Raw genomic sequence first — 57671 nt, 5'->3', positions numbered from 1 at the left:
TTGTATTAGGTGGAAGCACGATGATGTTTTTCTGCGTATTATTTTATGTATTGCCAGTAGCATAAAAAGGGTCTCAGCTTTTACTGTAGCTGAGACCCTTTTTTACTCACTTTTTTAGCTGACTTGCAATGATATCTTGCGTATACTTTGTTAATTCTTTACTATCCATATTTTGATATTGTTCTGCTGTAATTGGTTTCGAAATTGTGATTGTTGCATGCGCCGGCTTCATTCGATTGCCATTTTCTTCAAACATCTTATATGTTCCGTCCAATGTTACAGGTAAAATCGCTACACCTGCTTTTACAGCAAGGTGAAAACTACCAGCTTTAAACTCTCCCATTTCATTACCCTTACTACGAGTTCCTTCTGGGAAAATAACGATAGAATGTCCTTGTTTTAACAGTTCAATCCCATCTTTAATAGCTTGCAGTGATTGACGGCGATTCTTGCGATCCATAAATACACAATTCATCATTTCCATCCACGTTGATACAAGTGGAAATTTTTTAATTTCCGCTTTCGAAACGAATCCAATTGGTTTATTTAAATACCCTAGTAAAACTGGAATATCCATGTCACTTTGATGATTACTTACAACGAGTACTGGCTTATCTTGTGGTACATTTTCCAGTCCATTCACTTGTATTGTTGATCCAACTACACGAATCATCTTCTTGCCAAACCAATTTGTTGTTTTATACACCAGCTGATCTTTATCTTGCGGTGATAATGTATGTAACTTTCGTTTTATACGCCACATTCTTGGCGTAATACCAATTACAATTAAAATTAAGTACAAAATCTTAAAAACTGTTTGAATCATATAGAACCCCCACATATTGTCATTCCGTACTTCATTATACTAGACAAACGAAGGAAAAAGAAGAAAAAATGTCCAAACAACAAGCGTTTGGACATTTTTTATAATATGATAGATTAGAATTGTTTTGCTAACTCTTGTGCTTTTTCAATAGCTCGCTCTTTAATTTCAGGTGCTTGCGCAGGATTTGCACTCATGCCTTCTACAGCAATATATTCTACATCCGTTACACCCATGAAGTTTAGCATTGCTTTTAAGTGGTTGCGCCCAAAGTCCATTGCAGCGTACGGCCCTTCAGAATACACGCCGCCTGTCGCTTGGATATGAAGTGCTTTTTTGCCTTCTAATAAGCCAATTGGACCTTTTTCAGTATATTTAAATGTTTTACCTGCTATTGATAAGTTATCTAAGTATGCTTTTACAACCGGCGGATAACTTAAATTCCACATCGGTGTTACAAATACATATTTGTCTGCGTGCATAAATGTTTCTAAGTTTCCGTTCATAGCTGCAATTTTTTGTTGTTGGCTTTCACTTAATGTTTCAAATCCTTCTCCTGCCCCAAGTTTCCCCCAAGCAGCAAGCACTTCACCATCAATTGCAGGTACATTTGTATGGAATAAATCAATTGTTATCACTTCATCTTGTGGATTAGCTTGTTTGTAAGCTGCAATAAATGCTTCTCCTACTGCCATACCAAATGATACTTCTACTGGATTTGGATTTGCTGTAACAAATAATACTTTTGTCATGTTCATTTCTCTCCCTTTTTCATAAATATCTTTAATTTGAGATTTTAAATAAAAAAGTAAATCACTTACCTTACGTAAGTAATAATACCTAATTAACATTTTCTTGTCAATAAAAAATAGCTACTTTTTTTTCGTAAGTAAATAAAGTTAAACTTCCATCAATGAAGGATAAAAAAGGAGCTATCTCGCTTATGAACGAGACAGCCCCTTTTCTATTACTTTTGAAATACATGCTTTACTTTCTCAGCTGGAATACTACTTCCGCCTCTTCCTTTTACATCTTCAATCATCATTGTGACAATCATATTTGGAGAATTTGCATCAAATGCAGCAAACCACCCTAACTCTTTACCATCAGCTTCTTTTGATTCTTTTAATTCAGCTGTTCCTGTTTTTCCAGCAAGTGTAATACCATCTAATTTTGCAATCTTACCTGTTCCTTCTGGATCATTCACAACTTTTATTAAAGAATTTTTCAAAATATCACTGTTCTCTTTCGATACCACTTTTTCTTTCCACGCCTTTACCTGTTTTTCGTCTTTTAAAAGGTGCGGGGATGGAATATTTCCTTCATTCACAATTGGCGCATACGATAATGCAACGTGAAGAGATGACATTAAAACTTGTCCTTGACCATATCCTGTATCAGCAAGTTGAATATCATTTTTTATACCATCTTTTGCGATTTGCGACGTTGCAAATCCATATTCAATTGGTAACTTTTCACCAAGTCCAAATTTCTTCGCTTCTTCTACAAACTTATCTTTACCAATTTTTAATGCTTCCTGTGCAAAATAAATGTTATCGGAATACATCATTGCTTTTTCAAAATCAACTGGATTTGCATCTTTTACACGCGTTACATAATAGTTACCCCAAGAAGAATCTTTTGCCCATTTTACACCATCAATTTTAAGAGATTCTTTCGGGTTAAGCACTTTTGTTTCAAGACCAATTGCTCCTGTAATCGGTTTAAAAACAGAACCCGGTGCATATACTTGTGTAAAGCGATTTGTCATTGGCTTTTTCGGGTCATTATTCAAAGCATCTCGCTCTGCTTTCGCTGACTCTCTCATATAAACATTCGGGTTGTATGATGGACTACTTACGAGCGCCAACGTTTCCCCTGTTTTCGGATGTACCGCTGCACTTGAACCAGCTTCGCCCTTCATTTCTGCATAAATTTTTTGTTGCAAGTTCCCATCAATCGTTAGTGTAATATTTTCGCCATCTTTCGCTTGTTTTTTAGCAAGCTCTTTTAACTCTTTTCCTTTTGCATCGGCTATATAAACACGTCCGCCTTTTTCACCGCGGAGTTTTTCTTCAAAAACATTTTCAAGACCTGTTTTTCCAATCGGTTCATCTGCCTTATATCCTTTTTCTTCTAACTTTTTCAAATCCTCTGCATTTACTTTACCCATATAGCCCGTTAAATGAGCGGCAGCTTCTCCTAAAGGATATGTCCGAGCATTTACTGTACGCGTCGCTACACCAGGCATTGAAATATAATCATTTTCATTTGCACCTTCTGGTAAAATAGAAAGTGGCACATAGTAACTTGGTTTTACCCACTTCGCTGTTAATTTCTTTTCGATATCTTCAACTGACATATGTAATAATTTCGCTAACGTTTCTTTCGTTTGCTGTGCTGATTCGCCTAATTTCTCAGGTACAACTCCAACTTCTGCGGATTTCCCATTTGTCGCCAATCCACTTCCGTTCCTATCATGAATTTCACCGCGCTTTGGCGCAAACGATTGCACCAGTACTTTATCATCTTGTTTCATGGTTGGAAAAATAAACGATGGATTCCAATCAATTTTCCAGACGTCCTTATCTCCATCCTTTTCTTTTACAAGTTTCGCCTCATTTTCAAACGAAATCTTTCCACCGATTGTATCCATACTTACTTTAAAAGGTACATTCGCATTATCTTTCTCATCTTTTTTGTCTTCTTTTTTCGTTTCTGCTGCTACTTTTAAATTTTTCACTGCAATTCCTGTATAAACATTTTCATATTTCTTTACAAAATCATCTTTTGTAATTGACTGCTTTGCCTCTTTCGATAACTGTTCATACATTTTATCAAACTTTTTTTCGTTCCATGCTTTTACATATGTATCCATGGCTTGTTCTGGCTTCTCTTCTTTCCCACAGCCTACTACTAGTAGCAATGAAAAAATAAGAAGCATTCCCCATATCTTTTTCACATTTTTTTCCTCCTTTATACCTCAATACTATCATACTATAAAAATCCAACTTTACAAAATTGACCCAATAAAAAAACGACACAATATGCGCCGTTCTTTATATTACCATTATAACATTCGGAAAATTTTTATATAAGGATTTATTTTTATTTTTTCTTTTCTTAATATAGAATCAAAAAGGAGTAGATACAAAATTGTGGCGTGTACTTAAAAAAGACAAGAACAAAAGAAGACTGGTATGTAACACACCAATCTTCTCTCTTCTTATTTTCTTCTACCATACACATGATAAGCGTATGTATATGGATTTTTTTCATCCGTCACGCCTTGTGTCGCAGATATTTCTTCCCACTCATTGTCGTTTATTTCTGGGAAAAATGTGTCACCTTCAAATACCTCTTCGATTTTTGTAATATACAATCGATCGGCAAAAGGAAGCACTTCTTTAAAAATTTCTGCACCGCCAATTACAAAGAGTTCTTCATTCATGTGCTCGTCCATTTTCTTCACATCATCAATAGAATGAATGACTTCACAGCCTTCCATTTCATAATTTTGATTACGCGTTAAAATGATATTCGTTCTGCCAGGTAAAGGTCTTCCAATAGATTCAAACGTTTTTCTCCCCATAATAATCGGATGCCCCATCGTTACTTTTTTAAAGTACGCCAAATCTGCCGGAAGATGCCAAGGTAATTGGTTGTCTTTACCGATTAGTCGATTTTTATCCATTGCTACAAGTAATGAAATCATATATATCCCCCTAACTTTGTTTACACAGCTACCGGAGCTTTAATCGCTGGATGTGGATCGTATCCTTCTAATATAAGATCATCCATTTCAAAATCAAAGATAGACTTCACATCTGGATTTAGCTTTAACGTTGGGAATGGACGTGGTTCACGTGCTAATTGTGTTTTCACTTGTTCAAAATGATTTGTGTAAATATGAGCATCGCCAATTGTATGAACGAACTCTCCTACTTCTAAGCCACACTCATGGGCAATTAAATGTGTTAATAAAGAATAACTCGCTATATTAAACGGAATACCAAGGAAAATATCACCGCTGCGTTGATATAACTGACAAGATAATTTTCCGTCTGCCACATAAAACTGGAATAACGTATGACAAGGCGGCAATGCCATACTTGGTATATCTTCTGGATTCCATGCAGACACAATAAGGCGGCGGGAATCTGGATTTTTCTTAATCATATCAATTACATCTTGTAATTGATCAAGCGTTTCCCCAGCAGTCGTTTTCCATGCACGCCATTGCTTCCCATACACATCTCCTAAATTACCGTAACGCTTCGCAAATTCGTCATCTTCAAGCACTTTTGTTTTAAACAATTCCATTTGCTCTTCGTATTGTTTTTGAAACTCTTCATCTTGCTGCGAGCGAAGTCCAAAATCTGTCATATCTGGACCTGCGTATGCATCGCTCTCTACCCAGTTCTTAAACGCCCATTCGTTCCAAATATTATTATTATGCTGCAGCAAATAACGAATATTTGTATCACCTTTCATAAACCAAAGAAGTTCGCTCGCTACTAAACGAAACGGCACACGTTTTGTCGTAAGTAACGGAAAACCTTGACTTAAATCAAAGCGCATTTGATACCCAAATACAGATACTGTTCCTGTACCAGTGCGGTCTTCTTTTCTCGTACCGTTTTCCATAACATGACGGCACATATTTAAATATTCATATTCTGCGTGTTTCATCAAGTAACCTTCTTTCACAATTGCTTTATGTAACATTATTTTTCCTATATGGAGTTTATCATATATGCATTTGAATTTCACACAGACTTTTAAAAAAATCTTTTCTATATACAATACACATAAAAACTCAGTATTTTCAAAAAATTCCCGTTCGAAATCTGACATATTTTCGTCAATCTTTCTTCTAAAAAGAAAAAGGGGTTTTCTACCTGTTTCAAGAAATTATAGTGCGGAAGTAAATAATATATGAGTGGAGGTTTTACTATGCAAAAAACAGAAATGCCGCTTACAAGTAATTTGCATACGACAATCCAAAACATGATGAAAGATTTGAACGTCCCAGGAGCTGCAGTGGCCATCGTAAAAAACGGAGAAGTAATATTCTCAGAAGGTTATGGGTACAGTGATATAAAAAATAAAAAACCAGTTACCCCAAAAACATTATTTGCAATCGGTTCATCAACAAAAGCATTTGGTACTTTTTCTTTAAGCTTACTTGAGCAGCAACAAAAGTTTAATTGGGATACACCTGTACAAACGTATATTCCAACTTTTTCACTTCACGATCCGCTAGCAAGCTCACAAACAACAGCTCGCGACCTAGCATCTCACCGCACTGGTGTCAGTTGCCACGATTTACTATGGTACGCAGCCTCCTTAAGTAGAAAAAATATCGTTGACAACATTCGCCACTTAGAACTAGATGCACCGTTCCGCACAGCATTTTTATATAACAACTTAATGTATGCCACAATTAGCTCTATCGCAGAAAACATTACAAATGAAACATGGGAACAATATGTTACAGAACATATTTTAACCCCACTTCAAATGGAACATACAAACTTCTCAGTTACCACTTCACAAAAATCAGATGACCATGCACTTCCTTACATTGAGAAAGATGGAAACATAACGGAAGTACCTTTCTGCAACCTTGATACAATCGGTGCTGCTGGATGTATGAACTCTAATATAGAAGATATGACAAAATGGGTATTCCTTCATTTAAATAAAGGAAAAGTTGGCGAACATGAACTGCTTGCACAAAATCTGCTTGAGCAAATGTATACACCGCATATCCCAATTCCAGATGACCCAATGTTTTCTGTGCCGGAAACTCCATTAAACAGTTACGGTCTTGGCTGGTTTATTAGCGCATATCGCGGCCATAAAGAAATCCATCATGGAGGGAACATCGACGGATTCTCAGCACTTGTCTCCTTTATGCCAGAACATAATATTGGTCTTGTCGTTTTAACAAATCGTGGTAACACATTACTCCCTTCTTACCTTGCACATCAAATTTATGATAAATTGCTTGGATTAGAACCAATTGATTGGCATAAACGTGCGATAGAAAATACGGAAAAGTTTAAAGAAATGATGAAAGAAATGAACAAACCACTACCACAAGTAAAGGAAACTGTTCTATCCCATCCGTTAAAAGATTATACCGGAACGTTCGAACACCCTGCTTACGGCACAATTGAAGTACACAAACGAAATGAATCATTATATTTTAAATTTGCGTCATTCGACATTGAAATGAACCATCACCACTATGATATGTTCCATACGAAATGGAATGTTTTCCAAGTAGAAATGGACATACTAATTTCTTATGAAATGAATCCAGCAGGTGAACTGCACGAACTGAAAGTACACTTCCCAGCAACGTTAAGTACGAAGCCGCTTCTGTTTACAAAAATAAATAACTAGAACTTATCCCGCTATTTGTGGGCAGTAATACTCCCACCTCAAAATTTGGCAAAAGCATTGTCCAGCTCCAGCGGTTAGAATCTCCGGCCGTTTCGCCCCCTCGGACGAGGCAAAAAGCGCCTCTCTGTCAGGGGCGTGGGCGTCCTGCGATTCTGAACGAGCCGCTTCCGCTTTTCTTAAGAAGTTAGGTGGGAGATAAACTGCTGGCATGCGCCCGATTGGTGAGGGCTAATAATCAGTGGGGGATGAAGAAAACCCCCACTGATTAAAGTTTCACTTTATATTTTTGTAGCTTTTCTCAAAAACAAAAATGCTGATTCTTGTTACATCACATAAGAAACCACATGATTAATTTGTAATTTTAAAGGCAAGTGATAATACATGACGTTTTTTATAACCAATATCTTGTCTATAATGTTGCACATTATATGAAACAAAAAAGTACATCACTTTTCTATATAGTGGTGCACTTTTTTGTTTCATAAGGCCTCAACATAACCTCATGTATAACAACAAATATTTCTAACCTATTTTTTCATATACAGGGTCAGAATGTAAAAGATATGAAGTTTCTTTAAACAAATTATTTTATATATTCCAAGGGTTACTATTTATATCATTGTTATATTTATATTCAATTTTTTCTTTTCCACACTTTTCACACTTATAAAAACTAGCTATCCCCATCTGCCCTGTTTTAAAATTTTCACTATCCTGAGTTTTAATGAATTTATATTTGTGTATACATTTAGATTCTCTTACTTTATTCATCCATTTTCCTAACATAAAGCAATCACTCTCCTTTAGAAGATATTCCTCCTGCATTTCTACATTTAGAATATCCTACAAAAGATTTCCAATCAATGAACACGTTATCTTACTCTCTTTGCATCACACTTGACTCACGGTGTACAAAAGGATTATTTTGTTTAAAAAGCCGATTTTTTATTGACAACATACACGCACTCTTTAACTCCACACCACATAATGTAATGTAAATCCGCTGGAATTCCTATAACGACAGCCCTCATAGTTTATTTCCTCACCAAAAGGAGGAATAGATCATGGGTTTTGCTGGTTGTGGTGGCTTCGGCGGCGGATTCGCCTTACTGATTGTGTTATTTATCTTATTAATCATAATCGGTTGTAGTTGTTTTGGAGGTGGATTTGGCTGTTGACGCTAAGAGAAGACACTCAATTCGAGTGTCTTTCTTTATTTATCGAATACTTTTCCCTCACCTTCGTGCGTGCGTTCATCTAAACAGGGCCATTTACCATGATGAATGTCTTGTATTTCATCATTCGTCATATGAAAAGTGTAAAACGTATAAAAAAAGAATCTATATCCCTTTTTGATATAGATTCTTTTTTAGTGAAAAAATGTTTAGAACATTTTCTTTATATGTAATTAGAAAATTTTATGAACGCTTATATAGCGAAGTATTTATTACTAAAATAATTGAAGTTACGACTAGAAAATATCCCCAATGCTATATACCCTGATTTTTTAAAATCAGGGTATTTCTTTTTAATCACATAAAAACCACTTAATGCACAAGCCATACCTAAAAAAGTTATTACATAATCTCGAAATAATTCCTCGAAGGAAAAGACTTTCTTACTATCTCTAAACTGAATAGGGAAAAATATTATGTTGATTGATGCATTTACTAACATAAAATTCAATACATATTTTCCCCCTATATATTTGTGAATACTTAATAAATTAATTTTTCTTATCCCTCCATATAATTTTTTTCAGAGACATAAAAACAATTAATGAAATAGAAACTCCAACTGTAACATCTGAAGCAAAATGAGCCCCTACTATAATACGACTAATTGGCACTAGTATCATCCACATAAGAATGAAAATCCAAACACCTATTTTTTTATTTTTTAATGAAGCGAAAGATTCTGGTAATAAACTCAACCAAATGATCAACGCTGCATTAGCACTATGACCAGAAGGAAATGACATAAACTCATCACTTTTTGTAATTCCTTGAGGTATAAACCATTTTGAAAATCCTTCGAAAGACCCAATAGAAACCATATGACGATAACGTTCTCTACCCCATCCTAGTTTCATTAGATTAAATGTAATTAACACAATAACTACACTTAATAATCCGATTAATGCAACATCTCTTAATCTAGGATTATCATAATTACTCCATGATTTGGAAATCATATAGCAAGCTACAATAAAACAAATCATAATAATCGGAATTAAGGATTTTGAAATAGGAAAATAATTTACTAGCATAAATGAAGCTATAAAAGCGAACAAAAGAATGATTACGCCATAGCCAATCCCAGAAACATAATACTCTCTTGAACCTTTATTCATTCTAGTTTTAAATAAATATATACTAGAAAATAAGGCAATAAGCATCGCTGGAATTTCTCCTACACCTTGTAAAATAAGGGCAATCTTATTATTTGGTTGATATAGACTATGGGATATCTGTAGGTCTGTAAATGCAAAGATAAATAGTAAAATAGCGAAACCTGAAATTAATATCACTTTTCTATTTTTCATCATTCACCCTACTTCCCACTATGCTTCAATATAAAATTCCCCATCTCCATTGCTAAATCTTCACTTTGAGGATAGACACCTACATTGTCTCCATAAGCGTGCCCCAAACCACGATAGAGAACAGTCTCAGTTTCAACTCCTTTTTTAGTCAATTTAGCTGCATACGCTAAACATTCTATCATTAAAAAGTCATGTTCTCCTACCGTAATAAATGTACTTGGATAGTTTGGAGATACATCAACATATGGACTTAAATACTTAGAATTAATTTCTTGCGTACCAAGTATTTCTGACATACTTCCGACCAGTGAGTGCATTATATTAAGCATTTTTTCTAATCCTTTTTTATACTTAGGTGCAATTTCATACTTATCTATATTCCAAGAATAAAATTCATCCTCATAGTTACACATATTAATTGTAGGATACAGAAGTAACTGCCCCTTAACGTACTTCCCACCATCTTCCATATCTCTAGTTGTACAATACTGCGTTAAGTTCCCTCCTGCACTATCACCTGCCACAAAGATATTATTCTTGTCACCACCTAATGTGTCAGCATTCTCATAAATCCACTTTAAAGTAGTATAACAATCTGTATGCCCAATTGGAAAAGGATTTTCCGGAGCTAATCGATAATCTACAGAAATGGCTAATATATCTGTTTTTTCTACTATCAATTTTACAAGTTCTTCTACCACATCAGGTGATCCCGCCATGAATCCTCCACCATGAATAAAGTATAGAATTGGCGCATTCTCTCGTTTAGAAATGCTATTATAAATTCTTATCGGAATATTATATCCATCTTCTGCTTTAACTGTTTTATGCGTAATTTTAATGTCTTTAGTGACAATTGGAACACTTTTAATACCATTAAATTGTTTTCTCATATTCTTTACCGACTTTTCAGAAGCATCCATTCTCATCATATTTTTAGGCATAAACCTCATTACATTCATTTGAACCTTGGTGTCTTTATAAAGACGTGGATCCATCGCTCCTTTTTCATCGCAATCTGGTATGTTTTTCACTAAGACTTCTGCTCCTTGTACAATGATAGTTTCTTGTTTTTCTTGAATTTTTTCTAAAAGGTCTAAGTCATATTTTCTAGTCATCTAGTATTCACCCTTCCTTATTTTAAGCGCTTTCATTTCGTCGAATGATATAATCGTATAAAGTGAAACTTTAATCAGTGGGGGTTTTCTTCATCCCCCACTGATTATCAGCCCTCACCAATCGGGCTTTTACGGGCAGTTTATCTCCCGCCTAACTTCTTTGCTTCCGCTGAATTTTGAGGCGGGAGTATTACTGCTCGTTAATGCGGGATAAATCTCCATTGAACCTTACTTTATTTACTATTACTAAATAAAAATACGTTCCATGTACAAAATGTAACATGAAACGTATTTTTATTGTTGTTCCTATTTGATGTAATTATTGTCGTTTTTTGATATGATGTTTTTTCTATACTGTAATGGTGTATATCCATATTTTTCTTTAAACTGTGAAATAAATGATTTTACATTTGGAAATCCGTGTTTTATTGCTATATCTTGTATAGAATTTGTGCTACTGATAATATCTTCATAAGCTTTATAGAGCCTGTATCTCGTTAAAAAAGAGGTAAAATTTGATCCAAAGGATTTTTTGAACATACGGGAAAAATGTTCTTCACTTACAAAAAAATGTTTGGCTACATCTTTCAATTTGAGTTCTTCATCATAATGTTCATAAATATACGTAATCATCTGCTTCTGTCTATTCCCCAGTTGAAAATCATTGTCTACATTCTCCCCATCTTTACAGTATCGCAATAGAATATAAACGATTTCATAAATCAAGCTATTAATTTTTATATAACTTAAATCATCAGAATTTGTGACTAATTCCTTTAGCTCAAAAAATATTTGTTGAAGGTTTGTTTTCTGAACAACTGATTCTTTTATATTAAATCTATATTTATCAAAATCTTCATTTACCTCTTTAAGAAATTCATAAGAAATAATTAGCATCATTACTGCACAACTTGTATTTTCAACTTTTTCAAATTCATGAACATCTCCACTGTTTACAAAAATGAATTCGCCAGCTGATACTTTCTTTTTTTGCCCATTCACATACAAAAACACTTCTCCATATACTACTAGGCTAATTTCAATACTTCTATGCCAGTGAGGGGGAATATAATAGTGAAAATCAGTTGAAAACAATGTATCCTCTATATATTCAACCATTCCTGGAATTCTATCACGTAATTTTATTTCTTCATATTCTCCTTGCCTGATTTTCAATAGTTAACCTTCCTTTTCATTATAAATATTCACTCTATTTTAAAACCTCTCCAATAATGCCCTTCATTTGATGAACGCCTAAATCGGTATTTGTCATAATAACCACACCTGCTTCTAAATATGGATAGGCCACGAGCATACATTGAAACCCTATTCCCCAACCAAGTGACGAAAATTCAATTTCTTGTCCTGTACTATCCAGAAAAACAGCTAAACCAGCCCATTCTTTACACCCTTGTGAGGTAATGAGTTCTTTTGCCTTACTTTCAGAAAGACCAATTTTACTTTTACCTTTTAACGCATTCATGACTTCAATTATCAAAATTGCTAAATCTGTTGGTGTTGTCCAAAGTCCGGAAGCTGCTGGATATGGATAGATCGGATATTTGCTAGAAACGACTTCTCCTTTTTTATTGTGACCATAAGAAAATCGTCCACTGTTTACAGTTAATGTTGTTTGTTTGTATATACTGTTTTTCATAAGTAACGGTTCAAATATATGCTCGTCCATTAATTCCACGAATGATTTACCACAAACATCTTCTATTAATTGTTGTATGATACAAAAACCTGCATCAGAATATTGACAGTCACTTTCTGGTTCATATTGCACTTCAATACGTTCTTTACAATACGGTGTTCTTCCTTCTAGTAGCTCAACCATTGTCGGATTACCTAGAGTAGAATTATATTCACAAAAACTCCCCTCAGGATCGATTATTCCAGATTGATGGCTAAGTAATGTTCGTAACGTAATTTTTTTATTTTGCGTATATGCATTTTCAGGAACCTTCCAAGAGGTAAGGCTATTATTTATATCCTCATCTAAATGAAGGATACCTTGGTCGGTTAATTTTAATACTAACATTGCTGTTAAGAACTTACTAATCGAACACGCATTAAAAATAGAATTACTGTTTACATTACTATTCGCTCCCGCTTTCATGACACCAAATTCTTTTGTCATATGTACCTCACCATTTTCAATGAAAGCGATACTTAAACCAGATACATGATAGTGCTCCATACGCTCGGGAATATTTATATTCTTTAATTTCATATATAAACCTCCATTTTATCCCCCATTAACAGACAGTAAGCCCTACTGATGGAGGTTTCGCTTTATCTTTTATTCCATTAATCTACTTCACTCGCTTAATCAAAAAATAAAATCCTGCATTCACAAATATACAGGATTTTTATTAATCTTTTTACAACTTATACTACTAATTTAAAATTACTTGAATCATAGTTTTAGATAGTTACTTTACATCCCCATATTCGGCGCATACACAACTTCTACTATGTAACCGTTTGGATCGTGAAAATCGATCGTATAATATCCTTCCGAATACTCTTTCACTTCTATCGGTCCACGAATGATTGTAGCATGAACATTATGTAAAAAACTCGCTACTTCATCAACTACAGAGCGATTCATTGCCTGGTAACAAATATGCCTTGGCCCTAATGTTCTTACAAGATCTGCACGAATCTCTTTAAAATATATCTCTGTTTTCCCTGTACTAAAAGCTATTTCATTGAGTTGTTTCCAACCAATAATCGAAAATAATTGACGATAAAATTCAATTGATTCCTCTATGCTTGCTACCCAAAACTCAATATGGTGAATACCAGGTTCAAACGTTTTCTCCGGCATACTCTCCTTGCTCCCTTTCCCAATTCACATTATTGTGAATGTACAACACTTACAATTTCTTCTGGTACATTCACAATATAATTCGGAGATTCAGCCTGAACTGTTTCTATCACATCATATCCCCAGCTTACCCAAATCACTTCTACACCAATTTTTTTACAAGATACGATGTCTCGAAGCTCATCTCCTACGTAAATTACATCTGAACTTTTCAGTTTCTTTGCTTTTAAAAATTTCTTTATCATCTTGTCTTTTCCGAAAATATTGTTAGAACAAAAAACATCTTGGATAAAATCAATTTCATTCTGACATAAAAATTCGCGAATATGCTCCTCAGCGTTTGAGGATACAATGACAATTTCATAGCCGCTTTCTTTCAACGTCTGCAACACATCTATGATTCCATCGAACAAAGTAAGATTTTGAATCGATGGTTGATATAATTTATAAAATTCTAATGCGATCATAGGGATTTTATACAGGGGCACATGAAGCAATTTACACCTCTCTGGAATTGATAACTTCCGCAACGCTTCAACATCCTCTTCTCTTACCTGCTTAAAACGGTGTTTCTCTGCTATTTCATTAAAAATAGGGATAAAAATATCTTTAGAATCCACTAACGTACCATCAAAATCAAACATAATATATTTACTCATTAGCAATGCTCCTTATTATCATTTCTTTTCTATTATTTATACTTATGAATTCTCCTTCAAATCGATATATCCTTTTATTTACAAAAAAAGAACAAGGTATCTCTCCTTGTTCTCCTTTTTCTATGACAGCCATTGCGGTGGTGTATTCGTATTCCAATAAATATCACCAAGCTCGTGGTGTGCTGTAAAGTCATCATCATAACGATGGTAATGAAAATTAAAATAATAACCCGCTTGCGGTGGATGATCTCTTCTTACGTGAAAACGAAGTAAGTCATCTCCAGTTTTTGTATTATAAACATGAAAAATCTTTTCATTTTTCCCACCGGCTGGTTTTTGCGAAATTGCTAAAGACTGTAACGAATCTTCCGGTGTATGATTCGCAAGGTTTGCAATTGCTTCTTCTATTTTCGGCAATATAACATCTTTAAACTCATCTTCAATTACTGGGCCAATTTTTGATCCGAATTTCTCCATCGATTGCCGCTCAGCTTCCTGCATCGCATAGGAAAGAAATGCTTCCGAACTTATATCACTTGACTTTTCATCCAGTGCATACGACGGTTGCTCTAGATTTTGTTGTTTTGTAGGCTTGTCCGCTTTTGCAGTATCAAGCAGTGCAGAAGGAGGTGTTACTAATCCAAATGTAAATACAGTAATTAACGCGACGAGTGTCTTTTTCATCCAATTTGGCATGTTGTATCCCTCCCTTTCTTTTTATATTTTTATAACTATTTCTTCTATTATACAAAATGATGCCAATTTTTGCACTTTACAATTTTAATAACGTTAACATCATTTGAATATGAAATAGTAAGATTTCATATAATAAGTATTATTCCTTGATTTGACTAGGAGGGGTTTCCTTTTGACACTTGACCTTCTCTTTTCAGCCGTAAGCATTTGTGTTCTCATCTATTTTATGTATGTGTCGATTACGGATTAACAAAAAAAGAGCTATTCAGCTCTTTTTTTATTAGGAATAAGTAACAGCCATACTGTTAGTCCAATGACAATCACTACGCAAACTAAAGCAGGAATCATATAAAATTGCGCTAGTCCTGCAATGCCATATACACATAAAGCTGGTAGAAAAAGATACGTCTTTGCCTTCTGTGACAACCATAGCTTCTTCCCTTCTGAACAATATAACTGTAAAAATAGTTTTCCAGAAAAAACTTTCCATATATCGCTTGAGTAACGATATATTGCAAATAATGCAAATGAAATAGCAATTGCCGCAATCCACCACGGTGCACGCCAAACGGCAATTGCACTTACAAAAATGATGCGAATGTAAAAACCACCAGCATCGCCCGAACGAAAATATTCCTTTAAAAAAGCTTCAATGATTCTAGCATCATTGCTATTTCCTAATAATATACGTTTAGAACGGGGAAATAACCACGGCTTCGCTGCATTTGTAGGTTTTTGTACTTGACCTCCAAATGTCATAATTTGCGTTGTCCATCTCATTCCCTCTCCCTTTTCTTTTTCAATTTCTTTAAAGAAAAAGCGACGGTACTCAATTTTCTCTTTTACTAAGAAAAAACTTATGATAAAGAGAAGGAAAAAGAACAAAATTGTATAAAAAGACTGTTGTAATATATATCTACATGTTATTCCTACATATACAACGCCTACAAAAAAGAGAATATTTTTAATAATGATCACTTGCCACTGTTTATGAAACCGAACATCAATATACCGTTGTAACAAGGAAAGTGTGAAACGAAAGCATGTCAAAAAGACAAAGCAGAAAAAAGCTTGTATACCTGTTCCATGCAGACTTTTCAAAAGGATGGGTAGAAATAATATTGTTACAAGTGCACTTGTGAAGCAAATACGACAAAATGAATATATCATTCCATATTTCATCATTTGTTTAACTCGATCTGGAAATTGAATTAAAAACAAACTGTCTGCTTGTTCCAGAAATGACCGCACACTTCTTGAATACGTTGAACCGTAAAAAATAAAAAGTCCGATAGACAAATATAATACATCTTCATCTTTTGGTCCACTTTTCCAAAGCGAAGCGTAGTATATCCAGCTAAATACAAGTGCTGGAACAACTGCATATAATGCAATCGTCCAATCAACAACAGAGCGCACTGCCTTCCATTTTCGTTTTATTTCATGAAGTAGCCTTTTATAAAATAGTGTTCTAATCATGCTGCTCCCGCCTTACAATCACATCAAAACAATCTAACAACGTCCCTTCTGGCATGTTAGCAAGCGTTTGAATACTACGTAAATCTCCATTTGCAAATAACGTTCCTTCTGAAATTAATAAGAAACGCTCACATATTCTTTCTGCTGTATCTAACACATGTGTGCACAGTAAAATACCTGCTCCGCGTTCCTTTTCTTTATACAAAAAATTGAGAAAATCACGAGTTGCCGTTGGATCTAACCCAATAAACGGCTCATCAATAATATAAAAATCAGGCTCTGTTAAAAAAGCTAAAATGAGCATTGACTTTTGTTTCATTCCTTTTGAAAACTTCGACAGATATTCATGCTTATGCTTGTCCATCCGAAATGTACGCAACAACTCATCCGCCTTTATTTCCCAGCTTCCTGATTCTACATCCCTAGCAGCCATTAACAGTTCAATATGTTCCCATAATGTTAAGTAATCATAATACGTCGGATGTTCTGGAACATAGGCATACGGATTCTTTTTCTCTCCAAATGAGACTTCCCCGTCCATATGCGCCAATAATCCAAGAATCGCTTTTATCGTTGTACTCTTTCCTGCTCCGTTTGCGCCAATTAAAGCAACTAGTTCACCTTGTTCAATTGAAAAGGCGATATTATGGATTGTTTGCTCTCCATATTCGTATCCAGCTGAATTTATATGTACTTGCAGCAACTATATCCCTCTCTCTATATATAATTACAATAAATTCCTATGAAAATAATAACATGTTTTTCAATAAAAATACTTTTTAATCTAATACGTAGTGAAGATACCATTCATACGCAGGAAAATACTCTCAATAGTAGAATACTTTATATTCTGGGCTCAAAATATTTTTTATTATTCCACGCACATCTTCTAATAAAACATTTCTAGTAAACAACGCGAAAGGACATTTATTATGACAATTAAACGAAACATCGAAGCTGCTTTCATCGACCGTGACGGTACAATTGGCGGCGATACGACGATTCATTATCCTGGAGAACTTCAGTTATTTCCATTTACTCAGATGGCTCTAACTAAACTAAAAGAACAAAACATACAACTATTTTCTTTTACAAACCAACCGGGCATTGCTGATGGCAAAGCAACAACAGAAGACTTTATTCAAGAACTAGAAGCATTTGGTTTTGATGACATCTATCTTTGTCCGCACCGACACGATGATGGCTGCACTTGTCGTAAGCCTGAGACAGGAATGCTTCTTCAAGCAGCGAAAAAACATCATCTTGATTTAACAAAATGTGTTGTAATTGGCGATCGTTGGAGCGATATTGTTGCAGGTATAAAAGTCGGTGCTACAACGATTTTAGTACAAACAGGTGCTGGATACGATGCTCTGCATACGTACCGTCATAAATGGACAAACATGAATGCTGATTATATTGCCACGAATCTAGAGGACGCTGTTTCATGGCTCTTTACACATCAAAATATAAATAGCAATGCCGTATAATGCGGCATTGCTATTTATGTCTTTCAACTTGTATTTATATATGGATTTTTATAAATTTAATTCATAATGGAAATAGCGATCATCTCTTATATAACCGTTTCCTACATATAAACGCTGTGCTGTTGCATTATCTACTTCCGTTTGGAGCTTTAATCCTTTTGCACCTGTCTCCACTGCAAATTGCTTCGCCTTTGCTAACAATTCTTTTCCTACTCCAGTTCCTCTTGCCTCTTTTTGCACAAATAAATCATTTAAAATCCACAGCCGTTTCATCGAAATAGACGAAAAAGAAGGATATAGCTGTGTAAATCCAACGTATTTTCCATCTTCTACTGCTACAAAGATAATGGACTCTTTTCGCTCTAAACGTTCACGTAAAAATTGTTCTGCTTTTTCTATATTAAAATCTTGTCTATAAAACATGCGGTACTCATTAAATAATGATGCTACTCCTTGTAGGTCTTCCATAGTTGCTTGATATATTTTCACTTCTCTTCGCTTCCTTTCCAATAGTTCTTCATTAAATCTGTTGCCCAGTCTGGCTGCTTAATTTCTTCTCTTGGCAAAAACTCTTTCATAACTGGCTTCATGTCTAAAATAGGGGTACCATCAATCGCATCTAACCCTTGCACAACTAAGCGCTTTCCTTCTCTTCGTACTACTTTTACAATCGTAGCACCTAATTGATTCGGACGATTTTTCCCCCGCTGTGCAAAAATACCCACTTTCGGATACTCTTCATTATTTCGAGGATGTCTTGCTGTGTACTGAATGTTCTCTTCTCTCACTCTATCAAAATAAAAAATCACTTCAATATGTGAAAATTGTTCAACCCCTTGCAAACTCTCTTCTGTATATAAATCTGTCAACTCAATAACAGATTCAATTTCTCCCCACAAATCATCTTCTACATGGATTCGTTCATTATGTACAAAAGCGATCGGTTGTAACGAAAACATCGTATGCCCCCTTTTTTGTAACCACTTACATTATAATATATTTTCTGAATATTTTCCACGAATAATATTTTAGTTTACATAATAATATTATAAGTAAAAAGAAGAGAGTACGTAGTGCTCTCTTCTTTCTAAAGATTATACAAGACCTGTTAGGCTATACATGCCAATTACAACAAATACAGCTGCGGTTTTAATAATTGTAATGGCCAAAATATCCCGATACGATTGTTTATGAGTTAACCCGGTTACTGCAAGTAATGTAATAACAGCTCCATTATGCGGCAATGTATCCATCCCGCCTGATGCCATTGCAATAATACGATGCATCACTTCTAATGGAATATGAAATTGCTCTGCAGCTGCAATATACTTATCCGCCATTGCACTTAATGCAATTCCCATCCCCCCAGAGGCCGACCCTGTTATACCCGCAAGCACATTTGTCGTAACTGCTCCGTTAATAAGCGGATTTGTAAAAGTAGTTGAAATTCCGTCACGGATTACGCCAAATCCTGGAAGAGATGCGATTACACCACCAAATCCATATTCTGCACCAGTATTCATTGCCGCTAGTAAGGCTCCTCCAATACTTACATTTAACCCTGTTTGAAAGTCTACAAATACACGCTTCCAATTTAAAAGGAGTGTTGCAATAATTCCCATGATAAGTGCTAATTCTACTGACCATACGCCAAGTACTCCAGACAATTCTACTTTCCCAAAACTTTTTAAACCAATTGACGCAAAATCAAAACCATTTGGATACCATTTTGGAATAGTAATTGTAAAAACTTTGTTCATTACACCAACTAAAATAAGCGGTACGAAGGCAAGCACTTGACGAAGTGGTGTAATTTCAGTCGTTGGAAGTGACTGTTTTACACCTTGTTCCGCTTCGATGGATGCCGCCATTTCTGCAGGTCCATCGTCAAATCCATAATACCCTTCGCCTTGCGCTTCTGCCCTGCGGCGTCGACTTTCTAAATACACCATACCGACTATAAAAATAAAAATAGCTCCTGTAATTCCTAATAATGGGCCAGCATAAATATCTGTCTTGAAAAATGTTGTCGGAATAACATTTTGAATTTGCGGTGTTCCTGGAAGCGCATCCATTGTAAAAGTAAGCACTCCAAGTGCAATTGTACCAGGAATGAGACGTTTCGGTATATTTGCCTCACGAAACAAATTAGCTGCAAATGGAAATATAGCAAATGCCACAACAAATACACTGACACCACTATAGGTTAAAATCGCTCCCATTAATACAATCGCCAATATCGTTCGTTTTACCCCAACAATTTGGATAATCGTTTTTGCGATAGATTCTGCGATTCCTGACATCTCAACTACCTTTCCAAAAATCGCTCCTAGCAAAAACACTGGGAAATATAACTTAATAAAACCAACCATTTTCTCCATAAAAATATTTGAGAAAAAAGGTAATACATAAGTTGGCTCTGTTAACAAAACAGCAAACAAAGCACAAATAGGTGCGAATAAAATAACAGAAAATCCGCGATACGCTACAAACATTAGCATACTAAGTGCCAATAAAATAATGACTAATTCCATGAGTTTCTCCTTTCTAATTTCCAGGGAAATATTTATAGAATTTTCAGTTTATTTAATAAAATTCCACTTTATAACTAAAATCCCTCTTTCAAACACTAAATATAGTCATTTTTCACAACATCTCTATACAAAAAAAGACAAGGTGATGGCCTTGTCTTTTCAATCAATTACTTTTCTACCACATAATAAAACTTCTTTATATTTTCTACATCTTTCATAATATGAGTAGCTCCCGCCGCCACTAATTCTTCTTTACTACCATATCCATACATGACTCCGATAGAATCGATGCCAACTTGCTGCGCTCCAATTACATCGTGCTCTCGATCGCCTACCATAACTACATGCTCTTTCTCTAAACCGTCATATGTATGTAAAATATGCTGAATAATATCTGTTTTTGCAATGCGTGTTCCATCTAAATTACTGCCGACAATCTCTTCAAAATAATGTGCCATCTGAAAGTGTTCCAAAATTTGTTTCGCAAATATAGTTGGCTTAGACGTTGTCACAAATAACCGCTTCCCTGCATCCTTTAATTCTTGTAAAACACTAGGAATATGCTCATATACATGATTTTCAAACATTCCCTTCGTTTTAAAATATTCACGGTAATACGTGACTGCATCTGTTACTTGTTTTTCATTCATTCCATATATATTCGCAAATGAATGTTGAATCGGTGGACCGATAAAAGTAAGTAATTTGTTATGATCCTGCTCATCTATCCCCATTTTTTGCAAGGCAAATATGACTGAATTTACAATACCTTCTTTTGGGTCTGTTAATGTGCCATCTAAATCGAATAAAAAAGTTGTATACATATGTTCTCCTCCGTTCACTTTACTTTATATGACAATAACCAAAAACACGTATTCATATGAATCTCTAAGTCTACTGCAAATGGTTCGAAAATAGTTGCAAGCTCTTCTTTCGAATAATAATTTTTTATGATTTCATATTGCTGCCCACCAGCTAATAAACGGATTTTATATGTATTTTCATCACTTGGCTTAGAAATAAGTGTTCCACCAATTCCTTCGTTATACATATTATCTACCATACATACAATAGATCCTTTTTCTAAAACCGCATGAAACTGTTCCAAAAAAGAGAGAATATTTTCTTTCGGAATATGAGAAAACCAAAAATTTGCGTATGCTCCGTTAAATGTTTTTGCTAATTGACTCAGTTTATAAGCATTTCCTTGTACAAAAGAAACTTTAGATGGCAAAAACTGCTTTTCTTTCGCTATCGTAAGTACTTCTTCTGAGTAATCAATCGCAGTAATGTGCTCAGTCGTTTCAGCAACATATTGCGTCCAGTATCCTGTACCACAGGCAACCTCGAGTACATCCTTCCCTGCAAGCTTTTCCTTCAAAACATCTTTTATTTCTAATAATTCTGCCTGTCTAATAGGATCTTCCCGAAAATATACTTCTTCATAACTCTTTGCTCGGTTACTGTAATATGTTTTCATCCGCATCCTCCTTATTATCCCAACCACAACTCTCCCTATTTTACAAAACAATCATTTTAATGTAAATATTCCGTCAATAAAACAACGTAAGTCGCCATCTAACAAAAAAATCAAGATGTACAAATTCTTTCTTATCCTGTATGATTAGATTTATTTTCCAATTTTTAATAGATGGTGAATACATATGACGACAAAATTAATTTTTATTATGCTTTTCACAATGATTATCCATGCTGTGGAAACAAGTTCTTATAAGTATCCGACTTGCAGGCATTCGTTTAAAAAAGATTGCTGTTTCCTTATCTGTAGTTGGAATCGTATTACTTGTTGCGAGAACATCTAACTTACTGCAAGCTTTTTTAGTTGGCGGTATTGTCGATCAAGCAAAACTAGACGATTCTATCGATTTAAAAGGAACAATTCATCTTATTTTATTCGCTGCCTCTATCGGTACATTACTAGCCATCTTTTTGTATCCAACTCTTACAAAACTATTTGGCTATGTGATTCAAAACTTTGAAACAGACGGTTCTTTCATTCGCATGATGAAAACAAATAACATTCAAAAACTAAAATACACAAAGAAATATGTCCGTTTTCCAAAATTGGAAATGATTCATCGAATGCGAATTGGCGGCATTCCAAAGCGAATTATGCTCATTAATATGTTTGCTACCGCTATTTATACAGCAGGCGTTCTTTCTGCTTTATACGCTTCTTTTTTAAATCCTGCTTACGCAACGAATGCAAGTACAGCTTCCGGTCTCGTTAACGGATTTGCAACAATCTTATTAACTGTACTATTAGACCCACAAATTGCCTTACTAACCGAACGAGCTCTCCAAAAAGAAAACGGTGCAGAAACAATGGGAAAAATGTACGGATGGTTAATGATTTCTAGATTTTTAGGAACATTACTAGCTCAACTTCTTTTTATACCAGGAGCTCATTGGATATTGTGGATTATTTCGATTACGAATTGAAAATAGCGCGGTAAAAAGGATTTTCTTAACTATTTAGAAGATCCTTTTTTACAGCTCAAACGATTTCTAACGTTTTATGTTCAAGCAATTAAATCCCCCAAAGAATCGATTCGTTTCTTTATAGAAAAGAAATTGTTTCTTATAAGTTTTTCTATGCTCTTTTCCCTTTCTTTTTCATAACACTCTTTCATTCTCTGCTTATAAAAAACATGCAGAAATTTATCGAATAATAAGAAAATTAAACGTTTTATAGAAGGATTTAAGGATAAAAAGAAGAATAAAATATATCATTTTACAAAATAAGGAGATTTATATCATGATATTTATCAGGAAATTCATCATACTTATCACTCAGTTTTGTCTCATCGTTTTTGGCATTATAGCCATTTGTTGTTTACCAAAATTATTTCTCACTGAATCTAAACAGATGCCAACTGCACAAGGGATGGCTGCCCCACCTACACTACAACTTAATTTTGAGCAATATACAACACAGATACAATCAGTTTTTCAATCGCTTCTTCACCCTACTAAAATAACATACAAAGTAGATGTTGTTATGAAAAATGTACCTGATCGTGATTTATTTCCATATATATTGGAAACTTATCTATATACGTTAACGATTATGATTGTAGCCTTTCTTGTCGCAATTCTTCTCGCAACTTTTCTCACCAACCTAACTTTCTATTTTTCAAAATGGATTCAATCCACTATTTTGAAAGGATTACACGTATTAGAAACATTACCTGATTTATTTTTTATCTTCTCCATTCAACTCATTGTGATTTGGTTTTATAAACATACAAATTTGCTTCCTGCAATACCTTTTTCGACAATGCAAGAGAAAACATACTTTTTGCCTGTCGTTACACTAGCCATTTTACCGACAATTTACCTATATAAAATTACTTTACTCAATTATCATACAGAAATTGAGAAGGATTATACTACCTTCGCATTGGCAAAGGGTATGAAGCCATTCTATGTATTGTATAAGCATGTTCTTCTCAATGTATTACTATCTATCTTTTATAACGCAAAAGCCATTTATTTCTTTATGCTTTCCAATATGATTGTACTTGAATTTTTATTTAATATTTACGGATTGTTGCAATTTCTCATCAAACACCCAACACCAGAAATTATGACAATTGGTATTCTTCTATTAACAATTCCGTTTTATATTATATTTGAAATTTCAAAATGGGTTCTTCCGGGAAGAAGGGACATACATGTGTAAAAAACTACTAACCAATAAACGTTTTCTAACTGGATTATGTATTTTAATACTTTTAGTTGTGAGTAGCTATATACTAGAATCATATTTCAAAACACATAAAATTAACCCTATCCGTACTGCACCTGCACCGCCCTCTCTTTCTCACCCTTTAGGTGTGAATGCAAGAGGTTATGATGTACTACGAATGGTACTTACATACGCAAAAGCACCAATTATATCTGCATTTTTTATTAGCTTTATGCGAATTACTCTTTCACTAATTTTTGCTTTTTTCTATGCATATTTCTATCGAGGAGCAAGATGGTTCAACTGGCTATTCGAGAGTTTTCAATATGTTCCACCTACACTTCTAGGTATTTTATTATTATCACCTGTACAATATCTTCTTATTAATCAACGCTCTCAATGGTTCATATATATAATTGCTGTACTTATTCTCATTGGAATACCAAATTTGACTCAGCTAATCGGAAATGAAATTCGCTTGCTACTACATAATGAATTTGTCACGAGCTCTAAAATACTTGGCGGAGGAATTTTTCACATTTTCAAAACGCATATTCAGCCATACTTACTTCCTAAAATGTTCTTATGGTTAAACCAACAACTATTGCAAGTACTCGTTCTCATCATGCATTTATCATTATTTCATGTAATTTTAAGTGAAATTGGTGGTTCCATATTTATGATTAGTAGTAATTTCCAACTCCTTATGCTTACTCCTTGGGTTGCATATGGTCCAGTTCTTTTTTTCACTCTTCTTATATTAGTAGCATATATGATGAGCTCTGATGTACAGTCAGTTTTACAGACGGAAAGCAAATTTGCAGAACACTCTTTATTATTAAGCATGATTAGAAAAGAGCAGGAGGAAGGCCGGACAAAGCGTAAGACACTATTAAAAAGAAAACAAGTTCATATAGGAAAATAATGTTCATATAACACCAGTGGGATTATTCACATCCCCTATTGGTGCGTTATGTTAACTTCACATAAATACAGTATACAAAATTCAATTGACACAATACTCTTATTCACCTTTTTTATTAGGTTCTTGGTGTTGGTTTAAAATAAAGTTTGATTATAAATCACTCTAAATCCTTGATTTTACTGTATATAAAAAGCTGTCGTTTTGAATAAAGATTGATCAAAATGACAGCTTTCTATTATTTTTAATAACTGTTTTTTCTAAAAAAGATTGATTATTTTAAATCTCTTTATTCCACAAACGCCTCTGTCATGAACAAAAAATTAAACCCACAGTTTTCTAATTGCTCTCGTAAAAAAACTTCCACGTTTTTGGAATGGATGATGCTATTCATTTCATCAGCTAGAAGAAGCTTAATTATTGCTGTTTTTTTCTCCCCACTCACATAACTGTTCCAAAACAGGTAATAGAGTTTCTGCTTTATGTGTGAGACTGTACTCAACTTTAGGGGGAATTTGAGGATACTCTTTGCGTCTAACAATCCCATCTGCTTCCAATTCTTTAAGTTGTGAACTCAATGTTTTAAAAGTAATTGCTCCTATTTTTCTTTTCAAATCATTAAATCGAACTGGTTGGTTTTCTGCAAGAAGGTAAATAATAAGCATTTTCCATTTACCACCAATCACTGATATTGTATAACCAAAAGGTGTCTCTTGAACATTACCCTTTTCTTCATAGTCAGCCATACTCATATTTACACTATCCTTTCAGGTAGTATCTATCAAAAAAGTGCGTACTATTTTTTTGTTTGTGTTCATTTTATACTGACATTAAATTGAAGTAAAGGAGAGAAAAAAATGACTAATGTTAAAACCTACGATCACGGTCTTTGGGATCACGGTATTACCCAAGGTTACAGCGTCAACGGCACTATCTACATTTCAGGACAATTTTCCCACGATATGGAGGGTGCGTTCATTGGCGATGGCAATATCGAAGCACAGACCCGACAGACGCTTGAAAATCTCGATCGCGTACTGGAGGGATTTAGTGTCACGAAGTCCAACCTCGCTTATATGGAGATTTATTTAACAAATGCGCAAGAACATTCCAAACCAGTCCTCCGGCTGTTCAAGGAATACCTAGGACAACATCGACCAGCCGGCAGCCTTATCGGTGTGACTTACTTGGCATTCCCAGAGCAACTGATTGAAATCAGCGCCATCGCACACACCAACTAAGTAAACTACATTTTAAAATCAAAGTAATCATGTCAAGCGCATTTCTTTAGGTGATTATTGAAGTAAGCTAAGAAAATTAAAAGGGGAATCAACTTGATTGAACTGAATGCACAGAGACAAAAAAGTTGTTTAATTTTAGTCTAAGAAAATACACTAACCACCTACTAGATTAACTCGTAGGTGGTTTTAAAGTTATTTAAAAATAACTTCGGGGTTTTTGTGTTTTTTGAAAGGCTAAATCCCAATTCTAACGAATTTCCCGATGTGTAATAACACTACCTAGACTTCTATAACTGTAAATTCAGTATTACATATTAACCGGGGATTATTTCACTTTATATTACGGCACTAACCGCGTGCAGTCTCTCGGAAATGCGCTTGCTTCACGAACGTTCGATAAGTTTAAAAATTTATATACAAGCCGTTCTAATCCAATGGCAAACCCACCGTGTGGCGGACATCCATAGCGGAATGTATCAATATACGATTGAAAGTTTTCTACATGTAATCCCTTTTCTTCAAAGGAGCGAACTAGCATACCGTAGTTATGAATACGCTGCGCGCCTGATGTAATTTCTAATCCCTTATACAATAAATCAAAAGAGTCTGTGACAGAAGGATTCTCTTGATTTGGCATTGTATACATCGGACGTGTTTCTTTCGGATAATGAGTGATAAAGACAAAATCGCTATTGTATGTTTCTTTTACATACTTACCAAGCAATTTTTCTCCTTCTGAATCTAAATCGCCTATCGGAGATTCTTTTCGATACTCTTTTTGTAAAATGGTTTGTGCTTCCGTCACCGTTAGTTTTGGAATGTCTGTAATAACCGGAATTTCAATTTGAAGCAACTGTAATTCCTTTGCACAGTATTGCTGTACTTTTTCAAACATATACCGAAGTACATCCGTTTCAAGCTTCATTACTTCATAAAAGTCTTCAATAAATGCGAGTTCGACGTCTAAGGAAATGTATTCGTTTAAATGACGAGATGAATTGTGATGTTCAGCGCGGTACACTGGTGCCACCTCGAAAACCCTTTCTAATCCACCCGCAACCATCATTTGTTTATAAAACTGTGGTGATTGCGCTAAATATGCTTCCTTTTCAAAATATTGAAACTGAAATACGTTTGCTCCGCCTTCCGCTCCTTGTGAAACAATTTTCGGTGTGAAAATTCTTGTAAAATCATGTTGCAGTAAATATTCGCTAAAGGCATGTGCAAGCATTGATTTAATTGTAAAAATCGCTTGCACTTGTTCATGCCGAAGTGATAACGTTCGTGAATGTAACATTTGATCTAAACCAACTTGCAGTTTCTTTTTATTTACTTCAAAAGGAATTGGCTCTGCACTATTTATAAGCTTTACATCTTCAACTAATAACTCTACTCCAAGTTTCGTTTTCTCTGTCTCAATTACTTTTCCTGTCACTTGCACAACACTTTCTACTTCTACTTTATAACCAGCCCATTCTTTTTCAAGTACACATTGCATGACACCTGTTCGATCACGAAGTAATAAAAAACTAATATTCCCTAGATGACGAATTTTCTTTACCCATCCTTGTAACACAACTGTTTCATGCGGTGTACATTGGCTAATAAGCGACCGCTTCATCTTTCGACTCATACTTTCCGCCTCCTACTATTAATTGTATGATTGTATATTTATTATTGTCGTTGTCATCATCATCCACGGCCGCTCACCTCCTTTCAAAGAATACAAAAATCCGCCCCTATATAAGGGACGGATTTCACCGCGGTACCACCCAAATTGTCATCTTGACCACTTTTCGCCTGATAACGGTAGGTTCCGTTTACTTTTACTAGTTGTTCACGTTCAAAATAACACTCACAGGTGTCTTCCCATCACGCTGCACCGCAATCTTCTCAGCTACCGATTGCTCTCTGTAGATCAGTTCACGATGTACTTTTCCTGCTCATCGTTTTTTATATTTACGGAATATTCTATCCTTTCAAACGACGAAATGCAAGTTGTTTTTCGAAAATTTTTTAAACAAATAAAACCACATATGAATTGTACACTCTGTTTTTTCTCTTATATTTCGCTAGCTTGAAGATGAATCAATACTTGTTTATTCCCTACTTGGATTTGTTCTGCTTGTTGCATCGATTCCTTGATAAATAATTGTTTCATAAGTAAGTTTTCTTGCAGTAATTCTTTATATTTCATAATTACATCCTGTAATTCCTCGCCACATTCAACTTCAATGTCTACTCGCAAATTTACTGGTAAGTTCAATTGTTTTCGATATTCCTGCACAGCGCGAATAAATTCTCGTGCCATTCCTTCCTGCAGCAATTCATCTGTTACATTCGTGTCCATCATAACAGTATATAATCCATTCGCGGCATCAGCAAATCCTGTTTTCGGTACTTTTTCAACAAACACATCTTCTAATGTGACTGTGACAACTTCTCCAGACAATAATTGACATGCTCCCTTTTTATCATTTAAAAACACTTTCACTTCTTCATTAGATAAATTTTGCAGCCAATGATTTACCGTATTGATTTGTTTTCCGAATTTCGGTCCTGCTTGTTTAAAGTTTAGTTTTAACTGATATGACATATACTCCGCTTCGCTATGTTCGATCATAACTTCTTTCACGTTAAGCTCATCCATTATAATCTCTTTATAAGAATCCCAATCCATTTCTTGTTTCGTATTCTCAAATACAATAAGTTTTGCTAATGGTTGTTTTACTTTTAATGTATGTTGATTGCGAATGCTACGTCCAAGCTCAACTACTTGCAAAACAGCTGCCATCTCTTTTTCAAGCTGTGTATGAATTAACGCTTCATCAAATACTGGATAATCTGCTAAATGAACACTGCTGCCGTCTAAATTGAAATGAATATCTTCTGTTACAAATGGTGTAAACGGCGCAAGCAGCTTACTAATTGTAACAAGTACTTCGTGAAGCGTATCGTACGCTGCCGCTTTTTCAGCATTCATACCAGATGCCCAAAAGCGATTGCGTGAACGTCTTACATACCAATTGCTTCCTTCTTCCACTAATAATGCTATTTCACGAGCTGCTGTTGTAAATTGATAATCTTCTAAAGCCATGCTCACTTTTTGAATCGTACTATGCAGTCTTGATAGTACCCATTCATCCAATTTTGTTTTCTTTGTACGATATTCCTGTTTTGGATTGTATCCATCTAAATCCGCGTACAATACATAAAAACTATATACATTTAACAACGTATCAACGAGTTTCGATTTTGCTTCTTGTACAGTTCGTTCTGAAAATCGCTTTGGATTCCACGGCGCACTATCTACAAGAAGTGCCCACCGCAGGGCATCCGCTCCAAATTTCTCTACTAAATCTACTGGATCTAACGCATTCCCTTTACTTTTTGACATCTTTTGTCCATTTTCATCTAACACATGCCCAAGTGATAATACACGCTTATACGGTGCTCTTCCAGTGTACAGTGTAGACACTGCAAGTAAGCTATAAAACCACCCGCGCGTCTGATCAATTCCTTCCGCAATAACATCCGCTGGAAACTGTTCTTCAAATAACTCTTTATTTTCAAATGGATAATGATACTGCGCAAATGGCATTGAACCGCTATCAAACCAAACGTCGATTACTTCTGGCGTCCGCTTCATCGTCTCACCGCATTCGGAACATTTTACTTTTACTTCATCCACATATGGCTTATGCAATTCAATATTCTCATCTACAGCGCTACTTGCAAAATTTCTAAGTTCTTCAATATTTTTTGGTGCAAATCGATGATGACAGCCTTCGCACTCCCATACATTAAGCGGCGTACCCCAATATCGTTTTCGGCTAATGTTCCAATCAACCATGTTTTCTAAAAAATTACCGAACCGGCCATGTTGAATATGCTCTGGATGCCATGTTACTTCATTATTATTTTGTAAAAACTGCTCTTTTAAAGCAGTTGTTCGAATGAACCAACTTTCATTTGCATAATAAAGTAGTGGTGAATCACAGCGCCAACAATGCGGATAACTATGCTCATACTTCTCCTTATGATAAAGAAGACCATGCTCAGCTAAATAGCGAACAATATCAACATCACACTCTTTTACAAATTTCCCTTGTAAAAAAAGAACATCAGATGTATATTCTCCTTTCTCGTTTACAACATTCACAAATGATAGCCCATGTTCTTGGACCACTTTATAATCATCTTCTCCGTAAGCAGGTGCGATGTGAACAATTCCTGTACCGCTATTTGCTGTGACAAAATCAGCATTTACAACACAATGACCATTTGTAACTTCTGCAAATTGAAATGGCGATACATAAGAAAGACCTGTTAACTCGCCTCCCTTGTGAACTGATAATACTTTATACTCTTGCTGCAGTACATCTTTCGCTAACTCTTTCGCAACAATATAAACAGCATCCCCTTGCTGGGCCCTCACATATTCCATCTCAGGATGAACCGCTAACGCTACATTAGCTGGAAGCGTCCACGGCGTCGTTGTCCAGCCGAGAAGATACTCGTTTTCCCGATCTGCAAGCTGAAATTTAACTGTTGCACTTAAATCCTTCACTGCTTTATATCCCTGCGCCACCTCATGTGAGCTTAATGATGTTTGGCAGCTTGGGCAATAAGGAGAAACGCGGTGACCTTTATATAACAATCCTTTTTCATGAATCGTTCCAAGAACATGCCAAACACTTTCAATATAGGAATTATCTAACGTGATATACGGCGTATCCATATCAACCCAGTAACCGATACTCTCTGTAAACTCACGCCACTGCTTTTCATACGTAAAAACACTCTCTTTACACTTTGCCAGAAAGGCTTCTACACCGTACTTTTCAATATCATGTTTCCCAGAAATACCAAGCTGCTTTTCAACGCCTAATTCCACTGGTAATCCATGTGTATCCCATCCAGCCTTACGCAGTACTTTATATCCTGTCATCGTTTTATATCTTGCAACCAAATCTTTAATAGTCCGCCCTAAAGCATGACCGACATGCGGAAGACCATTCGCAGTTGGCGGTCCTTCATAAAATACGAAAGATTGTGCACCTTCACGATTTCGAATCGATTGCATAAAGGTATCCTGTTCATTCCATTGCTTACGAATTCGCGCTTCTCTCCTTACAGCTAATTCTTTCACATCTACCTTCTTCATCTACAATCACTCCTTAAGAAATAATTAAAAGTACACAAAAAACCCGTCCCTATCATTAGGGACGGGTTTACCCGCGCTACCACCCTACTTCTATTGATTTCATCAATAGCACTCAGCAACGTACAATCATACGCGTTCCTTGTAACGGTAGACAACCGTTCGAACTTACTATGTTCAGCTCGACTCCTCGGAGATGATTTTCAAACATATACCGCACACCGGCTTTCAGCAAAGCACCGGCTCTCTGGGGAACAGTGATATATTTTACTTGTTCTCGTCATCAGATTTGTATACTTTTGTTAACAGTTATTTTATTCCAATGCAACATCAATTGTCAATTAATTTAGAAATTTTTTCTGAGTTAAATTTATTTCATTTTTATCTTTACTACCCTTTTTTGTTCTATATATTTAAGAACATTACACGAATAACAGCATGTCGCATGGTTAAACTACTGAAAGAACCAAAGATGGTTATTATCAGGAAAAGTGGTGTTTTTATGTCAGATTTTTTAGAGCCAATCGAATATGAAACAGGTACAGCAATTCAAACTTTCAACATTATGGAAACGAACGTTACTACTGATGGATATGAAGTTCTGTTGAATATTGATTTAGACAGTGGTTACGAATTAGAAAACGTCAAAATGCAAATTAGCTTTGAAGAATTAGCAGGATACGAAACAAATGATATTCATGAAGGAGTAAAATATGCGTTAGGATTTTTTGATAATTAAATATATGATATTTGTACTTTTTCATTAGCCTCCTAATAAATTTGGACACATACTAAGAGTCGTTTTATATTGAGATAGCCAAACAGAGGGTCTTTTATTGTGTAATGAAGAAAACCTTCTGTAGAATTTAAGCACTAAGTGATACAAGAAGAAACTATACGAAATAAAGAGCAATTCTATGAAACAATGAGTTAACGATCGTATGTGTCCAAAATTTGTTTTGTTGAAATACCGATTGACACTAATATTTTCTTGTTTTCAATTATTTTACATCCATATAAAAAGGTAGAGTTATTCTTTAAACTCTACCCAATGCCTTAATATGAAATAGCTCGTCTATTTTGTGTAGACCAATTGTTATAAAAGTCAGACCAATACATAGAAGCGTTTTTCTCACCAGTCCAAGGGTCGTTATAATAAAAATAGTTTTCATCATACCCTACAAGCGTAATAGCATGGACTGTAAAACCATGCATAGTCATCCAAACTACAACAGGTTTCCCCTCGTCTAAATTTCTTTTTATTTCTAAACCAGTTAAATTTATTGCACTACCTGCGTATTTACGTACTAAATCCATTAAAGCTGGAGGATATATAGTCCAACCTCTACCAAAAGGGTTTCCTACAAAACCTAGATTTGGGTCAAAACTAGAATACGGCATTTCGTATGCAAGCTGAACCTTATCTACGTTCGCACCTGCATATTGCAACATCATAGTGACAGAGGTTATCTCACAACCAGATACTAAATTTCTTGATGGCATATAAGGATCACGTTGACTAATAATCGGCACATCCATATGTGGATAAGTAGACCCTTGAACAACTGCCCTACTATCTATCCAATTTAAACGACCCTTATTGTCTCTAAAAGCATACCATGTTACACCGTTGTGATTTACAGATAATTTTACATTTAAGTTCTTATTAGCAAAATCAGATGCAAAGCCAATATAAGATGCGTTTTGCATACCATAAGGTCTTGACCATACAGTATGACCCTCAGCATTTGATACATGATACGTTTCATTCATTTCCATTATGTTAGATGCACTAGAAATTGCGCTTGAGTCAATCCAACCCTCTTCATTGTTACCAATTTTAAAATTATACCAAAGTACTCCATCTTTTTGAGTACTACGAATGATTTGAATCGGTTGATTTATGTATTTTACAGCAGGGTTAACATATTTAGCACTACTTTCACCGTAAGGTAAAGTCCATACAGTATGACCATTAGTGTCTCCAATCATTGCAGTTCTATCTTCATTCTGTATTGTAAGATTTGCTAATATTTTTGCATCAACCCAACCTAACACTCTATCACCTAACTTGATTTTATCCCAAGTTACACCCCATTTTTTTACACTCTGTATAATTTGAACTTGTTTATAACTATACTCACTAACAGGCGCAATCCAATTTGCCCCGTATTCTCCATATGGTACACTCCAAATACCGTCAGAAGGTTTTATAGAACCGCTTATTGTTAAGGTACTATTTTCAATTTGTACGTTTTCTAAATCAGTTACAGCTCTATCACCATCTATCCAACCAATTAACTTACCGTCTTTACTTATGTGATACCAATTTGTGTTTCCTATTTTTACAGTTCGTATTACTTGTACAGTTTGATATGTATAGTCATTTGTAGAACCTAAATATCTAGCACCAATGATACCGTACGGCGTTGACCATATCCCATTACCATTTGTATTTCCAATCATTACATTGAAATTAACAGAAGTCGATTGTCCTTTATCTAATGCTTTATCATCAATCCATCCAATAACTTGACCGTTTAAACTAAATTTATACCATGTCGCATTTCCAAACGTTACTTTTTTTATTAATTTAATGTTTTGGTAAGCGTATTTATCTGATAAATCTATGTAATTTGCACCGCTAATACCGTAAGGTACGGACCATATACCATTATTTGATGTTGCACCCATTACGGCATTTTCATCTATTTCTTGTACGTTTGTCAAATCAGTTAACACTCTACTATCAAGCCAACCGATTGTTTGTCCGTTCACACTAAATTGATACCATACTATATTGTTTACTGTCATTTTTTGAATTAGCTGAACTTCTTTTCCCACATACTTATTTGTGGAATCAATATAGTTTGCACCTTGTAATCCATATGGTACAGACCAAATGCCATTACCTTGTGAAAACTCAATAAATTGAGTCTCTTGTACATTTGTTGCGCTAGGTTGTGAGGTAGATGATTGATTAACATTCTCTTGTGGATTAGATGATTTAACCTCATTACTTTCTATGTTATATGATTTGGCACTGCTATCTTGTGCATTTTCTGACTTACTATCATTACCTTTCTGGTTATCTGATTTTATAGTACCGCCTGGTGAGTTTTGTGAATTATCTATTTTAAAACTATTATCTTGTGATTGATTTTGTAAATCATTTGATTTAATATCTTCACCTTGTAAGTTATCAGCTTTTATAAACGTTGGTTCTGCTAACAATAAACATACGCCAGTTACTCCTATCACCGCAACTGATGTACTACGTACCTTTAACTTATTATTTTTACTCATAATCTTATCTCCTATTAAATTTAAATTGTAAGTTTAATTGATTTGTTGCTATCTTATTCAAATACTTACAGAGTATACAATATTTTGTGTAAATAAAAACATAAAAAAAGACCTTTTCTTAATAGAATTGAGTTACCGCCAAAATTCATAGAAAAGAGGTCTTCCTATGAATCAGTTTACATCAAAAATCATGGAAGCACTAGTCCAAAAGGTTCATCACAAAAGACGGGGGTGACATTTAGATAGATGTACACTCCACTCCGAGTGGACGCTTTCCGCGGGCGAGAGCGAGCCTCCTCGGCAAGCCTGCGGGGTTTCACTTTCCTCGCTATTCCCGCAGGAGTCGCCACTCTCCGTTCCGTGTATTGAAAATGATTCACTTTCAAAAAATCAACCCCATGTTACGGTGATGAACCGTCCAAAAACAAGATATTACAGAGATTTTCATGAGCGCTTAAAAAAAGCAGTGCATACACTACTAGTAGCAGAATTAACAGCGTTTTTAGACTATAAAAAATATGATCGTATTGTTTTCAATTCAGGCAATTCACGTAATAGGTTTTGCGCCAATGCTATGGCACTTCGGTCTACTATAAGTGCTTCAAATCCCTTTATTTCGGATTCGAAAACGACGAAGAGTTCTACAAACACCTGCTCAAAAACTCGTATGGATTGAGAAAAAATAGTCTCGTTCTTTTGTATGTTATCTTTTCTTAAAAGTTTAATGTGTTTCTCTTATCCCTCGCTTAGTAGGACATATGTCATATACAACATTTTATAAATACTGTAATTTATAAAGTGTTGTAAAATCATAGAAGGTATTTTGTATAAAACCTAGCTTTTGCGCTTTGACGTATAGCAGGATCTCATATAAGTACGTTGATAAGACTTTTTTATAGAAGATACCTACAATAATTAACTATATTTGGAGGATTAATATGAAGTACGAAGTTATAATATTTGATGCAGATGAGACTTTATTTGATTTCAAAAAATCTGAAAAAGATGCTCTTAAAAAGACTATGCTTGCATGTAATATAGAATATGATGAAAGTTATCATTTGGAAGTATACAAAGATATAAATACAGCTATATGGAAAGAGCTTGAGGACGGGCGTATTACTCAGAAAAAGTTAAGTATTGAAAGATTTAAACGGTTATCAAATAAATTAAATACTGAATTTAATGAAGTTGAATTTGCGCAATTATATATGAAACATTTATCTCATGCATCTTTTTTATATGATGAGAGTATCACCCTTGTTGAAAGTCTACATCAAGAATATAGACTTTCTATAATAACCAATGGCCTCAAAGATGTTCAAGATAATAGAATACGGAAATCTACTATAGCAAAATACTTTGAAGACATAGTAGTCTCTGAGGATGTTAAAGTATCAAAGCCAGATTCTAAAATATTTGAACACGCCTTAAACAATATAAAGCATACTGACAAGAGCAAGGTATTGATGGTAGGAGATAGCTTAACTTCTGATATACAAGGCGGAATTAATTTTGGTATAGATACGTGCTGGTTTAACCCTAATAAAATTATAAATACATCAGAATTAACACCTACTTATGAGATTTCAAATTTGATGGAGCTTAAAAATATACTAAAAAAATAGATATATGAAGAAGAGAAAGTAAACGTTACTGTAATCTCCACATTCTAAACATTAGTTCTCTGACAATTATATTTATCACCTTTACTAAGATAAAATTTCTAATTCTATTTTAAATATGAACATAGATATATACCAAGTACATCTATGTTCATATTCTTTTCATATTGAAAATAGACTGCTTAGCTAGAGAAGTACTCACAACACACAATATTACTGTGACGCTTTTAATTGTTTTTTTCATCGCTTTCCTCCACTTTCTTTTTCATTACTAACCAATTTTCTTCTCCTAAGAACCATTTTGTTAATAAATATCTTTCTGTGTTGTGTATTTTAAAACCATAACGCTGATACAGGTGTATGGCAACTTCATTCGTTTGAGACACATAAAGCTTTACTGTACTTTTATTTTCGAATTTTGCTATCTTCATTACTTCGTCTAAAATTTTCCTCCCATATCCTTTACCACGAAATCTCTTATTAATTGCAAAAAAGCTTAAATATAGTTCATCCTTTTGAGGCTTAGTATAAAGTAGCCTCATCCCTAATTTCCATCTAAGTTTCTCCAAAAAAGGAAAATATCCATCCTTATTCCCACTATTAAAGCTCTTTTCGGGAAAATTCGAAGCATTTACTCCAAAAACACCTACAATTCCATTATCACCATCAATCACAGAAAAACGTTTTTCGGTGATTTGATCGTATGATTCTAAATACACATCAATTTTTTGATTATCATTTGTTCCTAAAATTTTTGTCCATTTGGAAATGAAAGACTCTCTCAAAAGCATAACTTCTTCGTTTTTATCATATTTATTGATTTCTTTAATTATCATCTTCATCCCCCTTTGCCGGCATTAAAATTTCTAGTTCAAGAATGTCACCACTAATAAAAATTTCTTTTGAATATTCTATGGCATATATCGGGAAGTTCTCTTTAGCAATAATAGCAAGTAACCGTTCCTCAAATTCCTCATCCGTTCCCCCGTGTATATATAATGATTTATATAGCCCCTCTTTCATAACAAAATCTGCATTACCATCTGTTTTTATACATAAGTGATACGTATCTTCTTCAAAAACATAAAAGATATCATTACCAAACAATAGAATTGATAACTTCATCTCATAAACATCTTTTGCAGTTAAATTCTCATCTGTTCTTAATGTAATAATTTTTTTCAAATGAATATTTTCCACATACCTTGTAGAATCTATCTTTTCTTTTGTCAAGTTAGACATATGATATTCTATAGATTTTTGAATTTCAGTTAACCTTTTGATTTCATCAATAATTTCATTCGATTTTTCCTTTAATAGATTCAGGTATTCTCTTTTTTGGTAAGTTGTAAATATATCTTTAATTTGAACAATTGAAAGATTTAAATTTCGTAACATTAGTATTTGGGCAAGCTGATAAATTTCTTTAAGAGCATATTTTCTGTACTTATTTTTATCAACATAGGACGGAAACAATAGCCCTTTTTCTTCGTAATATCTTATTTGATGATGACTAATGTCAAAAATTCTAGCCAATTGATTTATTGTAATTGTTCCTTTCATGCCATCCCTCTTTTCTATTCCAAATATAAACTATAGGGTTAACCTAATGTCAAAATAAAAAAATCCTTTTTCTGTTTACGAATAATAAAGTTGTTTAATTTTCTTTTTATAAAAAAAGTTCTGGTGGAAATATAAGAAGAAGAACACGGATACTAGTAGATTCCTACAGGTTTTTTATCTGCTGTTATTACGCGAGGTTTAGAAACGTACGAAAAAGCCAAGGCTTTCTTGAAAAAGCACTTGGCTGCTTGTTTATCTCTTGATTTACTTAAATAAGAATCAATGGTGTTCCCTTCTGAATCAACGGCGCGATATAAAGTGAAACTTTAATCAGTGGGAGTTTTCTTCATCCCCCACTGATTATCAGCCCTCACCAATCGGGCTTTTACGGGCAGTTTATCTCCCGCCTAACTTCTTCAGAAAAGCGGAATCGGCTCGCTCAGAATCGCAGGACGCCCACGCACAGGGCGGAGAGGCGCTTTTTGCCTCGTCCGAGGGGGCGAAACGACCGGAGATTCTAGCCGCTAGAGCTGGACAACAAAGAAATGTGGAAGTGGCTCGCCCAGAATGTGAGGGGGATGGAGCTTCTGACGTAGAGGTGTTTTTTACCTCGCAGGAAGAAGCGAAGCCACCGAACATTCTAGCCACTGGAACTGGACAATTCTTCCGCTGAATTTTGAGGCGGGAGTATTACTGCCCACGAATAGCGGGATAAATACGTCCATTGCCCCCTTACATTCATAATTGTAAAGGGACAATTCTCTTTTACATCTATTACATCTCCTCAGGCGCTTCCATCCCAAGTAAACGTAAACCCTCTTTTAATACAACTGCCACCGCATATACGAGTGCAAGTCTGCTTTCTTTCTCTGCATTTTCTTCTAAAATACGAACGTTACCGTAGTATTTATTAAACGCTTGTGCCACGTCTAGTATATATTTCGCAATATGAGATGGTTCATATTTCGCAAACGCTGTTTCAATGACTTGCGGAAAACGATGCAACAGTTTTATAACGGTCCAGCTTATATCGTCTGTTAACTGTAACTCTTGTTTCTCAATATCGATATTGCTTTTTTTCAATAGTGAACAAGTACGTGCATGTGTGTATTGTACATATGGTCCTGTTTCCCCTTCGAATTTCAACATATTTTCAAGTGAAAATTCGATGTTATGAATACGTTCATTTTTCAAGTCATGGAAAATAACTGCGCCAACCCCGATCTGTCTTGCTACTTCATCTTTCTTCTTTAAGTTAGGATTCTTCTCTTCAATATTTTGTTTTGCTAGTGTAATTGCTTCTTCTAACACTTCTTCCAGTAAAACAACTTTTCCTTTACGAGTAGACATTTTCTTACCGTCTTTTAAAATAAGTCCGAATGGAACGTGAGACATGCCTTCTACCCACTGAAATCCTAATTTCTTTAGTACAGTGAAAAATTGTGAGAAATGTAAGCTTTGTTCATCTCCAACGACATACAGTGCTTTATCAAACTTATACGTGTTTTGACGATATAGTGCAGCCGTTAAATCACGCGTTGCATAGAGTGTAGCACCATCTGACTTTTTAATTAAACATGGCGGCATTCCTTCTGCTTCTAAATTAACAACTTGTGCTCCGTCTGATTCTTCTAGTAAACCCGTTTCCTCTATAAGGGTAACGAAATCATCCATCTTATCATTGTAAAATGCTTCTCCTTGAAAATTAGAGAATTCTACGCCAAGCAGTTCATAAATGCGAGAGAATTCTTTTAACGATTCATGACGGAACCAGTTCCATAAGTATACTGCTTCTTCATTGCCATCTTCTAGCTTCTTAAACCAAGCACGTCCTTCTTCTTCGAGTTCTGGATACTCTTTTACTTCTTCATGAAAACGTACGTATAACTTAAATAGCTCACGAATCGGATCTTCTTTGACAAGCTCTTCATCGCCCCATTTTTTATAGGCAGTAATAAGCTTTCCAAACTGAGTTCCCCAATCACCAACGTAGTTAATGCCTACAACTTCATAACCACATTTTTCACATATATGTTTTAATGCATTTCCAATCATTGTAGAACGTAAATGCCCCATCGAAAATGGCTTCGCGATATTAGGAGATGAATAGTCAATGACAACCGTTTTTTCTTGCCCAAAGTGTAGCTGCCCATATTCTCCCTTTTCATCTAGTATTGTATTTAACACTTCATTACTTACAGTTTGACGATCGAAGAACACATTGACATATGGTCCAACCGCTTCTACTTTTGTAAAAAATGGGTGTGATAATTTATCTGCTAGTTCCTGCGCAATAACTGCCGGTGCTTTTTTATATTGCTTTGCTAATGCAAAACAAGGAAAAGCAGCATCTCCAAACTCATCTTGCTTTGGTGTTTCAATTAAAGCAGCAATTTGTTCTAATGATAAACCTGGTTCTAATACATCGAATACATGCTGTGCAAACTTCATTTTATATTCCATCAGTATCTTCCTCCTTTTTATCAATAAAAAAACTCGCCTCTTTTCTAAAAAAGAGACGAGTTTACACCCGTGGTACCACCCTTGTTGTTCATAATGAACCACTTTCCCGTTTATAACGAGGTTAGGGAGCCCCGGCTTACTCTACTACACTGTTCAAGCAGCATCTCCGAAGTGCGCTTCATTATTTTCTCTGCACTAGGCTTTCACCGTCCCTAGTTCGCTGTTGCTTCTGAAAATAATTACTCTCTTCATCCAAGATTTTCTATAAAATTTATTATAATCTATTATACATCTTGTCAAATAATTAGCAAGTTTCAATTACACCAAAATGAAATTTTGCGCTTTTTCGTTTATAGACAAAGAAGTTATGTTTTTCAAAGCGCATGCTGCGAAAATGATCCTTTAACACAACTCGTTTTCGCGCTACACGCTTAGCCTCTTTCATTGTCTCATCCGTAATATCGTTGTACAATGCAAAATGTTTTAAACCACGAATACCGTCTGATTCTAATACTGTTTCTTCAAACATCGGATCTAAATATACTACGTCGTAGCTATAATCTGCACATTGCTCTAAAAAAGATAAATGCTCCGTATGCTTTACTGTAATTCGCTGCATTGCTTCGTTCATTTCTGTTACACCTGCATCCCACTGCTGAAGGCCTTTTTCAATCAAATATGCCATATAGCGATTGCCTTCTAATCCAGTGACTTGCCCCGCTTCTCCTACAGCATAACTTGCGACAATACTATCAGATGCCATACCAAGTGTGCAATCTAATACCATCATCCCTTCTTCTAGCTGCGCGGCTTGCAGAAATGGATCATGTTCACCGCGCATTAATCGCTTCACGCGAAACATAGCTGAGTTCGGATGAAAAAAGAACGATTCTTCCGTTCCTTGCGGATAAATCGCTAATCGATTTTTCTGGGCAACAAGTACATCTTGTTTATATTGTTCATGTAATTCATAAATAGGACGATCATTTCTCACAAGAAAAGAACTTTGCAAGTCCGTTGCTATTTTTTCTGCATATGCGGTCATTTCTTTATTTGTTCGTCCTGCTGTCGTTACAATCATTCTGTCACCTCATTATAAAGTGAAACTACCATCAGTGGGGGTGCTTTATCCCCCCACTGATGGTTAGTTGAACCAATCGGGCTCTTATGGGCAGTTATCCCCCACCCATCTTCTTCGTTTTCTTGGCATCTTGGGGTGGGGGATCTTACTGCCCGTTAGTGCGGGATAAAGAAAAAAGGGAGAAAATCTCTCCCTTTTTAGCAATGCTTTTCAAAAGCTTGTTCTAAGTTTTGAATAATCTCTTCCATTGTTGCACCTTCAATTTCATGACGATGAATAAAGTGAACAACTTCTTTTCCTTTTAATAGTGCCATAGATGGTGAAGATGGCGGGATATCATCAAAGTAAGAGCGCATCATCGTTGTTGCTTCTTTATCTTGACCTGCAAATACAGTGACAAGATTGTCAGGTTGCTTCTCAGAACGTACAACCGCTTGACCAGCTGATGGACGCGCTAAGCCTGCCGCACAACCACAAACAGAGTTCACAACAACTAATGTTGTCCCTTCTGCATGTTCCATGTATTCTTGTACATCTTCTGCTGTTGTTAATTCTTTAAATCCCGCGCGTACTAATTCTTGACGCATTGGAATTACCATTTGGCGCATGTATTCTTCGTATGCATTTGTCATGTTACCAATCTCTCCTTCAACTTTCATTCCAGATTCATCATATCACGCTCTAATACTAGACGCAAAAGAAACATCATGACTTTCTTATTTTTTCCTTTGGATTTCACAAACATTATTTTTACAATGTCCAACAGGGACAATTTCTCTCTTTGTCGCAATATAATCATATAAGACATGACCAAATCCGAAAAGAATTGATAGTTTAATAAAAGGTACGATTACCCAATAGGCAGGAATTACTTTCGCTAAGACATATATACTTTGAATCCCTTTATACCAGCGCGCATCCTTATAAATGTACAAATGTTTCTCCATGTTTTGCTGCATCTCTTCTGATAAACAATATTGCTGAACAATTTCTTCTTCGCGAAAAGAAACAAATGTTATTTTTCCCTTTTTATCTAGTTCCTTCGTTCGATTTGCAACCTTTGTACACATCGGACACCAACTATCGTAAAAGACAATCATAGCTATTATTCCCCTTTTCGGTACTCCGTCATTTGCTTCCAAACAGAACCTTTTGCTTCCTCACCGCCTTCAATGCGTTCAAGTGCTAAACGTGCTTGCATTGCTACTTCAAATTCCGGATCCTCTTGCGCTACGCGAAGTGCTGGGATTGCACTTTCGTCACCAATTTCAAATAGAAACATTGCCGCGCGCCAGCGTACAAGTTTACTTGAATCTTTTAACGTTTTAATCATCACAAACATCGCGGCAGGGTCACCGATATCTGATAAGCAATCACCTGCTGTGCGGCGCACACTGACTGATTTATCTAATAATGCCTTATAGAGTAAAGGTAAAACTCGATCCCCTTTGACCATACCTAAATAAGCAGTTGCTAAGCGGCGAATCGATACTTTTTCATCTTCTAACGCTTTCTCTAATACAGGAATATCTTCTTCTGTTGGATCCATTTGTTCAAGCGCTGCATAGCGTTTTGTCCAATCAGAATCATTCATCATTTCCTCAGTTACTTTATATGGCTCACGCTTTGTAATCGTTACTTCTATCTTTCCTGCTTGTTGTAATAATTCTTGGACAATCCCCTCTACACGATCGGCTGGATACGTTGCAACAACCTCTTCCACAACTTCTTTCCCAATCTCTTCAAAACTACCATAACGAGTACTTTTCTCCACCCATTTACGCTCTTTCACAACATTTGGCGCTGTCATTTGCACTTTCATAATCGCTTCTTTAAAACGGTCTGGTAACCCTACGCGTTCCTCAGTTGTACCATCGGTTAGTTTCACTTGCATCGGAATAGTAAAGAACATTTGAATAAACACTTTCACTTCCCCAAAATGGGCATTCTGTTCTTGTTCGCTCTCTGTTACGACTTCTTCACCAAAGACTGCGCGAACTTGCTGTAAAATATGTTTCCAATCATATTTCGCATTGCGCTCTACCGCTAAAAAGTCGGCTACATGATATACACCTTTTACACCTTCAATTTGTAAAATTTGCTGCACTCTCTCTGGAGCCTCTTTTACATTATCACGTGTATAATTATTACGTGCTCCTGCTGGTAATACTTCATTCAAAATAACCTTCATTGTATTTGGACTTGGTGTCGGTTCAATGCCTTTAATCTTCACGTATTTTGTCTCTCCTTTATTGCTGTTCTTAGCTGTATTGTAACATGTTCTCAATTAAGACCCCTACTGAGGTGCTTGCTCTTTTTTCTTCTCTAAAAATGTAATTCTTTCAATCACGACTTCTGTCCTATATATTCTCTTGCCACTCTCATTATCGTACTGACTCGTATGAATATGTCCTGTTATACTAACAAGTTCCCCTTTTTTACAATACATCGTTACATTTTCCGCTGATTTCCGCCAAATCATGCAATGAATAAAATCTGCTTGTTGCTCTCCTAAACTATTACGAAACCCTCTATTTACCGCAACACATATACGTGCATAAGCAATCCCTTGCTTTGTATAGTATAACTCTGGATCTTTTGTTAATCTGCCAATTAACGCAACTCGATTCATCATACGATCATGTCACCTCTTCGTTTTTTTCTTTATTGTAGAAAAAACGAAACGTGTAGTAAAAATTGTAAAAAAATATTTTTTCATATGAAAACTCATCTTTATCTCTAAAAAATTCCAAAAAAAAATCCTGCATGATACAAACATGCAGGATTTCAGTACGTTAATCATTTTTTACAAAATAAGAAACGAAGCGTAAAATTTCTAAGTACAACCAAACTAATGTCATCATTAAGCCCATCGCACCGTACCACTCCATATATTTTGGAGCACCGCCGCGTGCACCGCCTTCAATGAAATCAAAGTCTAACATTAAGTTTAATGCAGCAACAACAATTACAACTGCACTGACAATCATACCAATTGTTCCGCCTTGATGTAAGAATGGCACTGGTACGCCAAATAGCTGTAAAACTAAAACGATTAAATACATAATCGCAATTCCAACCGTCGCTGCCATCACACCCGTACGGAACTTATCTGTCACTTTCACAACACGCGTTGCATATAACACTAACATTGCTAGTAATATAGAAATTGTTAATAACACTGCGTGTAAAATAATAAAATCACCAAATTTCATTGTATATACAGCAGAAATACTTCCTAATACAATCCCTTCCACCGCTGCATAAATCGGTGCTGTAATTGGTGAAATACGCGGTACTAATATCGCTACAAATGCGATAATTGTCGCAATAATTAAGGCACCAATTAACACTGGCATTTGCATTTTATTTTGAATCATCTGCATATATGCGTACACAGACGTTCCCAATAACAATATGAGCATAATAAATGTTTTAGCAACTGCACCACCGACTGTCATCGCTGAAGTACTTACGCCCTGTTTACGAAACGTATCTTTCTTTAACATTGGATTAGACGATCGCATGTTATCCCTCCTAAAATAGATTCTACTAATAGTGTAAAGATTTTCCCTTTACTTTTCAACATATGCGGCTTGTTTTTACTTTAAACCTTCTACAATGTCGGATAATTCACTCCAACGCTCCATTGTCTGTTCTAACTCTTCTTCTGTTCGCTGCTGCTCTTCAGAGAGTTGCTGTGCTTTCGTATAATCAGCGCCTACTTTTTCTAGTTCTTCTGTAATACTTTCAATTTCCGCTTCTAATTCTGCAATCTTATCTTCAATCGTTTCCCATTCACGCTGTTCATGATAGGAAAGCTTGCGTTTCCTTTGTTGTTTTGGAGCTTCTTCTACTTTCTTTTCTTTCTGCACTTCTGCTTTTAACATTGCTTCTTGTTCTTTTTTCTCATCTAAATAATCGCTATAGCTACCAAAGAAGATTCGAACGTTTCCATTACTTTCAAATACAAACAGTTCTTCTGCAATTTTATCAAGGAAGTATCGATCATGCGATACAGTAAGGACAACACCAGGAAACTCTTCTAAGTAATCCTCAAGCACTGTTAATGTTTGCGTGTCTAAATCGTTAGTCGGCTCATCTAAAAGTAAAACGTTCGGTTCTCCCATTAAAATACGTAATAAATATAATCTTCTTCTTTCACCACCTGATAATTTGCTAAGCGGTGTACCATGTGTATGCGGCTCGAATAAGAAACGTTCTAACATTTGCGAAGCACTAATCGTTTTTCCATCTGTCGTATGAATCACTTCAGCTGCTTCTTTAATATACTCAATCATCCGCTGATTTAAATTCATATCTTCATTTTCTTGTGTATAATATGCGATTTTTACCGTTTGTCCAACTTCAATCTCACCGCTGTCCGGTGTGATTTTACCAGCAAGCATGTTTAATAGAGAAGATTTCCCGCTGCCATTCGCACCGATAATCCCAATGCGGTCTCCCGGTTTCACAATATATTGGAAATTACGAAGAACCGTTTTATCACCAAATGTTTTTGTCACATCTTTTAATTCCAGTACTTTCTTTCCTAATCGGCTACCTCCAAGCGCAATATCAACGTTTTGTTTTGCACTTGGCCCTTCTTGCTTTTGCAATTCGTCAAAGCGTTGAATACGTGCCTTTTGCTTCGTAGAGCGCGCCTTCGCACCGCGGCGAATCCAAGCAAGCTCACGGCGATATAAGTTTTGACGCTTTGCTTCTTGTGCCACTTCTTGTTCTTCTCGAAGTGCTTTCGCTTCTAAAAAAGCGCCGTAGTTTCCTTCATAGCTATATAACTTGCCATTATCTAATTCAAAAATACGGTTCGTTACACGGTCTAAAAAATAACGATCATGCGTAACAAGTAAAACAGAACCTGTATAACGTGATAAATATTCTTCTAACCATTCTACTGTTTCATGGTCAAGATGATTCGTCGGCTCGTCTAAAATTAATAAATCCGGTGTCTGTATGAAACATTGCGCCATCGCAACGCGTTTTTTCTGTCCGCCCGATAAATTTCCTACTTCCGCAGAGAAGTCAGTAATACCAAGCTTTGTTAACAATGATTTTGCATTTGCATTCGCTTCCCAAGCATTCATTGCATCCATTCGCTGCTGTACTGCAAATAATGCTTCCTGCGCTTTTTCACTTGTTGAATTTTTTTCTAAGTTCAATAATGTTTGTTCATACTCACGAAGAAGACGAATTAAAGGTGTATCCCCATGAAACACTTGCTCCAGTACAGTTAAATTTTCTTTAAAATCTGGCTGCTGTGATAAATAACTAATCGTATATCCACGTGTATGCGTCATTTCCCCTGTATCTGGAATTTCTACACCCGCAATAATTTTTAATAACGTTGATTTACCTGTTCCATTTACACCGATAATACCAGCGCGCTGTCCTTCGGTAATACTAAAAGATAGACCATTAAATAATGGTTTGTCTCCATATGATTTCGATACATTTTCAACTGTTAACATTCTCATATTTGTGCATTCCACTCTTTCATAAATTGGTCAATAAATTGCTCCATATAGCGATGACGCTCTGTTGCCTCTTCCTTCGCTGCATCTGTATTCATTAAATCCTTTAACTTTAACAACTTTTCATAAAAATGATTTAGCGATGGTTCATCGCTTTTTCGATATTCTTCCTTTGTCATCGTTTCACGCGGTGGAATGTTTGGGTCATACAGTAAACGTCCCTTTGCACCTCCATAAGCAAATGTTCGTGCAATCCCAATTGCTCCAAGTGCATCAAGTCGGTCTGCATCTTGAACAATTTCTCCTTCTAACGTCGCCACAGTTCCGCCATGTCCACCCTTATAAGACATATTAGCAATAATATGAACAATATGCCGTGCATCTTCTTGGCTAACACCTAATTGCTCCAGCCAGTCTGTTACTTTCTTCATACCAGCTTCTTCATTCTCGTTTAACTTCTCATCTGCAACGTCGTGAAGTAAAGCTGCCATTTCAATAACGAAGCGATTCCCACCTTCTTTTTCAAACAATGCAATCGCTAACTTATGTACGCGTTCAATATGATACCAATCGTGACCACTTGCATCTTTTTCTAATATGTCTTTAACAAATATAATCGTTTTTTCAATTTGTTCTTGTTTGTTCATAATATCTTCACCCAATTCACTATTGTAACACGCCCTCATTTTTTCATCACACATTTTCTTGTCCGCCCATACTATATGCTGTAACTAGTATCGTGAAGGAGGAAAAAAAATGTTTTATAACTCGCAACAGCCCTATCCGCAGCAACCCTATTATCAACCGTATCCCGAACAACAGCCATACTACCAGTATCATTACGATCCACGTTTCCCTCAAGCTGGCCCTGCAATGCCAACAGAACCAACTGAGCAACAAATCCAACAATACACTGCACAATTTCAACACTTAAAACACCCCGTATTAAACCTCGTCAAACCTTGGGTAGAATACGGTGTAAAAGAAGCAAAATATACATCTGTACCACACGCAATGACGGAAATTGCTGCAATCACATACTTAATTGGAAAAGGTTACAATCCAACAGTTGCTCATTACATTGTTGAATCCTGGGAGAAGAATGAGCAGTTTTAAGGTTGTTCGTTTCGTAAAACATACAAGCTATAAAAGTGCCATAAAAGCCTGTTATACAAGCCTTTATGGCACTTTTTATTTATTACTTTATATTTTATTCTAAAAGTAACCTTCATATTTTTTCACACGTTTTTATATCATTTGTGAGCAAAAATGTGAGCAAAAATAGCCTTTTAATTAAGCTGTAGTATTAGACAAATTTCATTTTAAAAATTCCCATTTATTTAGAGTCCAATTACTCCATACTCCCTCATATAGTTTAAGTACGATTTGAGAAATAATCCATCGCGCGGCATTTTCTTTTTTATTATGCTTCTATACTCGCTTCCATCTCATCTAACACATTTTCCTTCAAATATAAAAAAGCTGCCACCTCTTTTTCTGTCATACCTCGACAATCATGTATACCATTTAGTAACAACCAATCAGCGTTACCTACTATATTCCGATAACGTTTCTTCTCTATCTCGCTTGGTATCATCATAAGCATTTCTTCAAGGCTAGTAACCATAAACCTACTGTGATCTTCACCAATAAAATATACTGTTATACAATCCGTAGCCTTATGAATTTCAAAACGATACATATTATGACCACGTTTAACTTCAGCGATATGCCATATTAACTCTTGTCCTTCTGATACGGATACATCGTACATCTGTGTTTGCTTCACTTACCCCATCTCCTTTTACTGTGATTAGTTACATGTAAAACTTTAGCGGATTAATGTTAAAAAGATGTAAATGCATCATAAAAATTCCATTAAAATCCCACAAAATGATACACAGCTTTTATAATTGAATTGACTTTCGGACTCTAAAAAACATCCTTACCCAAACGAACAGGTACAGGTCAAGCATGGTTTCCCGAATCCTGGACTAGAAACGATATAAAAGAAGCTGGTGAATATGTTGCTAACCTTCAAGAAAATATAAATGTAAAAGACGGAAATATGATATTTGGTGAATATAAAGGCGTAAGAGTTGGAGTAATAAAAACAAACGGTAAGATTGGAACTGTATTCCCAGATGGAACAAAACAACCTTAAAAATGCAAATAAAGGAGAATTAATTATGTTTGAAGAACAAGTAAGAAAAATTATAGAGGAACGAAAGGCAGTTCATCCTGAAAATATTTTTTTAATTGAAAAATATTGGGAAGAACTTGCAGAATTATTAAGCGAAGATATTGAGCAAACTATTAAATTTTTAGATACCGCTTCAGAAGGAGAAGTAGAATGGCTTAGTGAAGTATTTGAGGATGTAGATTTTGACGAAAAAACTAAAGAATACGTGGAGTGTTTAAAACGTTTAGTACAAAAATTTCCGAACTCTACAATAAGACCATCTGTTGAAGTTGTAGAAAAAATGATATTTTAAATACATTCGAATTTAGATGAATAGATTCAATCTCATATTGCGACATATATAGATGTCGCATTAAAAAAAAGCAGCTATATCATGCACTTAGAAGCATATACAGCTGCTTTTTTTAAGCAGAACATAGATTATTGGTTCAATTAATTATTATAAGCCCTAATTTACTTTAATTGAAATATAAGCACCATGAACTCAATAGTTATCATAAAAAAATCAAATAAAATCAGAAAAACTATATAAACATGGACGAAAATCCTGATTATTATATCTAATAAAATAATAAATAAAAATTCGAATTTCAAAGTTGGTGGACGTTTTTGCTCCCCTAAAATTATTGAATGGTGAATTAAAATTAAATAAACCGAAGAAAGAGTAATCTTATTTATACTAGAAAAATAGCAAAGGAGAGTAAAAATGAAAATTTGGGAATTGAGAAGTTCGTTTGATGACTATGAATCCTTTCAACTATTGAATTATAAAGAAGACAAAAAATATTTTAAAGGGAAGTTCAACTCTACAGCAGTTTTATTAGATTCATGGGGAGAAATATCCATTGAATGTATAGAAGAAGGTAATCAAAGTGACTGTCCGCATTTTTGGGGAGAAACTGGTTCAATAATGATTAGTGAACAAGCAAAAAATTTATTAGAACCTTTAATAGACACTGATGTTGAGTTTCTTCCACTTGTTCATAATAAAACAAATGAAGTCTATTATGTAGTCCATGTTTTAAAGGTATTAGATGCAATTGATAGTAATAAAGCAGTCTTTAAAAAGTTAATCACAGGTCTAGTAATAGGATGTGAAAAGTTCGCATTTATTCCTAATACTGTTCACAATGAAATGATTTTTAAAGTATACATAAATCAAAGAATTCATCCTACTTCTGTTTTCGTATCAGATGAATTAAGAAATGCAATTTTAGAAAGTGATTTAAAAGGCTTTAAATTTATCGAGGTATGGGATTCACAATCTAATATGTGATTAAAGTGCTTGAGCATGAATGATTAAGTAAGAAGACAAAAGATTTTTTAGAAAGGCATGGGTATTGATATCCATGCTTTTTATTCAACGCACTAAAAACTGAATATTCTATCTTTTGTTGAAAAATAATTAATTCATCCTTTTTGTTTATCCAAATTATGTTAATATTTAATCAATATTATGTGGATGAGGAGGATATTATGAACATTCAAATGAAGGGGAATGAACAGATTACAAAGTTACTAAATGATTGGTATCAAGCTATGTTGCAGCAACAAGTTTCAAAAGCAACGAAATTAAAGCAAGAAGTTGATAATAAAATTAAGAATGTAGAAACAGATTACAATATATCTTTGTATCATGCATTATTAAATTTTCGCTATAATGTTCTAACTGATTGGGTTTCAATTAAAGATGACAGTTTTGATCAAGTAGAATCATTTGAAAGACCTACAGAAGGATTTTTGTCATATTATTATCATTTCTTCAAAGCTCTCCATTTAAGACTTATTACCAACTATACGGGAGCAAAAGAACAGTTTGATAAAGCTGAAACACTATTACAACACATTGTAAATCCTTTTGAAAAAGCTGAGTTTCATTATCGTTTAGGAGAATTTTATTATCATTCATATCAACACCTTAAATCCATTGATTGTATTCGAAAAGCAAAAGAAGACTTTTCTAAACAAGGTGGATATGAGATTAATCTTGCTTTATGTGAAAATATATATGGACTATGTTGCATTGATTTAAAACAATTTGAATTAGCCGAAGAAGCATTAAATACAGCATTAGATTTATTCCAAAAAATAAATCATGAAAAATATATGCTTATGGTTCGACATAATTTAGCTTGGTTATATACTAGTCAAAATCTTTCCAAATTGGCAATTCGCCATATATCTGAAGTAACAAAGAATAATCCAAAACATTTTAAAGCACTTTTTGTAGAAGCTCGTGAATATTATAAACTAGGTGAATATCAAATAGCAGATGAAATCATTAAACGCGGGTTAAATATTTGCCTTGAATTACATAATAAAGAATTACAACACCATTTTATGATTCTAAAAGAACTAAACAATCAGGTTTCTGCATCAACTTTAGAAAATACCATTTTAGAAGGAATTTCTTACTTTGAAAAAGAAAATCTATGGAAATGCGTGCAAGAATACACAAAAACTTTAGCCATAAAATTTTATGAAGAAGATAACCACAGTAAAGCTAGTTATTATTTCTTCATGAGTGACAAAGCACAAGAAAATGAATTACAAAAGGGGGCGTTAAAATAATGAAAAAGATTAGCCTAGCTTTATCTGGAGTAGCACTAACTGGAATTTTGTTATTAGGTTTCAATGGTTCATTTACAAATCAAGCTGTAAATATAGGGGATACAGGTGGAGCGCCACAAAGACCTGATTTAGCTTATACGCACGGAGATCCCGGTGGTGGCGGTGTTATAAGTAATAAATCTGTAAAAGATCCTGGTACTGGTTCACCTGCTTATAGTCATGGGAATACAGGTGGCTCTCCTGCTGATAATAGAGGTGACGGTGGTTCTCCTTCTTACGCTGTGCATGGAGATCCTGGTGGTGGTATGGTAAGTAATGAATCTATAGAAGATCCCGGTGGTTCTGGTAGTATAAGCAATGAAGCTGTAGAAGGTCCCGGTGTTGGTGGTGGTATTATAAGTAATAAATCTGTAGGAGATCCTGGTGGTCATATAGTAAGTAATGAAGCTGATGGAAATACTGGTATTATAGCACAAGCGTAACATTTTAATAAATTTAAAGAACAAGCCGCCCACCCAAGAATGAGCGGCTTTCTTTATTATCTAAGCCAATTCACATAAGATCCATCAAAATACATCCAGCTTGGGGTGCGTCTAAGATATACGGTAATTAAATGTTGAATTCATAATAAAAAGGAGACATATTTATGATAAAACATATCAGACTAATTGCTTCTATAATCGTGCTCTTAGGTATTACTTTATATAATAAAATATCAACTAATATACTTGTTCAAAATTGTGTTTTGACTATACTGGTATTTGTGTGTATATTAGTTAGCTTAGAATATATTTTTAATAAGCATAGATATACTCATTTAGATAAAAAATTGCATACTTTCTTATCAATCATTCCCTTAATTGTAGCATTTTTTATAATATGTCTTATTATTTTACCTAAGTAAATGATAAGCCGCCCTGAAAAGGAGCGGCTTTCTTCATTATCTAATCCAATGTGTGTATGACTCATCAAAATACATCCAACCTTCAATACCCTTTTCAATGAAGATGTAAATCCAATCACCATAACGGAATAATACCTCATACGCGCCCGGCTCTTTTATTTGTGCTAAAACAGAATCACTAGTTGACCAGCCTTTGCGTAAATTTACATTAGAAGTGTTTACCCAAACTGCACCTTTGTTCTTACCATCCTTGTTGATACTAACTACATCGCCTCTCATCCAATTGTCTGGAGCTACTTTGTACCAAAAGTATCCATCTACAAATGTCCACTCATAGTATGTGTGACCTTGTCCTTTTGTTGCGGTACGTTTAACAGGCGCATTTACATCTGGTCGTTCCCGAATATTCGCTACATCTGCAGTCGTTGTAAGGTAGCCCAAGACTTCTTCTTGTGGAGGAACGAGTTGAGATTCGCTTCCTATAAACCATTCTAGTGACTTATCGCCAATAAGTTTATTTACATCACAGTTGCCAATTCCATCTACATAACCGCCTGTTGTATTATCAGCATATTGCCAAATATCACACGCATAAGCAGGTTTTTTACCGTAACGAGGAATCCACAAGAAATCAGCTTGTACATTTTGTAATCCATAAGATTCATACATATGATGAGATATATAGAAACCTACTTTCCATCCTTCAGCTTTTAATGTGTCTATGAACGCTTGTGAAGCTTTTGCTAGATTAGTACCTCCACAACTTGCTAGAGTGTCGTCTTCAACGTCTAGTACTAAAAATTTAGCATTATGACTAACACGAGACATAAAGTCTTTTGCTTCTACAATTGCATCTTCCACAGAAACAAAGCAACCATATGCATATGCAGCGTGTGGAATACCTCGTTCTTCTAAATTCGCTACATGCTGTTTATATAGAGCATCTATTTTATTTGAACCATATTGCACACGGCAAATTGCTAAGTCAAGACTTGGAGCAGCTACATCCCAATTAATATTATCGTTGTATTTTGAAATATCTACAATTTTTTTAGTCATTATTCATTCTCTCCTTCTTCATGATCTGTCCAAATACCAAGTGCAACGCCAAGTGTGAATAAGTAAGGTAATAGCTCGTCCACAAAAGATTTAGCTTCAGTAAGTCCGAATTTCATTAATAAAAAGCCAATTAATGAAGCAAGTGCAACCCAGGTTTTCCAATTTTTTAAACGTCTAGTCATATTAAATTTCCCCTTTTCCTAAAATTTGTTTGATTTCCGTCACGTCTTTCGACAAAGATCCGAATGCATCAGCTTGTTTTTCGATTACTCCTTGGTTTTTTTCTATTACTGTTTGCAACTTAATTTCTCGTTCTTTACTTTCTTTTCGTGAATCAAAAAAAAGCCAAACGAAAAGGACTGCCAAGAGTCCTTGTGATAAAGCTAATTTGAAAATCTCTTCCTGCATTATGTTCAACTCCTTTCAAAATAAAAAAAGCCTTACTTATTAGTAGACTTTGGTTTCAACTTTTCATTTTCTTCTATTAAATTACGATTTTCTTCTTCTAACTCGATTACGCGAGCCAAATAAATGTTTTTCTCTTGCGTGGCCGCGTTTAGCTGTTCTTCCACGACTTTTGCGTACATTTCTGCACTAGCTGTTATTTTCAATGTTAATCACCTTTTCTTCTATTTGATTTAATCGGACATCTGTATTTTCAACATATTGTTGAAAACCTTTTATAAAAACTGACAAAGAAACATACAAGTTTACTCCTTCTCGTTCCTTATCTGTAAATGATAACGGACAGTCATCTACAATAAAGCCATAGTGCTTTTTAATGTCTTTTAATGTATATGGGTCTTGTCCTTCTTCTTTTTGTTCCCGCATTTCGTATAATTTTTCTATATCACTTTTAAAATAGTATTCTTTAATTTCTAAATCTAAAACATCTTGCAACGCATCAACCTGTATGTCTTTTATATAAGTTTTAAATTTTCTTTGCGACGAAGGTGTAAATTCTCTTGCTACAATACCAGTATGGTCGGAGCCATCAGCCCTTTTTACTTGTAATTTTCCACCCCAATAATCATCACTACAAATCATTTAACTATATATAGTTAAATGCGAACCAGCATCCTCAGCAACCCATTCATTTTTATAGTTTTTATTATAATTACGAAAATAAATTGCTTGTGATGATATCATTGCAGATTCGCGCTTTTCAGGATTGCTAATTGCAATTGTTGGTCTCCAACCCATACTAGCGTCGTAAACATCAGCTGTAATAGTTTTGTTTTGACCTCTATCTAAAAGTGAGAATGTTCGTGTTCCGTACGTTGCCATATCATTACCATTGTTTAGATTCAAGCCCCATGCTGCAATATCTATAGAATTTACCAGTGAACCATACTCTTTGTAACCTTTGCTATAAAAAGAACCCTTTTCTAAACCTGTAACAACTTTCTTCGCCCAACGATTCCATTCAGCGGGGGTTTGAAACCCTTGTGTAAAAACTTTACCATTTGACATTTCTGTAAAGTTATTGCTATCACTTGGATCTTTCGCTCTAATAGTGATACCTTCGAGCAATTTACCAGCAATTGATTCTGCTGTCACAGCACCAATTAGATTTATACGCTTCGCTTCAATTTGAATTTGTTCAGCTGTTTGGTTAATGCTTGAGATGATATTACCAACTCTAACTGTGCTAAGAATGTCCTTTTCGGTAACGCTTATGCGCGATTCCATCGTTTTGACATACGCATCAGTTGCATATTTACCATCTGATTCTTGTCTTGTGTATACTTCTGTCTTTTTAGCCGCAAGACTAATACCTTCTTTATTAACTGCAATCTCACGGTCTATTTGCTCTGTTTTCTTGTTATAATCAGCTGTTGCTACTTTTTCAGCAATCTGTCCTAATAACGCATCTCTACCAACAATATCAGCTGCATTCTCAGTAAATTCAGATGGTTTTGTTCCACGCTGCAGCATCATTTTAGAGGCCCATACTCTACCATTTCTATTTACATAAAAACGTGCATCAATTGATACTGTTCCAACTGGTGTTTTAGTTGTTACTGTTGCAAATTTCCAAACATTATTTTCTAAGAGAATATTAGAACCAGCGGTAGTTATTCTCCCACCAGAAGCATTAAAAAACTCTATTTCTATCTTTGCGTTATTATCGATTTTACTTTTATCATCAGTCATAAACCAACCTGATACAACAAAATCTTCACCAGCCACTACTGGAACCCTTTCGCTAATTCCACCACGCCAATTATCAGCAGTTAGACTGCTTTGATCCGTTTTAATACTATAAGCGCCATTATAAGTAACAGCTGTATCTCGTAAAACACTAGGAGCTAATGACCAATGATTTGAATCTGTTTTTAACAATGAGTTTCTAATTAGGTTACTCATACCAATGCTGCTAACATAGTTGCCTACTTCTGTAATAGTTACTTTACCTTTAATAGATTCCGCCTGTGTTTCAAGTGTAGACTGCGCCTGTTTGAGTTGTTCACCTTGTGCAGTTTGTGTTTTACTTACAGTTTCAACATTTTGTTTAATGCTATTTGTTGTTTCTTCAAAATTAACTTTCGTAACAGCACCAATTTCATCTGGTACATTCACACCGATTTTTGCCCATTCTGTCCCAGTCCATAGATAGAGCATATTTGGTTCTTCGCTTGTATTAAGCCATAAAGATTTTCCGGGATCTAGGTTTTGAGTTGGTTCTGTATCACTCTTAATAATAGTAGTTTGGAAATTCTTTTGATTTTCTTTCACAAGCTCCGCAAGTTTCTTCGCTGTTTCACTTTCTTTTTTGGCTTCTTCAACTTTCTTATCTGTTATAGCATTGATACTGTCAGTATACTTATTTGATTCCTCTAATAGCCTTTGATCTAATTCTTTTACTACAGAAAGAATATCAGCTGTCCATTTCTTTTGTTCCTCTGTTCTATCAACAAGTTCATCACGTTTATTACTAAATTCATAGACATTTGGTGTTTGCTCAAATGGATAACGTCTTCGTTTTACAACACGTACATCAAAGTCCATGTTATATTTATGATGCTGTAAGATTGCTTTATCTCCAACTTTTGGTTCATTTGTATCATCAAAATTGGCTTCTTTATGATCTACAGTGATAGAAACGATAGGAATGTCATTAACAACTTCCATACACCTTCTTAAGGCTGTTTCCTTATCTTTAATTTTGTCATCTTCAATATTTTCGGCTTGTCTGGAACGGATAAGCTCTGGCATTTTATATTTTAATGGTGACTCATAATAATATTTAAATTGTGGACCACCTTCTTCTTCGGAAGGTGTATGTCCTAGTAATAAAACAGAGAATGAACAATCACTATCATCTGTTGTTTTTCCAATACGATCTGCAAAAATAACGGTCATATTATCGAAAATACACTCGATATCAAACCGTTTTAATAAGTTTTGAATCATGCTCATTCGGTTTATTCCGCCAAAATTTTCAAAATGCAGCTGATTTTTTAGAGAACAATAGTTAACGTATTTAAAATTGCTTCCTTGGAAGATATGAGAAAGACCTTCTTCAATAGAAAAATCACCTGTAACTTTCTGCTCCTGCGTTTGCCTATATATAACTGACTTGTCTTTTCGACATGTGGCTTAATGTAACCCAAGCCGACGAAGTACGGCTTGGGGAGTGATAGCGATGTCTGATAAAAAGCCTTGTACTGCCTCTTTTATGGATGCTTGTGTCGGATGAAATCTGTTGGCAATGACCTGTTGTTTTAACCATTTCCACAGTCTCTCAATTGGGTTCAGATTCGGTGA

General features: G+C 35.1%; 57 protein-coding genes, 5 pseudogenes and 3 other annotated features (1 of these 65 running past the window's edge). Of the genes and pseudogenes, 17 read left to right on the top strand and 45 right to left on the bottom strand.

Translation table 11 applies throughout. From position 1 onward, the window contains the following. A protein-coding gene (gene trhA / locus MR076_RS14365; RefSeq protein ID WP_242221653.1) for a PAQR family membrane homeostasis protein TrhA crosses the window boundary here: on the top strand, window positions 1–65 show its 3' end. Its footprint begins 592 nt before the window's first position; 65 of the gene's 657 nt are visible here — the last part of the coding sequence; the start codon falls outside the window, past its left edge; the stop codon is at window positions 63–65. A gap of 41 nt (window positions 66–106) precedes the next feature. Here the strand turns inward: trhA and MR076_RS14360 are convergent, their stop codons facing one another. The 5 genes from MR076_RS14360 to MR076_RS14340 all read right to left on the bottom strand — a co-directional run bounded on the left by MR076_RS14360 (window position 107) and on the right by MR076_RS14340 (window position 5515). Then, window positions 107–826 (bottom strand): lysophospholipid acyltransferase family protein, encoded by a 720-nt coding sequence (locus tag MR076_RS14360; RefSeq protein ID WP_242221651.1) that lies wholly within the window; start codon window positions 824–826, stop codon window positions 107–109. Window positions 827–939: 113 nt separating this feature from the next. Further along, complete coding sequence (locus tag MR076_RS14355; protein WP_242221650.1) at window positions 940–1575, bottom strand: FMN-dependent NADH-azoreductase; 636 nt, start codon at window positions 1573–1575, stop codon at window positions 940–942. 215 nt (window positions 1576–1790) lie between these two features. After that, the gene (locus tag MR076_RS14350; RefSeq protein ID WP_242221648.1) at window positions 1791–3785 is read right to left on the bottom strand and encodes a penicillin-binding transpeptidase domain-containing protein; all 1995 of its coding nucleotides are present in this window, start codon (window positions 3783–3785) and stop codon (window positions 1791–1793) included. Window positions 3786–4049: 264 nt separating this feature from the next. Further along, window positions 4050–4538 carry a dihydrofolate reductase gene (locus MR076_RS14345; RefSeq protein ID WP_242221646.1) on the bottom strand — a complete coding sequence of 163 codons (489 nt, stop codon included), beginning with the start codon at window positions 4536–4538 and terminating at the stop codon, window positions 4050–4052. Window positions 4539–4558: 20 nt separating this feature from the next. Then, on the bottom strand, window positions 4559–5515 hold the full coding sequence (locus MR076_RS14340) for a thymidylate synthase (protein WP_242221644.1): 957 nt from the start codon (window positions 5513–5515) through the stop codon (window positions 4559–4561). Between the two features lie 264 nt (window positions 5516–5779). Here MR076_RS14340 and MR076_RS14335 point away from each other — a divergent pair, with 264 nt between their 5' ends. After that, the gene (locus tag MR076_RS14335; RefSeq protein ID WP_242221642.1) at window positions 5780–7237 is read left to right on the top strand and encodes a serine hydrolase; all 1458 of its coding nucleotides are present in this window, start codon (window positions 5780–5782) and stop codon (window positions 7235–7237) included. A gap of 588 nt (window positions 7238–7825) precedes the next feature. Here the strand turns inward: MR076_RS14335 and MR076_RS14330 are convergent. Further along, on the bottom strand, window positions 7826–8023 hold the full coding sequence (locus MR076_RS14330) for a hypothetical protein (RefSeq protein ID WP_242221640.1): 198 nt from the start codon (window positions 8021–8023) through the stop codon (window positions 7826–7828). A 278-nt stretch (window positions 8024–8301) separates the two neighbouring features. Between MR076_RS14330 and MR076_RS14325 the strand changes: the two genes are divergently transcribed. Beyond that, the gene (locus tag MR076_RS14325; RefSeq protein WP_090913000.1) at window positions 8302–8415 is read left to right on the top strand and encodes a YjcZ family sporulation protein; all 114 of its coding nucleotides are present in this window, start codon (window positions 8302–8304) and stop codon (window positions 8413–8415) included. Window positions 8416–8665: 250 nt separating this feature from the next. Here the strand turns inward: MR076_RS14325 and MR076_RS14320 are convergent, their stop codons facing one another. The 10 genes from MR076_RS14320 to MR076_RS14275 all read right to left on the bottom strand — a co-directional run bounded on the left by MR076_RS14320 (window position 8666) and on the right by MR076_RS14275 (window position 17273). After that, entirely contained in the window at window positions 8666–8923 is a 258-nt protein-coding gene (locus MR076_RS14320) for a hypothetical protein (protein WP_242221639.1), read from the bottom strand. Window positions 8924–8963: 40 nt separating this feature from the next. Beyond that, window positions 8964–9782, bottom strand: a complete 819-nt coding sequence (locus tag MR076_RS14315; protein WP_242221805.1) for a phosphatase PAP2 family protein — start codon at window positions 9780–9782, stop codon at window positions 8964–8966. 8 nt (window positions 9783–9790) lie between these two features. Then, window positions 9791–10900 (bottom strand): alpha/beta hydrolase, encoded by a 1110-nt coding sequence (locus MR076_RS14310; protein ID WP_242221637.1) that lies wholly within the window; start codon window positions 10898–10900, stop codon window positions 9791–9793. 306 nt (window positions 10901–11206) lie between these two features. Continuing rightward, window positions 11207–12076, bottom strand: a complete 870-nt coding sequence (locus tag MR076_RS14305; RefSeq protein WP_242221635.1) for an AraC family transcriptional regulator — start codon at window positions 12074–12076, stop codon at window positions 11207–11209. Between the two features lie 34 nt (window positions 12077–12110). Then, the gene (locus MR076_RS14300) at window positions 12111–13136 is read right to left on the bottom strand and encodes a serine hydrolase domain-containing protein (protein ID WP_242221633.1); all 1026 of its coding nucleotides are present in this window, start codon (window positions 13134–13136) and stop codon (window positions 12111–12113) included. Between the two features lie 207 nt (window positions 13137–13343). Next, on the bottom strand, window positions 13344–13736 hold the full coding sequence (locus tag MR076_RS14295; protein ID WP_242221631.1) for a VOC family protein: 393 nt from the start codon (window positions 13734–13736) through the stop codon (window positions 13344–13346). Window positions 13737–13765: 29 nt separating this feature from the next. Beyond that, window positions 13766–14395, bottom strand: coding sequence for an HAD-IIIA family hydrolase (locus tag MR076_RS14290; RefSeq protein WP_242221629.1), 630 nt, complete (start codon window positions 14393–14395; stop codon window positions 13766–13768). Between the two features lie 120 nt (window positions 14396–14515). Next, window positions 14516–15091, bottom strand: a complete 576-nt coding sequence (locus tag MR076_RS14285; RefSeq protein ID WP_242221627.1) for a YpjP family protein — start codon at window positions 15089–15091, stop codon at window positions 14516–14518. Between the two features lie 261 nt (window positions 15092–15352). Further along, window positions 15353–16570, bottom strand: coding sequence for an ABC transporter permease (locus MR076_RS14280; protein ID WP_242221625.1), 1218 nt, complete (start codon window positions 16568–16570; stop codon window positions 15353–15355). Continuing rightward, a complete protein-coding gene (locus MR076_RS14275; RefSeq protein WP_242221623.1) occupies window positions 16563–17273 on the bottom strand; it encodes an ABC transporter ATP-binding protein in 711 nt (236 codons plus the stop codon). The genes MR076_RS14280 and MR076_RS14275 overlap by 8 nt, the downstream gene beginning before the upstream one ends. A 229-nt stretch (window positions 17274–17502) precedes the next feature. On the opposite strand from MR076_RS14275, the gene MR076_RS14270 reads away from it, so the two are divergent. Then, entirely contained in the window at window positions 17503–18060 is a 558-nt protein-coding gene (locus tag MR076_RS14270; RefSeq protein WP_242221621.1) for an HAD-IIIA family hydrolase, read from the top strand. Between the two features lie 48 nt (window positions 18061–18108). Here MR076_RS14270 and MR076_RS14265 read toward each other — a convergent pair whose 3' ends face one another. The 5 genes from MR076_RS14265 to MR076_RS14245 form a co-directional block, all read right to left on the bottom strand. Further along, a complete protein-coding gene (locus tag MR076_RS14265) occupies window positions 18109–18549 on the bottom strand; it encodes a GNAT family N-acetyltransferase (RefSeq protein WP_242221619.1) in 441 nt (146 codons plus the stop codon). Beyond that, window positions 18546–19019, bottom strand: coding sequence for a tRNA (N6-threonylcarbamoyladenosine(37)-N6)-methyltransferase TrmO (tsaA, locus tag MR076_RS14260; RefSeq protein WP_242221618.1), 474 nt, complete (start codon window positions 19017–19019; stop codon window positions 18546–18548). Before tsaA ends, MR076_RS14265 begins: the two co-directional genes overlap by 4 nt. 135 nt (window positions 19020–19154) lie before the next feature. Beyond that, window positions 19155–20594, bottom strand: a complete 1440-nt coding sequence (locus MR076_RS14255; RefSeq protein WP_242221616.1) for a GntP family permease — start codon at window positions 20592–20594, stop codon at window positions 19155–19157. Between the two features lie 167 nt (window positions 20595–20761). Further along, entirely contained in the window at window positions 20762–21418 is a 657-nt protein-coding gene (locus MR076_RS14250; protein ID WP_242221614.1) for an HAD family hydrolase, read from the bottom strand. A 14-nt stretch (window positions 21419–21432) separates the two neighbouring features. After that, window positions 21433–22074: a class I SAM-dependent methyltransferase gene (locus MR076_RS14245; protein ID WP_242221613.1), complete on the bottom strand. Its 642-nt coding sequence runs from the start codon at window positions 22072–22074 to the stop codon at window positions 21433–21435. 184 nt (window positions 22075–22258) lie between these two features. Between MR076_RS14245 and MR076_RS14240 the strand changes: the two are divergent. The 3 genes and pseudogenes from MR076_RS14240 (at window position 22259) to MR076_RS14230 (ending at window position 25231) form a co-directional block, all read left to right on the top strand. Further along, window positions 22259–23057, top strand: a pseudogene (locus tag MR076_RS14240) (lipid II flippase Amj family protein). A gap of 316 nt (window positions 23058–23373) precedes the next feature. Then, entirely contained in the window at window positions 23374–24300 is a 927-nt protein-coding gene (locus tag MR076_RS14235; protein WP_242221611.1) for an ABC transporter permease subunit, read from the top strand. Further along, on the top strand, window positions 24293–25231 hold the full coding sequence (locus tag MR076_RS14230) for a peptide ABC transporter permease (protein WP_242221609.1): 939 nt from the start codon (window positions 24293–24295) through the stop codon (window positions 25229–25231). The genes MR076_RS14235 and MR076_RS14230 overlap by 8 nt, the downstream gene beginning before the upstream one ends. A 410-nt stretch (window positions 25232–25641) precedes the next feature. Here the strand turns inward: MR076_RS14230 and MR076_RS14225 are convergent, their stop codons facing one another. Further along, window positions 25642–25980 carry a winged helix-turn-helix transcriptional regulator gene (locus MR076_RS14225; protein WP_242221607.1) on the bottom strand — a complete coding sequence of 113 codons (339 nt, stop codon included), beginning with the start codon at window positions 25978–25980 and terminating at the stop codon, window positions 25642–25644. A 105-nt stretch (window positions 25981–26085) separates the two neighbouring features. Between MR076_RS14225 and MR076_RS14220 the strand changes: the two genes are divergently transcribed. After that, window positions 26086–26469: a RidA family protein gene (locus MR076_RS14220; RefSeq protein WP_242221605.1), complete on the top strand. Its 384-nt coding sequence runs from the start codon at window positions 26086–26088 to the stop codon at window positions 26467–26469. 340 nt (window positions 26470–26809) lie between these two features. Here the strand turns inward: MR076_RS14220 and aspS are convergent, their stop codons facing one another. Together aspS and ileS are read right to left on the bottom strand one after the other, a co-directional pair. Continuing rightward, window positions 26810–28102: an aspartate--tRNA(Asn) ligase gene (gene aspS / locus MR076_RS14215; protein WP_242221603.1), complete on the bottom strand. Its 1293-nt coding sequence runs from the start codon at window positions 28100–28102 to the stop codon at window positions 26810–26812. 110 nt (window positions 28103–28212) lie between these two features. Further along, window positions 28213–28425, bottom strand: a binding site (T-box leader). Window positions 28426–28531: 106 nt separating this feature from the next. Further along, entirely contained in the window at window positions 28532–31636 is a 3105-nt protein-coding gene (gene ileS / locus MR076_RS14210; protein ID WP_242221601.1) for an isoleucine--tRNA ligase, read from the bottom strand. Between the two features lie 54 nt (window positions 31637–31690). After that, window positions 31691–31926: a binding site (T-box leader), on the bottom strand. A gap of 209 nt (window positions 31927–32135) precedes the next feature. Between ileS and MR076_RS14205 the strand changes: the two genes are divergently transcribed. Next, window positions 32136–32372 carry a hypothetical protein gene (locus tag MR076_RS14205; protein ID WP_242221599.1) on the top strand — a complete coding sequence of 79 codons (237 nt, stop codon included), beginning with the start codon at window positions 32136–32138 and terminating at the stop codon, window positions 32370–32372. A 317-nt stretch (window positions 32373–32689) separates the two neighbouring features. On the opposite strand, the gene MR076_RS14200 is transcribed toward MR076_RS14205, so the two are convergent. Further along, a complete protein-coding gene (locus MR076_RS14200) occupies window positions 32690–34894 on the bottom strand; it encodes a GW domain-containing glycosaminoglycan-binding protein (RefSeq protein WP_242221597.1) in 2205 nt (734 codons plus the stop codon). Between the two features lie 476 nt (window positions 34895–35370). Between MR076_RS14200 and MR076_RS26585 the strand changes: the two are divergent. Together MR076_RS26585 and MR076_RS14190 are read left to right on the top strand one after the other, a co-directional pair. Continuing rightward, window positions 35371–35495, top strand: a pseudogene (locus MR076_RS26585) (IS256 family transposase); the annotation flags it as partial. Between the two features lie 382 nt (window positions 35496–35877). Beyond that, window positions 35878–36567 carry a YjjG family noncanonical pyrimidine nucleotidase gene (locus MR076_RS14190; protein ID WP_242221595.1) on the top strand — a complete coding sequence of 230 codons (690 nt, stop codon included), beginning with the start codon at window positions 35878–35880 and terminating at the stop codon, window positions 36565–36567. Between the two features lie 224 nt (window positions 36568–36791). On the opposite strand, the gene MR076_RS14185 is transcribed toward MR076_RS14190, so the two are convergent. From MR076_RS14185 to MR076_RS14130, 12 genes and pseudogenes are all read right to left on the bottom strand, one after another. After that, on the bottom strand, window positions 36792–37400 hold the full coding sequence (locus MR076_RS14185) for a GNAT family N-acetyltransferase (protein WP_242221593.1): 609 nt from the start codon (window positions 37398–37400) through the stop codon (window positions 36792–36794). Beyond that, window positions 37390–38127, bottom strand: coding sequence for a helix-turn-helix domain-containing protein (locus MR076_RS14180; RefSeq protein ID WP_242221591.1), 738 nt, complete (start codon window positions 38125–38127; stop codon window positions 37390–37392). The genes MR076_RS14185 and MR076_RS14180 overlap by 11 nt, the downstream gene beginning before the upstream one ends. A gap of 167 nt (window positions 38128–38294) precedes the next feature. Further along, a pseudogene (locus tag MR076_RS14175) lies at window positions 38295–38444 on the bottom strand (DDE-type integrase/transposase/recombinase); the annotation flags it as partial. A 457-nt stretch (window positions 38445–38901) separates the two neighbouring features. Continuing rightward, entirely contained in the window at window positions 38902–40590 is a 1689-nt protein-coding gene (gene argS, locus MR076_RS14170; RefSeq protein ID WP_242221589.1) for an arginine--tRNA ligase, read from the bottom strand. A gap of 48 nt (window positions 40591–40638) precedes the next feature. Beyond that, window positions 40639–40854, bottom strand: a binding site (T-box leader). Between the two features lie 40 nt (window positions 40855–40894). Continuing rightward, window positions 40895–41671, bottom strand: coding sequence for a class I SAM-dependent methyltransferase (locus tag MR076_RS14165; protein ID WP_242221587.1), 777 nt, complete (start codon window positions 41669–41671; stop codon window positions 40895–40897). 197 nt (window positions 41672–41868) lie between these two features. Next, on the bottom strand, window positions 41869–42303 hold the full coding sequence (locus MR076_RS14160) for a BrxA/BrxB family bacilliredoxin (RefSeq protein WP_242221782.1): 435 nt from the start codon (window positions 42301–42303) through the stop codon (window positions 41869–41871). A gap of 84 nt (window positions 42304–42387) precedes the next feature. Further along, entirely contained in the window at window positions 42388–42771 is a 384-nt protein-coding gene (locus MR076_RS14155) for a thiol-disulfide oxidoreductase DCC family protein (protein ID WP_242221585.1), read from the bottom strand. Between the two features lie 5 nt (window positions 42772–42776). Next, the gene (locus MR076_RS14150) at window positions 42777–43904 is read right to left on the bottom strand and encodes a conserved virulence factor C family protein (protein WP_242221583.1); all 1128 of its coding nucleotides are present in this window, start codon (window positions 43902–43904) and stop codon (window positions 42777–42779) included. Between the two features lie 63 nt (window positions 43905–43967). Beyond that, window positions 43968–44306 (bottom strand): single-stranded DNA-binding protein, encoded by a 339-nt coding sequence (locus tag MR076_RS14145; RefSeq protein WP_242221580.1) that lies wholly within the window; start codon window positions 44304–44306, stop codon window positions 43968–43970. A gap of 160 nt (window positions 44307–44466) precedes the next feature. Then, the gene (locus tag MR076_RS14140; protein WP_242221578.1) at window positions 44467–45198 is read right to left on the bottom strand and encodes a Bax inhibitor-1/YccA family protein; all 732 of its coding nucleotides are present in this window, start codon (window positions 45196–45198) and stop codon (window positions 44467–44469) included. Between the two features lie 75 nt (window positions 45199–45273). Continuing rightward, window positions 45274–47166 (bottom strand): ABC-F family ATP-binding cassette domain-containing protein, encoded by a 1893-nt coding sequence (locus MR076_RS14135; protein ID WP_242221576.1) that lies wholly within the window; start codon window positions 47164–47166, stop codon window positions 45274–45276. Continuing rightward, window positions 47163–47810 (bottom strand): HD domain-containing protein, encoded by a 648-nt coding sequence (locus MR076_RS14130; RefSeq protein ID WP_242221575.1) that lies wholly within the window; start codon window positions 47808–47810, stop codon window positions 47163–47165. The genes MR076_RS14135 and MR076_RS14130 overlap by 4 nt, the downstream gene beginning before the upstream one ends. Before the next feature lie 130 nt (window positions 47811–47940). On the opposite strand from MR076_RS14130, the pseudogene MR076_RS14125 reads away from it, so the two are divergent. Continuing rightward, a pseudogene (locus MR076_RS14125) lies at window positions 47941–48279 on the top strand (hypothetical protein); the annotation flags it as partial. Window positions 48280–48586: 307 nt separating this feature from the next. On the opposite strand, the gene MR076_RS14120 reads toward MR076_RS14125, so the two are convergent. Beyond that, window positions 48587–48952, bottom strand: a complete 366-nt coding sequence (locus tag MR076_RS14120) for a hypothetical protein (protein WP_242221571.1) — start codon at window positions 48950–48952, stop codon at window positions 48587–48589. Window positions 48953–49168: 216 nt separating this feature from the next. On the opposite strand from MR076_RS14120, the gene MR076_RS14115 reads away from it, so the two are divergent. The 5 genes and pseudogenes from MR076_RS14115 to MR076_RS14095 all read left to right on the top strand — a co-directional run. After that, complete coding sequence (locus MR076_RS14115; RefSeq protein WP_242221780.1) at window positions 49169–49327, top strand: EndoU domain-containing protein; 159 nt, start codon at window positions 49169–49171, stop codon at window positions 49325–49327. 25 nt (window positions 49328–49352) lie between these two features. Then, window positions 49353–49658 (top strand): hypothetical protein, encoded by a 306-nt coding sequence (locus MR076_RS14110; RefSeq protein ID WP_242221568.1) that lies wholly within the window; start codon window positions 49353–49355, stop codon window positions 49656–49658. A gap of 414 nt (window positions 49659–50072) precedes the next feature. Continuing rightward, window positions 50073–50642, top strand: a complete 570-nt coding sequence (locus MR076_RS14105; protein ID WP_242221566.1) for an imm11 family protein — start codon at window positions 50073–50075, stop codon at window positions 50640–50642. 200 nt (window positions 50643–50842) lie between these two features. After that, window positions 50843–51937, top strand: a complete 1095-nt coding sequence (locus MR076_RS14100; RefSeq protein ID WP_242221565.1) for a Rap family tetratricopeptide repeat protein — start codon at window positions 50843–50845, stop codon at window positions 51935–51937. Further along, window positions 51937–52200, top strand: a pseudogene (locus MR076_RS14095) (Phr family secreted Rap phosphatase inhibitor); the annotation flags it as partial. The gene MR076_RS14100 and the pseudogene MR076_RS14095, both read left to right, overlap by 1 nt. Before the next feature lie 677 nt (window positions 52201–52877). Here MR076_RS14095 and MR076_RS14090 read toward each other — a convergent pair. The 7 genes from MR076_RS14090 to MR076_RS14060 are packed head-to-tail and all read right to left on the bottom strand — an operon-like array spanning window position 52878 to window position 57644. Then, complete coding sequence (locus tag MR076_RS14090; protein WP_242221563.1) at window positions 52878–53900, bottom strand: GH25 family lysozyme; 1023 nt, start codon at window positions 53898–53900, stop codon at window positions 52878–52880. Next, window positions 53900–54082, bottom strand: coding sequence for a phage holin family protein (locus tag MR076_RS14085; protein ID WP_242221561.1), 183 nt, complete (start codon window positions 54080–54082; stop codon window positions 53900–53902). Before MR076_RS14085 ends, MR076_RS14090 begins: the two co-directional genes overlap by 1 nt. Window position 54083: 1 nt before the next feature. After that, entirely contained in the window at window positions 54084–54308 is a 225-nt protein-coding gene (locus MR076_RS14080) for a BhlA/UviB family holin-like peptide (RefSeq protein WP_242221559.1), read from the bottom strand. Between the two features lie 32 nt (window positions 54309–54340). Next, window positions 54341–54511 (bottom strand): hypothetical protein, encoded by a 171-nt coding sequence (locus MR076_RS14075; RefSeq protein ID WP_242221557.1) that lies wholly within the window; start codon window positions 54509–54511, stop codon window positions 54341–54343. After that, on the bottom strand, window positions 54495–54947 hold the full coding sequence (locus tag MR076_RS14070) for a tail fiber domain-containing protein (protein ID WP_242221555.1): 453 nt from the start codon (window positions 54945–54947) through the stop codon (window positions 54495–54497). The genes MR076_RS14075 and MR076_RS14070 overlap by 17 nt, the downstream gene beginning before the upstream one ends. Next, complete coding sequence (locus tag MR076_RS14065) at window positions 54948–57476, bottom strand: phage tail protein (protein WP_396021702.1); 2529 nt, start codon at window positions 57474–57476, stop codon at window positions 54948–54950. Between the two features lie 27 nt (window positions 57477–57503). After that, entirely contained in the window at window positions 57504–57644 is a 141-nt protein-coding gene (locus MR076_RS14060; protein ID WP_242221778.1) for an integrase, read from the bottom strand. Between the last annotated feature and the right edge of the window lie 27 nt (window positions 57645–57671).

It is taken from the genome of Bacillus cereus group sp. BfR-BA-01380, from assembly GCF_022663535.1.
GTDB classification, from domain to species: Bacteria; Bacillota; Bacilli; order Bacillales; family Bacillaceae_G; genus Bacillus_A; species Bacillus_A cereus_BB.
The sequence above is the reverse complement of the archived record's forward strand: the minus strand, read 5'-3'. Positions and strand labels throughout refer to the sequence as shown.

Coding starts and splice junctions, on each gene's coding strand:
- MR076_RS14360 (WP_242221651.1), bottom strand. CDS start 826: ATGATTCAAACAGTTTTTAAGATTTTGTACTTAATTTTAATTGTAATT.
- MR076_RS14355 (WP_242221650.1), bottom strand. CDS start 1,575: ATGACAAAAGTATTATTTGTTACAGCAAATCCAAATCCAGTAGAAGTA.
- MR076_RS14345 (WP_242221646.1), bottom strand. CDS start 4,538: ATGATTTCATTACTTGTAGCAATGGATAAAAATCGACTAATCGGTAAA.
- MR076_RS14340 (WP_242221644.1), bottom strand. CDS start 5,515: ATGAAACACGCAGAATATGAATATTTAAATATGTGCCGTCATGTTATG.
- MR076_RS14335 (WP_242221642.1), top strand. CDS start 5,780: ATGCAAAAAACAGAAATGCCGCTTACAAGTAATTTGCATACGACAATC.
- MR076_RS14330 (WP_242221640.1), bottom strand. CDS start 8,023: ATGTTAGGAAAATGGATGAATAAAGTAAGAGAATCTAAATGTATACAC.
- MR076_RS14325 (WP_090913000.1), top strand. CDS start 8,302: ATGGGTTTTGCTGGTTGTGGTGGCTTCGGCGGCGGATTCGCCTTACTG.
- MR076_RS14315 (WP_242221805.1), bottom strand. CDS start 9,782: ATGAAAAATAGAAAAGTGATATTAATTTCAGGTTTCGCTATTTTACTA.
- MR076_RS14310 (WP_242221637.1), bottom strand. CDS start 10,900: ATGACTAGAAAATATGACTTAGACCTTTTAGAAAAAATTCAAGAAAAA.
- MR076_RS14300 (WP_242221633.1), bottom strand. CDS start 13,136: ATGAAATTAAAGAATATAAATATTCCCGAGCGTATGGAGCACTATCAT.
- MR076_RS14295 (WP_242221631.1), bottom strand. CDS start 13,736: ATGCCGGAGAAAACGTTTGAACCTGGTATTCACCATATTGAGTTTTGG.
- MR076_RS14290 (WP_242221629.1), bottom strand. CDS start 14,395: ATGAGTAAATATATTATGTTTGATTTTGATGGTACGTTAGTGGATTCT.
- MR076_RS14285 (WP_242221627.1), bottom strand. CDS start 15,091: ATGCCAAATTGGATGAAAAAGACACTCGTCGCGTTAATTACTGTATTT.
- MR076_RS14280 (WP_242221625.1), bottom strand. CDS start 16,570: ATGATTAGAACACTATTTTATAAAAGGCTACTTCATGAAATAAAACGA.
- MR076_RS14270 (WP_242221621.1), top strand. CDS start 17,503: ATGACAATTAAACGAAACATCGAAGCTGCTTTCATCGACCGTGACGGT.
- tsaA (WP_242221618.1), bottom strand. CDS start 19,019: ATGTTTTCGTTACAACCGATCGCTTTTGTACATAATGAACGAATCCAT.
- MR076_RS14255 (WP_242221616.1), bottom strand. CDS start 20,594: ATGGAATTAGTCATTATTTTATTGGCACTTAGTATGCTAATGTTTGTA.
- MR076_RS14250 (WP_242221614.1), bottom strand. CDS start 21,418: ATGTATACAACTTTTTTATTCGATTTAGATGGCACATTAACAGACCCA.
- MR076_RS14245 (WP_242221613.1), bottom strand. CDS start 22,074: ATGAAAACATATTACAGTAACCGAGCAAAGAGTTATGAAGAAGTATAT.
- MR076_RS14235 (WP_242221611.1), top strand. CDS start 23,374: ATGATATTTATCAGGAAATTCATCATACTTATCACTCAGTTTTGTCTC.
- MR076_RS14230 (WP_242221609.1), top strand. CDS start 24,293: ATGTGTAAAAAACTACTAACCAATAAACGTTTTCTAACTGGATTATGT.
- MR076_RS14225 (WP_242221607.1), bottom strand. CDS start 25,980: ATGAGTATGGCTGACTATGAAGAAAAGGGTAATGTTCAAGAGACACCT.
- MR076_RS14220 (WP_242221605.1), top strand. CDS start 26,086: ATGACTAATGTTAAAACCTACGATCACGGTCTTTGGGATCACGGTATT.
- aspS (WP_242221603.1), bottom strand. CDS start 28,102: ATGAGTCGAAAGATGAAGCGGTCGCTTATTAGCCAATGTACACCGCAT.
- ileS (WP_242221601.1), bottom strand. CDS start 31,636: ATGAAGAAGGTAGATGTGAAAGAATTAGCTGTAAGGAGAGAAGCGCGA.
- MR076_RS14205 (WP_242221599.1), top strand. CDS start 32,136: ATGTCAGATTTTTTAGAGCCAATCGAATATGAAACAGGTACAGCAATT.
- MR076_RS14190 (WP_242221595.1), top strand. CDS start 35,878: ATGAAGTACGAAGTTATAATATTTGATGCAGATGAGACTTTATTTGAT.
- MR076_RS14185 (WP_242221593.1), bottom strand. CDS start 37,400: ATGATAATTAAAGAAATCAATAAATATGATAAAAACGAAGAAGTTATG.
- MR076_RS14180 (WP_242221591.1), bottom strand. CDS start 38,127: ATGAAAGGAACAATTACAATAAATCAATTGGCTAGAATTTTTGACATT.
- argS (WP_242221589.1), bottom strand. CDS start 40,590: ATGGAATATAAAATGAAGTTTGCACAGCATGTATTCGATGTATTAGAA.
- MR076_RS14165 (WP_242221587.1), bottom strand. CDS start 41,671: ATGATTGTAACGACAGCAGGACGAACAAATAAAGAAATGACCGCATAT.
- MR076_RS14160 (WP_242221782.1), bottom strand. CDS start 42,303: ATGACAAATGCATACGAAGAATACATGCGCCAAATGGTAATTCCAATG.
- MR076_RS14155 (WP_242221585.1), bottom strand. CDS start 42,771: ATGATTGTCTTTTACGATAGTTGGTGTCCGATGTGTACAAAGGTTGCA.
- MR076_RS14145 (WP_242221580.1), bottom strand. CDS start 44,306: ATGATGAATCGAGTTGCGTTAATTGGCAGATTAACAAAAGATCCAGAG.
- MR076_RS14140 (WP_242221578.1), bottom strand. CDS start 45,198: ATGCGATCGTCTAATCCAATGTTAAAGAAAGATACGTTTCGTAAACAG.
- MR076_RS14135 (WP_242221576.1), bottom strand. CDS start 47,166: ATGAGAATGTTAACAGTTGAAAATGTATCGAAATCATATGGAGACAAA.
- MR076_RS14130 (WP_242221575.1), bottom strand. CDS start 47,810: ATGAACAAACAAGAACAAATTGAAAAAACGATTATATTTGTTAAAGAC.
- MR076_RS14110 (WP_242221568.1), top strand. CDS start 49,353: ATGTTTGAAGAACAAGTAAGAAAAATTATAGAGGAACGAAAGGCAGTT.
- MR076_RS14105 (WP_242221566.1), top strand. CDS start 50,073: ATGAAAATTTGGGAATTGAGAAGTTCGTTTGATGACTATGAATCCTTT.
- MR076_RS14100 (WP_242221565.1), top strand. CDS start 50,843: ATGAACATTCAAATGAAGGGGAATGAACAGATTACAAAGTTACTAAAT.
- MR076_RS14090 (WP_242221563.1), bottom strand. CDS start 53,900: ATGACTAAAAAAATTGTAGATATTTCAAAATACAACGATAATATTAAT.
- MR076_RS14085 (WP_242221561.1), bottom strand. CDS start 54,082: ATGACTAGACGTTTAAAAAATTGGAAAACCTGGGTTGCACTTGCTTCA.
- MR076_RS14080 (WP_242221559.1), bottom strand. CDS start 54,308: ATGCAGGAAGAGATTTTCAAATTAGCTTTATCACAAGGACTCTTGGCA.
- MR076_RS14070 (WP_242221555.1), bottom strand. CDS start 54,947: ATGATTTGTAGTGATGATTATTGGGGTGGAAAATTACAAGTAAAAAGG.